Source organism: Pseudomonas lini, assembly GCF_030812475.1.
Taxonomy (GTDB): Bacteria; Pseudomonadota; Gammaproteobacteria; order Pseudomonadales; family Pseudomonadaceae; genus Aquipseudomonas; species Aquipseudomonas lini_A.
The window spans coordinates 57,672-115,342 of the sequence record NZ_JAUSSR010000004.1 but is presented as its reverse complement, the minus strand read 5'-3'; the positions used below and the strand labels follow the sequence as shown (position 1 = coordinate 115,342).

Genomic DNA, 57,671 nt, shown 5'->3' with positions numbered 1-57,671 from the left:
GCCAGTGCGGCGTCGGCGGCGAAGAAACGCAGGTCACGAATTTCCGATTCCAGCAGGCCATCGATGGCCAGGGCATGCTTCAGATCCGCTTCGGCTGCGACGGTGTGGCCCTGACGATCAAGGGCATAGCTGCGCAGAATCCACGGCGCGATTTCGCCATCGTCCTGTGCCAATGCTCCCGACGCGGCCTGTTCGGCGCCGGGATAGTCCCTGGCGGCGAGCAGGGCACTGATCAGCAGTTGCTGATTGGCGCCTATTTCCGGCGCCCAGGCCACGGCTTTCCTGGCCTGGTCCACGGCAATCGACGCCTGGCCTTGCTCCAGGGCGCGATAGGCCTGAACCGCCAGCGGTGCCGCCAATTGACGACGAATCGCTTCACGGCGCATCAACAATGTGTCGTCGTCCGGGAACATGGCCAGGGCCTGGGTGGTGGCTTGATCCGCTGCCAGCAGATCGGGTTGGCGCTGCAAGGATTCGATCAACAGCAGCCGGTAATCCATGCGCCCGGGTGCCTGTGCAACGGCTTGACGTGCGGCCTGGGCAGCGAGGCCGAAGTCATCGTGATCATAGGCCTTGAAGGCCCGGGCCGCGGCACCGAAGCCCGGCGCCTGGCGGGACTGCGGATAGCGTTTGGGATGATCACGCAGGTCCTTGTCGCGCTGTGCCAGCCCGATCAGCGTGTTCAGGCGGGTGATGTCGGCCCGCTGGCGCAAGGCTTCGCGGGCCTTGGCGATGGCCAGGTCGTAATCTTTGCGCTCATAGGCGCTGTACGCTTCGTTGGCGGCGACATAGGCCGGGCCGGTCAACGGCAGCGGCAGCGTTTCGCCATGAACGAACCCGGGCATCAGGCTCAGCCCCGTGGCCATGAGGGTCAGGAAGGGGCGGTTCATGCCGGAAGCTCCTCGGGATAGTGGCTGTGCTGACGCGCGACGGCCTTTTCGATGGTGGCGCGAGGCAACACGCCGCTGTCGACCAGGTAGTCGCCGATGCGGCCGTGATATTGCGGGCGGTACTGCAGCATGGTGCGGCTGAACACGTCGCGATCCATCAGGCCCATTTCGATCAGCAGGTCGCCCAGCAGTGGTGCTCCGGCGTCGGGAACCGACTGGCCTTCGCGCACTTTCAGATGACGCAATCGCGCGACGATTTCGCTTTCCCGGGCAATCAGCTGCACCGGCACGCTGCCCAACTCATCGCTGACCTGTCGCAGACCTTCGGCCGGCAGCGGGTTGGCCACGGCCACTTGCGCATGGCCCTGGGCATTCAAGCCCAGCGGCACCACGCGCCAGCGCAGGGCAAATTCATCGTCCAGCTTCAGCGTCGAGTCCCGTGCCTTGGCCGCTACGTCGAACACTCGCGGCAAGTCGTTCTGGAAGGCGATGGCTTCGGCCAGGGTTTCGTCGTCCAGCCAACCGTTGCTGAGTAGAATCCGCCCCAACGGCATGTGCCGGGTTTTCTGTTCGGCCAGCGCGCTTTGCAGGTCGGCGTCGTTGATCGCCCGCCAGGACAGCAGTACGCTGCCCAGCTTGCGCGGTGCGGCAGCGATCAGATCGGTGGACGGAAAGTCGTGCATGGTCTTGTCCCAGACCAGCTTGCGGTTGAGCACCTTGCCCACCAGGAACATGCGCCAGGCGCGGGACGCGGCCATGAAGTTGACGAAATTGCCCACGACCATCCGCGGGATGGACAGCAAGCCATGCTGCCAGCCGTACAGCACGGTGGTGAAATAACAGCGGTGCGCGATCCGCCAGGCCAGGGCGATACCGTTGGCCAGCAACAGGTACGCGATAAAACCATTGCTTTCGAAGGGCGTCGGGAAACTCACGTCCCACAGGCCGCTCTGGCGCAGGATGATCAGGCCCAGCAACTGCACCAGGATGAGATAGGCGATGATGCTGACGAACGCCGTCACCAGGCCTTTGCGATCACGAAACAGCAGATACCGGTCTGCCAGCGAGCCGCTCCAGCCCATTTGCTCCCAACCTTGCAGACCGATGCCCAGGGTCCAGCGCGCTTTCTGGCGGAACGCGGTGCGGAAGGTGTCCGGGAAAAATCCGCGCACGCACAACGGCATTTTCAGGGTCGATTCGTAAGGCTTGCGGAACCATGACTTGCGCAACACCCGAAACTGCACCGGGAACTGCACGAAGATCGCGTTAATGCCGACCTTGGCCAGGCGCGCACCGACGTCGTAGTCCTCGGTCAGGCTGTCGGTGTTGAACGGCTGGTTCCGGTTTTTTCCGGCCAGCACGCGCAGGGCTCGATGGGAAAAACAGGTGCCGACACCGGCCGATGGCACGGTGTCGGTCATGCTTTCACGCACCACCAGATCCTTGCCGTGCCATTCGGCGAATTCGTCCATGTAGGTGCCGGCCACCCACTCGTACCAGTTGCGTTCCAGTGACACCACCGGCAGCTGGATCATGTCCTTGCGTGGCAGCAGATAGTTGAACAGGCGCAACTCCATCGGGTGCAGCACGTCTTCGCTGTCGTGCATCACCACGCCGGCGAAGGTCATGCCATGGGTTTGCTCATGGAGGAAGATGGCCTGGATCACCCAATTCAGGCAGTCGGCCTTGCAGGTCGGGCCGGCGTGCGGCACTTCCACCCGGTGCAGCTGCTTGTAGCGCCGGCGCATGCGCTCCACTTCATCGATGGTGCGCTGGTCGTTGATGTAAGTGCCGACGAAGACCACATAGTTCTGGTAATCCAGGGTCGACACCATGTTCTCGATCATCGGTGCGATCACGTCATATTCCAGCCAGGCCGGGACCATGATCGCCAGGGGCTGTTCATCCCGGGCCAGCAACTGCTCGGCCGTCAACGGCCGGTATTTACGCTCCGCGGTGAGTTTGCGGAACAGGCGGCGCGACCAGTACCACAGGTCGATGAACAGATCGTCCAGGCCTGAGATCAGGATCAGCACCGCGACCACAATGGTCGAGATCTCCAGGAAGCTGTAGTAGTGGGCCAGCCAATAGGGCCAATAAAGCGAGGTCATCGAAGGGTTCCGTTACGGGCGATTGCGACGGGCGTTACGGCCGGCCAGCAACAGGATGAGAACCAGGAGGATGCCGCCGGGAATCAGCCACAACCACGACGGTTTACGCCAGGCGTCCAGCCCCTTGGGCTCTTCGTTGTCGATCAGTTGGCTGCCGCTCGGGTCCTGAGTGTCGAAGGTGGTCAGCGCACCCTTGTCACCGAGGATGGCCACGTCGCCCCGGGTCAGCAGAATCTGCCGGGCGAAGCTCGGTGCGTCGGCGCCCAGGGCGCGATAGACCAGACCGTGCTGGCCGCCGGCTTCCACCACTTGCAACGAGGCCAGGTGGTTGAGCGGATGCACGTCCAGCAGCACCTGCTCCTTGTGATTGATGCGCAGGCGACCCTGCTCATCGACCTGCACCGATTCCTTGCTGTCCTTGATCGGCAGTTCGAAGGCAAGGAAGGCCTTGTCCGGCGTGACCGAAACCTTTGGGTCGGCACTGACGTTCAGTTGTGCCCGCAGCGGTGAAACGCCGGCGGCATCGGCCACCGAGATCACCTGTGGCAAGCTGCTTGCCGGGTGCTCGAGGTAGGCTTGTGGCACGAGGATCTGCGTGTCCATGGCAAAGCGCGCGGCCATGCCGGAGAAGTCGTTATCCAGCGCGGTTTTTTCCAGCACGATGTGGCTGGTGGGCAACACCGAGACCGGGAAGGCCTGGGGTGTTTCCAGGCAGCGGTCGCTGACCGGCTGGCGCTGGAACGACACCCGCAACACGTTCTTCGAGCCCAGGGCGTAGCGCGGGATAGACGCTTCGATACGCTGCTTTTCCCCATTGGCCGCCAGCTGTTGCGCGCCAATCAGATAATCGTTGAGAAACAGCGAGGCCACCGGCGCGGTGTCCGAGGCGCCAGGCGCGGCAGACACATCGATCACCGCCTTGACCGGCAGGCGACCGTCATAGGCCACGCTGCCCAAGGGGAACGAAGTGCTCCAGTCGGACTTGGCCAGCACGTCGATGGCGCCAGGGTTGCCACCAAGGCGCGACAAGGCTACGCGACCGTCGACGCTCAACGGCAGCTGTGCTTCGCTGACGGTCAATTGGCGGCTGCGGGCCAAGGTGTTCCAGGCTGAACTGAACAGTGCCAGCGCCTTGCCGGTGGCCTGGGGCGCGATCATCAGTACCGGGCGTGTCCCAAGCAGTGCCAGGCGCACGTTGTCTGTGCCGGTGGCGGCCAGGCCTGCATTGATATGCCGCTCACGCCATTGCGTGAAGGCGTTGGCTGCCGTGGCGTCGAGCCCCTGGATCTGGCGCTGTAGCGCGTCCAGGGACTCATTGACGGCCTTGAGCAGTTGCGGATCGTTGACGGCCAGGTCCGCCTGGACGTTCGGCGTCTGCCCCAGCATCAACAGCGCGCCGATTTGCGCCGGGTCCGTCAGAGCGTGCGCGCCTTTGCCGTTGAGGCCGGCGAACGCCGGAATCGCCAGCAGTTCAGCGGGGATGCGCAGGCCGCTCAGGTCGACGCTGTCTTGCAGGGCAGGGAAGGGCAGGATGCGGCTGTGCTTGCCAATCCGCTCCAGGGCCACACCCAGGCGCCAGGCCGCGTCGTAGCTGTCGGCGGACAGGGTGCCCGGTGCGACCATGATCCCCGGCTTGCCCGGCAATGCGGTCCAGGCTGCGCCAACGTCCTGCAGCTGGCTGGCGTCGTAGCTGTAATTGAGGCGGGTGTCGGGTTCGATACGCAGTACGTTGCCGATGGCGCGTTCGTCTTCGCACAGCACTCGGGACACGATCGACGACCAGGCAATGCCCAGGCGCAGCGAGCCGTTGTCCCGCGCTTGCTTGTCCACACCCAAGGTCGCGCTGGTGTCGCCCTGGACTTCGCTGAGCCCTTGGGCGCGTACCGGGTAGCCGTCCAGCGACAGCAGCAACGTATTGCGGCCGCCCTCGCCATTGAGGTAACTGGCGTCGAAATTCAGCGTGGCGTCCGTCAACGGCACACCGGCGGGCACCGGCAGGTAAAGTTCACGTCGGGAATCGGTGGAGCCGAGGATGATCGGTGCGTCGATCCCCAGGTCGCTCAAGCGGATCTCGCGTTCCTGCCGGGTATCGGCGTTGAGCCGGTTGATCGCCTGGGTGAGCGGGCTTTCCGCCGCCAGGGCAAAGGCGGGCATGAGCGCAAGCAGGCTCACGCCACAGGCAAGGGCGCTGAGCGCACCCGTATTGAGGGCAACGAAAGACTTCATTCAGGCAGATCTCGAGCAGGTAGGAGAGGGCGGTCGGGTTACAGAAAGGTGAACACCGAGTGATTTTTTTACGGTACGGCACGGGCGTGTTGCCGCTGGCCGGGCGGACGATTCGCGGCAAACTCATCGACCGGTCGCCCCAACAGGGCGTCGACGATGCGGGCACTGGCCTTGCCATCGCCGTAAGGGTTGGCCGTCTGCGCCGTCCGGCGCCATAACAGATCGTCATCGAACAGCGCGTTGACCCCCTGGATGATCGAATCCGGAGCGGTCCCGACCAGCCGCACAGTACCCGCGGCCACGGCTTCCGGGCGCTCGGTGACATCGCGCATCACCAGCACCGGTTTGCCCAGGGAGGGCGCTTCTTCCTGCACGCCACCGGAGTCGGTGAGAATCACGTGGGCACGCTGCATCAGGCGCACGAACGCCAGGTAGTCCAGGGGTTCGATCAAGTGCACGTTGCGCAAATCACCCAGTTGTTCGGTTACCGGGCCCAGCACATTGGGGTTCAGATGCACCGGATAGACGATCTGGATGTCCGTACGCCGGGCCAGATGGCGCAAGGCCTTGCAGATATCCAGGAAGCCGTCGCCGAAGTTTTCCCGACGATGGCCGGTCACCAGCAATACCTTGCGGCCGGGTTGCAGGAACGAAAACTGCCGGTCCAGGCTGTCCCGCAGAGCAGGGTCGTGGTCGATGCGTCTTGCCGTCATTTGCAAAGCGTCGATCACGGTGTTGCCGGTCACCAGAGTCTTCCCTTGCAGGCATTCACCCAGCAGGTTGTCGCGGGACTCACAGGTTGGCGCAAACAGCAGATCCGCCCCCAGGTCGATGCAGCGCCGGTTCATTTCCTCCGGCCACGGGCTGTAGATATCACCGGTACGCAAGCCGGCTTCGACGTGGCCCACGGGAATGCGCCGGTGAAAGGACGCCATCGCCGCGACCATGGCCGAGGTCGTATCGCCATGCACCAGCACCCGATCCGGACGGGTCATTTCCAGCACCGGGTCGATCGCCGCGTATAGCGCCGCGGTCAGCGAGTTCAGGGTCTGCTTCGGGGTCATGACATCAAGGGTGTAATCGGCCTTCAAGTCGAACAGATCCAGTACCTGTTTGAGCATGCTTTGGTGTTGGCCAGTGATGCAGATCTGCGAATGAATGCCGGGGTGCGCAGCAAGCGCCTTGACCAGGGGCGCCATCTTGATGGCTTCCGGGCGCGTGCCGAAAATCGAGAGGATCCTGATCGGTGAATGATGGCGAACGATGATGCCTTCCTTGCGCAGTTCTAGTGCGCCGCATAGGAGTCGAACCAGGCATGATTTCGTCCTGGATCAACTTGCGATAGTTGAGAGTGTAAGGGTCGGAGTGATACGAGAGTGACTTGCCGATCACTCAAAGTTAGAGGGCAAGTTGCGTGACTGTCCGAAAGCGGCGCGATTATTAACATCAATGGCGATAAGGGCAAAGGTTATATGAAGTTTTTTTATTAATTTAATAACTGAAACTTTTCGAGATATTGTGGGTCGCGAATAATCGTTCTGGATTTCCAGATATTACTGCAGGTTATTAACATTATTCATTGATTTGTAACGATATTATATTTTACCTCTATTCATCGATTCGGATGAATTTCTCGCGTTTAATCTTGTCGTTCGAAATTTATCAGGCAGTGCCAATAGGTCATAAGAATGGCGCCTGTATATTGTCATGGTATGTGATGCAGGTCTTGGAAGTTGTTTGGGCGATGATGAAAAGTTCCATCTAAAGATGGGGTATGTTCACAATCCGCTGTTTAGCAGTTTGAGATACTCGGGACGTTCGGAAATTGAATTATGTCCGACACCTGGTATGACCCGTAGCGTTGCCACGCCATCGGCGAAGTGTCGGTAGAGGCGCTCGGTACTGGAACGCGGTATCACTTCGTCGTGCTCGGCTGCAATCAACAACGTCGGTACTGTGATATGAGCGGCGTATTTCCAGGAGTCGAAGCTGTCCTTGAGCAGCCACTTCACCGGAAACATCGGGTACAGCCTGGCCCCGAGTTCTGCGAGGCTGTTGTACGGCGTGATCAGCACCAGGCGCGCCGCCGGCCGTTGGCTGGCGAGGCGCACGGCGACCCCCGAGCCCAGGCTGCGACCGACCACGGCGATATTCGGGTGCGTGGCATAGACCTGGTCGAACAGGGCCACGGCATCGCGCTGGATCGCCTCTTCGCAGGGCGAGCCGGAACTGCCGCCGTAGCCCCGGTAGTGCATCAGGTACAGCGCATGATCGGGGAAGGCCTGGGCGAACCCGGGCAAGTTGCGGGACACGTCCTCGGCATTGCCGCCGAAATAGATCAACGCCTTGGCGCCGTCCCGGGGGCGCACAGTGACCAGTACCTGCGCGTCGTCGACCGACAAGGTGAGCAATGCTGCCGAGGCGTCGAGGGCGCGCGGTTGCGGGAAGTAGATGAGCGCGCGCTGGAATACGAACAGCGCCACACAGAGCACCAGGTACAACGCTGCGACGATGACGAGGAGAGACATCAGGATGCGCGACATTCGGCTAACGTTAGTGGGCGGCATTGACTGCTCTGGGCCTGAAGGCTGCTATCGCCTGATAGCGCTCAGAGTGTAGTCGATCGACAGTGGACGCACCGGGGAGGGCTCCCATGCCCATCGTCCTGAAGTGGCTCGACGTACGGCCAGCCGAAAGAACGGCGCTGATGCTGGGTTTTGCCTTCCATTTCTGCGTGCTCGCCAGCTACTACCTGGTGCGCCCGTTGCGCGATGCCCTGGGGCTGGAGGGTGGTGCCGACAAACTCCAGTGGCTGTTCACCGCCACGTTCGTGGTGATGCTGTTGATGGTGCCGCTGTTCGGTGCACTGGTGTCGCGGCTGCCGGCCATCCGCTTCGTGCCGTTGATCTATCGCCTGATCGCCTTGTCGATGCTGGTGTTTGGCGGCTTGATCACCAATCACGTCGCGCCGGTTGGCGTAGGGCGGGTGTTTTTCGTCTGGATCAGTATTTATAACCTGTTCATCGTCAGCATCTTCTGGAGCGTGCTGGTGGACCGCTTTTCCAATGAACAGGGGCGGCGCCTGTTCGGCTTCATCGCGGCCGGCGGCACACTGGGCACCTTCATCGGGCCCTTGTTGGCCGCGACCATGGCCACGCGCCTGGGCCCGGTGGCGTTGACCCTTGCGGCAGCGCTGCTGCTGGAAGCCGCGGTGCGCTGTTATCGGGCGTTGTTGTCCCGCACGCATTCGCAGTCCGGCAGCCGCCTGCTGGATGATCGGCGCATGGGCGGCAGCATGCTCGCCGGCATCACCCTGATTGTGCGCTCGCGCTATCTACTGGGGCTGGTGTTGTTCATGCTGTTGCACACCAGCGCCGCGACCCTGCTGTATTTCGAACAGGGCCGGATCGTCGCCGGTAGCTATGCTGATGTGGCCAGCAGGACGCAATTTTTCGCCGTGGTCGATTTGATTGTGTCGGCATTGACCCTGATCTTTCAGCTGTTGCTGACGGCGCCGTTGATCCGTCTGATCGGCGTCGGCGGGGCACTGGCCGCCTTGCCGTTGGCGACGATCGTGGCGTTCAGCGCCATGGCCCTGGCGCCTGTGCCGGCCACCGTTGCCCTGGCACAGGGGTTGCGCCGCGCGGTCGAGTTCGCCATCGTCCGGCCGGCCCGCGAAGTGCTGTGGACCGTGGTCAGCCGGGAGGAAAAATACAAGGCGAAGAATGTCATCGAAACCCTGGTGTATCGCGGCGGAGATGCCGCCAGTGGCTGGTTGTCCACCGGATTGACGGCGCTGGGCGCCGGGTTCGGCCTGGTGGCGCTGGTGATCGTGCCGTTTGCCGGGTTATGGGGCTGGTTATGCCAGTGGTTGGCCAGGCAGCAACAGCAAAAGGCTGAAAGCAAAAATGGGGAAGGATCATTCCATGAGCCACACTGATGGATATACCCGTCGACAACTACTCACGCTGGCCGCCGGTGCTTCGGTGGTCTTCACCTTCGATCCGGCCTTCGCAGCGTCCCCGCCGCCGAAGGAAACAGGAGGCAAGAACATGCTGACCCGAGCCATCCCCTCCAGCACCGAGCCATTGCCCGTCGTCGGCCTGGGCACTTATCGCGGCTTCGATGTCGCGCCTTCGGACCCTGCCTACAAGGATCTGCCCGCGGTGCTCAGTGCGCTGTTCCAGAAAGGCGGCACGGTGGTCGACAGCTCGCCGATGTATGGCCGCGCCGAACAGACCACCGGTGAATTGCTGTCTATCCACCGGCCGCGCTCGCCGGCCTTCCTGGCCACCAAGGTCTGGACCCGGGGCCGCGAAGAAGGCATCGAGCAGATGGAACAGTCTTTCAAATTGTTACAGACCGACCGCATCGACCTGATGCAGATCCACAACCTGCTGGACTGGAAAACCCACCTGCCGACCTTGCGCAAATGGAAGGAAGAAGGGCGCATTCGCTACATCGGCATCACCCACTACACGGCGTCGGCATATGACGAGGTGGAAGCGGTGCTTAAGGCCGAACAGCTGGATTTCCTGCAGATCAACTATGCCCTGGATGATCGCGGCGTGGAGAAACGCCTGCTGCCGCTGTGTCGCGAGCGCGGGGTGGCGGTGATCTGCAATCGACCCTTCGGTGGCGGCGGTCTGATCGCACGCTTGAAGGGCAAGCCGCTACCAGGATGGGCCGCGCAAGTGGAGGTCAGCAGCTGGCCGCAACTGGCACTCAAGTTCTTGCTGGCGCATCCGGCGGTGACCTGTGTCATTCCAGGGACGGGCAACCCGCGCTACATGGCGGAAAACGCCGGTGCCGGGTTTGGCCCGATGCTGACGGGGGCGCAACGCGAGCAGTTGATCGATCTGGTGGGGTAGGCGGGGCATTATCCGGCCTTGGTCCATTTGATGAGATTGTTGCGCAGGGTCACGACCGCCTTCTGCATGTCCATGAACTCCTCCGGCGTCAGCCCGGTGGCATCGGACAGGCCCAGTTCCGGGCGGCCTTCGCGCAGCTGTCGACCTTGTTTCGTCAGGCTGATCCGTACCTGGCGCTCGTCCTCGGGATCGCGCTGGCGCTGCAGATAACCCATCGCCTCGAGCTTCTTCAGGATCGGCGTCAGGGTGTTCGACTCCAGAAACAGTTTTTCGCCCAGGCTGCCCACGGTCTGGTCGTCTTGTTCCCATAGCGCGACGATGGTGATGTATTGCGTGTAGGTCAGCCCAAGCTGCTCGAGAATCGGCTTGTAGGCCTTGCCGAACGCCAGGTTGGTGGAATAGACCGCAAAACACAGGAAGTCGGAGAGTTTCGGGTTGGCGGGGGCCTTCTTGTCGGTGGTTTTCATGTGCATCCTCATTGGCCGCGACGGGTGGCTGGCAAAAACCTGAATATACCTCGTGTGCGATTCTATCGGAATGGTATCAACTTGGGGTTGCGACCGGTTCGCCGGTGAAGGCGAGCCGGTCACAGGATGGATCACGCCGTCAGGGCGTTAATGACCACATCGATGTTGCCTCGCGTTGCCTTCGAGTACGGGCAAATCTGGTCGGCGGCGTGCGCCAGTTCCGTCGCGACGTCTTGCGTCAGGCCCGGCACGCGCAGGGTCAAGCGCGCCTGGAGGAAGTAGGCTGCACCGGTCTGGCCCAGGTCGACCTCGATAATCACGGCAAGGTTGGACGGCAGCGACACCTTCATGTTTTTCGCCGCCAGCTCGACGGCGGCGGTGTAGCAGGCCGACCAGGCGCCGGCGAACAGCTGCTCGGCGGTCGGGTGCGGCACGATGGCGGTGAACTCGTGCGCCAGTTTTGCGTTACCCGGCGAGGAGAGCTGGATATCAAGGCCATGGGACGAGTTGCCAGCGTCGCTGAACGTCGTGTGGGTTTTGCCTGTCGCCAGTACTTTTTCAATCTTGTTCATGGATGAGTCCTCATAGTAGGGGTGATTTCATTGGTCGTATGCGCTTTAAGCGTATGCGATATATATGGCGTATCGAAGCTGCCGATCGATATCAACGTCGCACGGCAGGTCATGCCGTGAGGACGTTCAGGGCCACATCAATGTTACCCCGCGTCGCCTTGGAGTACGGGCAAATCTGGTCGGCGGTATGCGCCAGCCGGGTCGCGACATCGTGCGTCAGACCCGGCACGCGCAGGGTCAATCGGGCCTGGAGGAAGTAGGCCGGTCCGGTCTGGCCCAGGTCGACTTCGATGTCGACGGACAGGTCAGATGGCAGCACCACGTTCATCTCACCGGCTACCAGCCCGACGGCGGCGGTATAGCAGGCCGACCAGGCGCCGGCGAACAGCTGCTCGGCGGTCGGGTGCGGCTGGGTGGCGGCGAACACGTGGGCTGGTTTGGCGTTGCCGGGGCTCGACAGGGTAATGTCGAGGCTGCCGTTATGGCCGCGCGAGGTGAGGCCAGCTTCGCTGACGGTGGTGTGGGTTTTGCCGGTGGCCAGGACTTTTTCGATCTTGCTCATGGGGGTGAATCCTCTACAGGGTGAAAGAAGTGAGTTATTCATCGCATACGTTTGTATCGTATGCGATTGAAATAATAATCGCGCAGCCATCGATCGAAGTCAAGCGCTCACCGGGAGGCTCGCCGACGAGTGGTGGGGCATCTAGAGGGGTGCGGGTTGCCAGACTGTGCCGACTTCGTTATCGGCCCGGGCCAAAGTCCTCTGCGGCAAATCCTTATAATCAACGCTCGGGCAGGTTCCAGCCGACACGAAAGTGCTCGTACTGCGCCTCCGGCAACTGGATCAGCAGCGGCGACTGGCGCGGGTCCAGCCAGCCCATCAATTGGGAAATATCCGTTTGATCCATGGCGGTGCAGCCCAGCGTCGGCGAGGAGGGCGCTCGCCAGATATGAAAGAAGATGCACGAGCCCAAGGAGGGGGATGCCGGCGAGTTGTGCTCGATGACAATGCCTTGGCGGTACATGTCATCGTCACTCCGCATGCGTTCGGAACTGTTCCAGTCCCTGGCTGTTGTCGCCCCGTCCACCAGCGTGTTGTAGTGCCTGGATTGACTGTCATCCACGCATTCGATGGTCGGGGTCAAGGCCAGGTACGGCAGTTGGGTGCTGGCGGTGCTGTCGTAGCCGAACGCCGTTCCCAGCTTGAATATCCCGGCAGGCGCTTTTCCATCGCCTTCGTGTTTGACCGGGCCTTCCCGTTGCTCGACGGTTTCTGCAATACCCTTGCCCCAGGCCAGCCCACTCTTACCCAGAACCACCGGAAAGGCATTCGCGTATTTCTCAAACGTGGACCCTCGACGCACATAGCGCTGGGCAGTGCCCTGGGTGTCAGTCCAGTTTTTGCTGGTAACCACTATCAGTTGATGACTCGCGTCGAGAACATGGCTTGCTTGCGGCGGCGTAATGGTGAAGTCCATGACGTCCTTGCGCGGACCCGCGCCACCGAAGGTGAAGTGCCACCACTCCTTGTCGTACCCGGCAAACCCTTCCTGCTCCATTGCCCGGCTGAGTAGCTGGCGATTTTTCCGCGCATCAGCGTTGATCAACGGCGTATCGGTGTGCGCGCGCTCGTCGAAGCAGTCGTAACCGGTGCCCATGTCGAGTGCGCCGTCCCGCCAGCGCTGGCCGTAGGGCGCCGTACAGTCCACTTGCGCGGCGGCTGGCGTCCAGATTTCGGCGGGCAGTGCCTGTGGGCCGGTCAGGGTCAGGTCCACGGTCGAGCCTCGGGAGTGATTGGATACGCGGGCCACATAACCCAGGCGCCAGAAGTCCTGTTTGTCTACGCGCGGATAGAATTCGGCTTTGCGCGGGTCACCCGGCTCTGTGGCGAAGCGCCCCATGTCGGCAACCGCACGGCCGGGTCGATAGCAGTCGAACACCTTCAAACCATAGCCCTGGTCACGCAGTGCTTTTTGTACCCGGGCCAGGGCCTGGGCTGCGTCCTGCGTCAACAGGCACTGCGCCGCGGCGTAACCGTCGAGGGGGTGCCCGGTGAAGTTGTGAGCGCTGGCATAGCGGATGTCCTGCTCGATGGTCGGATCGATCGAACGCAGATACACCATGTCCTCAGGTCTTGATTGCGCGGTGGCCATGCCTGATGTGAAAACGCTCAGGCACAGGATCCAGCCTAGCAATGAGCCTGCGCGCAGATTCCCCGGAAGATGCAGAAATGGCCTCGCGAAAGACGCGGATATGACTCGGCACACAAGGCGCATTCAATGCCTCCGATGATGCGGGCTGCTGCGGCTGTAGGAGCAAGCTTGCTCGCGATGGACGTAAACGATAACGCGTTTTTCCTGAATTAACGCGTCGCCTTTGAGACCATCGCGAGCTAGCTCGCTCCTACAAAAGCCCCCTCCATGCTGCGGGGTAGTTGCAACAGGTTACCTTCACGCAGCGCCTCAGGTAGTAAAGCATCTGGAAACCCCTGGTAGCACACCGGGCGCAGGAACCGCTCGATGGACGTCATGCCCACCGACGTGAAGCGACTGTCCGATGAGGCTGGAAACGGCCCGCCGTGAACTGTGGCAAAGGTGACTTCCTGCGGATGGGCGAAGGCGTTGACGACGATGCGTCCGGTGCGTCGTTCCAGTACCGGCAGCAAGCGCCGGGCCAGTTGCAGGTCGCTGTGCTCAAGGTGCATGGCGGCACTGAGCTGACCCCGCAGGGAGCGCGCGACCGCCAGCATTTCATCCGCGTCCCTGACCTTCACCAGCAGTGCGCAGGGACCGAATACTTCCTCGGCCAACGCCGTTTCGCGCAGGAAAATGGCGCCGTCGACCTCAAGCAAGGCCGATTGGCCATCAAGCAGCGCATTCACTGCGTAGCCTTCGGCGACGCGACTGGCTCCGGCGTTTTCCATGGCGGTGAGCCCGTCGAGATAGGCCGCATGAATCCCCGGCGTCAACATGGGCCGTGCCGCTGCTTCGCTCACGCGCTTGACCATGGCGGTCCGCAGCGCGTCAAAGCCAGCGCCTTCGATCGCGATCAGGAGGGCAGGTTTGAGGCAGGCTTGCCCGACATTGACCAGCATGCGTTCGACAAATCCATCACCGATCTGACCGCCACGTTCAGCCAATGCCTCCGGGAGGATGAACGTGGGGTTGACGCTGGTCATTTCGGTAAACACCGGTATCGGCTCGGGGCGTTGCTGCGCCCGACGATACAGCGCCATGCCGCCTTGCTCGGAACCGGTGAAGGTAACGGCCTTGATCAGGGGGTGATCGACCAGGGCTTCGCCGATCGCATTGCCGCCGCCGCGTATCATCGAGAACACGCCCTCGGGCAGTCCGTTGTCTTGCACGGCCTTGCGGATGGCCCGCGCCTGGATTTTCGATGTGCCAGGATGCGCGTTGTGCGCCTTGACGATGACGGTAGCGCCCGCCGCCAGGGCCGAAGCGGTATCGCCCCCGGCGACCGAGTATGAAATGGGAAAGTTGCTGGCACCAAAAACGGCCACCGGACCGATCGCGATCTTCTGCAATCGATGGTCCATGCGCGGGCGTGGCTGGCGATCGGGTTGTGCAGGATCGATGGCCAGCTGGAGGAAGCGGCCTCGGCGCACGACCTCGGCGAACTGGCGGAACTGGGCCGCGGCTTTTGCCGCCTCGCCTTCAAGCTGGGCGGCAGGCAGGCCCGTTTCCAGCGCGGCCCGTGCGGCAAGCGCCTGGCGAACGTCGTCTAGATTGTCGGCGATGCTGTCAAGAAAGGTCGCGCGGCGAGCGAGCGAGGTGTGGCTGTAACTATCGAAGGCTTCATCGGCGAGTGTGGCCGCCTGGTCAACCTGGTCCGCGCCGCCCAAGGCGAACGCCGGCTCGATCAACTGGTGGGTGGCTGGATTGAGCGCCTTCATTGTGCCCTCGGTGGCCGGGACATCGTTGGCGCCGATAATCAGAGCTCCTGTCAATTTCATCGGATCACTCCTGCCGTGCCAGGGCGGCGATGAGTTCGTCGGTGGTCACAATGGCGTGGGCAAAAGTCGGGCCATTGAGTTCATGGGCGGCCTGCATCATTTCCGGCTTGAACGCGGCGGTGGCATCACGCACCAGCGTGACGTGGTAGCCGAGCTCGGACGCGTAACGGGCGGTTGCCTCGATGCAGGTATTGGCCAGCAGACCCACGATGATCACGTGGGTGATGCCTTTCTGCTTGAGGCGAAAATCCAGGTCGGTGTTGGCAAAACCACTGGAACCCCAATGCTCCTGGACCACGATGTCGCCGTCCCTGGGCGCGAAATCGGGGTGCCATTCGCCACCCCATTCGCCGCGTGCGAAGTGGTGCATGTGCATGACCTTGCACTGGGTCGGGTTTGGATGATCCCAGTTCTCGTAGTCGCCTTGTTCCCAGCGGCGGTGGGGTACGATGACCACCGAAATGTCCAGGGTACGGACTACACGATCGAGGGCGCGCAGGTTGTCGAGCAGGCCGATTTGCGTGGCGATCGGCTCGATCAAGGGATAGACCTTGCCGCCTTCCGACAGGAAATCGTTATAGGGATCGACCAGCAAGTAGGCAGTTCTGTCGAGTGGATAGTTGGCTGTGGACATGGCGGTATTCTCCAGGGGTTTCGGTAGCCGGTGCCGTGGAGTTGCCATGGCACGCTGTAGATATGATAATCATAGTGACATTGAAAGAGGCAAGTCCTTATGTCGGCAAACCCAGACCGTTCACCAACCTTGTGCCCGATTTCAAGGGCTGAGGAGATCGTGGGCGACCGCTGGACCGTGCTGGTCCTGCGCGAGTTGTTCATGGGCAGTCATCGCTTCGACGAGATCCAGGCGCAGACGGGGGGAACCCCGCAGATGGTTGCCGCGCGCCTGAAAAACATGGAGGCTGACGGCCTGATCACACGCCGTCCCTACAACGAGCGACCGCTGCGCTACGAGTACCACCTCAGCGCCAAAGGCGAGGCCTTCTACTCGGTAGTGCTTGCGCTGCGCGCATGGGGGGAAACCTGGTGCAAGTCGCCAGAGGAGGGGCTGGCGGTGAGCTACACCCATCAAACGTGCGGCCAGCCAGCTGGCCTCGGGCCGCTGTGCGAGCATTGCGGCGAGCCATTACGCCGTGGCGAGCTGATTAGCGAGCACAGTGAAGCCTATGCCGCAGAACGAAAAACACGGCGTGAAGCCTTCAAGGGTACTCGCGGCTCTGACTCGGTTTGAATGACCCAGCGCTAGAGCGAGCAACCGGGTCTTGGTATCTCCTGTAGAGATTGCTCTAATCAGTTTTATTCGTTTCTTAAGATAGCTGCTTCGCGAGTACTGTCTGCCCATCTGAAGAAGAGAAGGGCAGGTATGAACAGTGTAAAGCCAACGTTCGCCAGCGAACCCACGCTGCGGCCAGCCTCCGCAGGGTGGGGCACCCTGGCTGGTTTTTGCGCCAGTCTGGTGGGTATCGGCCTGGCACGATTTGCCTATACGCCGTTGCTCCCGGCCATTATCGGCGCGCAATGGTTCGACCCTTCCAAGGCGGCTTACCTGGGGGCCGCCAACCTCGCGGGCTACCTTTGCGGGGCGATGTTCGGTCGCTCCATGGCGGCCAGGACCTCAACGGCGTTTACCCTAAGGGCAATGATGGTGCTGGCAAGCCTGGCGTTTTTTGCCTGTGCCTGGCGTGTGTCCTTCGCGTGGTTCTTCGCTTGGCGCTTTCTGTCGGGCACAGCCGGTGGTGCGTTGATGGTGCTGGCCGCGCCAACCGTATTGGCGCATGTGCCTGCGTCCCGGCGTGGACTGGCAGGCGGGGTGATTTTCATGGGGGTCGGGGTCGGCATCGCGGCTTCTGGCACCCTGGTCCCGCTGTTGCTTGAACAGGGCCTGCGGCAAACCTGGATCGGTCTTGGACTGATATGCCTGGTATTGACCGCGATTGCCTGGCGCGGATGGCCGAGCGAGCCCGCGCCTGCGGCCAACCCCACGCATCACCATCATCCAGCGGCCAACGGCAGGCTCAAGGCGCTGTATGTCGAGTACGCACTCAACGCGGCCGGTTGGGTACCGCACATGATCTTTCTGGTGGATTTCGTAGCCCGGGGCATGGGTCAGGGCCTGCAGGTGGGCGCCCAGTACTGGGTGCTGTTTGGCATAGGCGCCACGGTCGGTCCTCTGCTGGCGGGCGTACTGGCCGACCGGATCGGCTTCGGCCGCGCCTTGCGCCTGTCTTTCATCATTGAGGCCATCAGCGTCGCCGTACCGGCCCTCGGACTCGGCAACGCCTGGCTGATGATATCCAGCGTTGTCGTCGGCGCCTTTGTCACAGGTACCGTGCCGCTGGTGCTCGGTCGGGTTCACGAGATACTCGCCAGACATCCCGCCCAACAGAGTTCGGCCTGGCAAACAGCCACGGTCGGATTTGCCTTGTTCCAGGCGGTGGCGGCCTATGGCTTGTCGTTTCTGTTCTCGTACAGCGGGGGCAATTACGGCGTGCTGTTCATCATCGGCACGTCGGCGATGGTGCTGGCTTTTGTCATCGATGTCGCAGCGCTCAGGTATGCCAATGACCAATAACGGAGCTTCTCTTCACATGAGTTATGCCGAGCGCAATCTCGCCTATTGGCGCCGCAACCTGGCGGTATGTGTGTTCGGCTCGTTCACCACCCTGGTCAGCCTGAGCCTGTTGTTGCCTTTCCTGCCGCTTTACGTCCAACAACTCGGCGTCGCCAACCAGGCTGATGTGGTGCAATGGTCGGCGGTGGCATTCGGCGCAACGTTTTTTGGCACGGCAATCACCGCACCGATCTGGGGTCGCCTGGCCGATCGTTACGGCCGCAAGCCAATGCTGATCCGGGCGGCGATCGGCATGGCCATCGTCATGTCGATGATCGGGCTGGCGCGCGACGTCACGGAGCTGGTGGTGCTGCGCCTGGTCGCCGGGCTCATCGGCGGCTACGCCTCGGCTTCGATCGTGATGATCGGGTCGCAGGTGCCGCGGGAAAAGGCCGGTTGGGCGCTGGGTGTGCTATCCACGGGTGCCTTGTCCGGCAATCTGATCGGGCCGCTGGTGGGCGGATTTCTGCCGGAGCTGGTGGGGATTCGTGGCACGTTTTTCGTCGGCGCCGGAATGATCGCACTGGCAGCACTGACGACCATCCTGTTCATTCGTGAGGATTTCGATCGCGCCTCGGATGGCAGGCGGCGGATCGACAACACCCGAGCCGAAGGTGCCACTTCCAACTGGCCCGTCATTGGCGCGCTGCTGATGACCGCGATGATGGTGCTGCTGGCCAACATGTCGATCGAGCCTATCATCACTGTCTATATCGGCCACCTTGGCGTTGCCGTTGAAGACCAGGCGCGGATGGCGGGCGTGGTGATGGCCTGGTCAGCGCTTGGCAGTATCTTGACTGCCGCCAAACTGGGGGCGCTGGCCGACCGCATCGGCGGCTGGAACGTCATCATCGGTTGCCTGGTGTTGACGGGCATCGTCATGGTGCCCCAGGCCTTCGTCACGCAATGGTGGCAACTGGCGGTGTTACGCGGCGTCATGGGCATGACCATTGCCGGGCTGCTGCCATCGATTGCCAAGCTGATACGGCTTTCGGTCGCAGAGCACAACACAGGCAAAGTACTGGGTTACCTGCAATCGGCGCAGTTCTCGGGGCAGGTGATCGGGCCATTGATCGGTGGCCAGATCGGCGCCTACGTGGGTTTGAACGCGGTGTTCCTGGTCACCGGCGCGCTGTTGGTGCTGTGTGCCGGAGTTAACGCCTGGGTGAGACGTCGCGTCATCGCGCAAAACCGATGCGCTGCCGGCAGCACCTGATCGCGCTATGACGCCAGGGGCATTGGTCCCGGGCCGACGGCACCGTCCCGGCGAACGCTCTGCAGAAACGTGCTTAACGCGCTGGAAAAATAGCCATCGATGCGTCTGACAAACACCGTCTCCACGGCGGCGAGTTCCGGCGCAATCTCATGCGTGGCAACCAACCCTTCGCGCACGGCGTTCGCCACTACGCCTCGGGGCAACAGCGTGACCCCGACTCCGGCGGATACGCAGGCGATGATGGCGTCGATCGAGCCAAACTCCAGCGGCTCGGGGGCCTGGATTCCCAGGCCGGCCAGCAGGGAATCCAGGCGCTGTCGATAAGAGCAGCCAATGCGAAAAACCACGGTCTTGAGCGTGTCGATGCCAGCGACAGCCTCCAGGCTGTGAATCGCCGGGGAGGTGACCAGCACCAATTCTTCGCGGAACGCCAGTTCGCTGTGCAATTGCGGATGGTTGACCGGGCCTGCGACGAACGCTCCTTCCAGCCGGGAATCGATAACCGCCTGAATCAGGCTGCAAGTGGTGCCTGTGCGCACCACCGGCCGGACCTCGGGGTAGGCCTTGGCAAATTTTGCAATCAGCTGCGGCAAACGCAACGCCAAGGTGGTCTCCAGCGTACCGATCTCGAGCACACCGTTTGGCTGCCCATCGTCGCGCGCGGCGCAGGAAGCATCCTGCAACAGCTTCGAAAGCCGGGCGGCGAAGGGCAGCAGGCGGCGTCCCGCGGGCGTGACCTGAACCCCCCTGGCACTGCGCTGGAACAGCGCCACACCGAGTTCGTCCTCCAGTGAGCGAATCCTCGCGGACACGTTGGACTGCACGGTATTCAGCTCATTGGCCGCCTTGTTCATGCTGCCGTGCCGTGCCACCGCATCTACCACCTTGAGATCCGTAATATCCATCGAACTCACCTATCTCAAAAACTGATTACAGAATGTGAAGAAGCCAAGTTTCAGAGATTAGATTTCCTGGTGAGCAATGGCAAGCGTAGCGGTGCTTCAGGTTCATCAAAACAGATCGTATGAATCATAAATCATCGTTTTACATGATCCTTTGCCAGGCATAGGTTGATCAGGCAAACAAACCGCAGCCAGTGGCGGGTCGAGCTTTCGAATCCGAGGCTGTGGAACAACAATAATTTCCCACTGCACCACGGAGTCAACGTGAATCACGCATCTGAATCAGCCAGAATTCGCAACCACCCCCGGTACAAGGATCTGGTCTCACGGCAGCGAAGATTCGTCGCTTGCCTGACCGCTGCAACCCTTGTGCCTTACTTCACGTTTATCCTCGTCGCCGCGTTTGCCCCCCAGCTGCTGGCGACGAAGCTTTCCACCACGAGCATCATCAGTATCGGTTGGCCCCTGGGTGTCGCATTCATCATTGGCGCCTGGTTGTTTACCGGCGTGTACATCCTGCGTGCCAATGGCGAGTTCGACGAACTGACCGCAGAAATCCGCGCGGGGGCAGTCGTATGAAACCATTAGTTCAATACCTCATTGTTCCTGCACTCCTGGGCACGATCGCCACCGGTGCCGTGGCCGCCGATGTGTTGCAGCACGTCGAAAAACAGCCCCTGAACATCACCGCGATCTCGATGTTTCTGATCTTCGTGGTGACGACTCTGGGCATCACCTGGTGGGCCGCGTCAAAGACCAGGTCCATGGAGGATTTCTACACTGCAGGGGGCGGGATTACAGGCTTCCAGAACGGCCTGGCACTGGCCGGGGACTACATGTCGGCCGCGGCGCTGCTGGGTGTCACCAGCATGATTTTCTTCAACGGCTTCGATGGCGTGCTGTACTCGATCAGCTTCTTTGTCGCCTGGCCCTTGCTGTTGTTCCTGTTTGCCGAGCGCATCCGCAACCTGGGGCGCATCACCATCTCGGACATCGCCTCCTTTCGCCTCGATCAAAACCGGATTCGAACCCTGACCGCCTTCGGCTCGTTGACCGTGGTCTGTTTCTACCTGGTAGTGCAGATGGTGGGGGCGGGGCAGTTGATTCAATTGTTGTTCGGCCTGCCTTACAACTATGCGGTGATTGCAGTCGGTCTGTTGATGGCGGTCTACGTCACCTTTGGCGGCATGGTTGCCACTACCTGGGTGCAGATCATCAAGGCCGGGCTGTTGCTGGTGGGCGGCACCTTGCTGGCATTCCTGGCGTTGAGCAAGTTCGGTTTTTCCTTCGAACTGTTGTTCGAGAAAGCGGTGGCCGCACACCATGACGGCGAGCGGATCTTGCTGCCCAGCAAGCTGGTGGCCGACCCGCTATCGCTGATCTCGCTGGCACTGGGTCTGGTGTTCGGCACTGCGGGGTTGCCGCACATCCTGATGCGCTTCTTTACCGTGGCGGACGCCAAACAGGCGCGTAAATCGGTGTTCGTCGCCACCGGTTTCATCGGCTTTTTCTACCTGATCGTTGGCGTGCTGGGGCTGGCCGCAATCGTGATCGTCGGGCAGGATCCGGCCTTCTACGAGTCCGGCATTCTGGGTGGCAAGCTCATCGGCGGCGGCAATATGCCGGTGATGCACCTGGCCAAGGCCGTGGGGGGCGACTTGCTGCTCGGTTTCATCTCCGCCGTCGCGTTTGCCACGATCCTGGCCGTGGTGTCCGGACTGACCATGGCCGGTACCTCGGCGATTTCCCATGACCTCTATGTCATGGTCTTCAGGAAAAACCAGGCCAATGCCAAGGACGAGCGGCGGGTGTCGCGGATCGCGTCGGTGGGCATCGGCATCGTCGCGGTGGTGTTGGGTATTTTGTTCAAGGAGCAGAACATCGCCTTCCTGGTGGCGCTGACGTTCGGTGTGGCGGCCTCGGTCAATTTCCCGATTCTGGTGCTTTCGATGTACTGGAAAGGGCTGACCACCCGAGGGGCGCTGATCGGTGGCATTGCCGGCCTGATCAGCGCCGTCAGCCTGGTCATTCTCTCGCCCGCGGTGTGGGTCAAGGTGCTGGGCAACGCCGACGCGATCTTCCCTTATGACTACCCGGCAATCATCTCGATGAACGTGGCCTTCCTCTTCACCTGGCTGGGCTCGGTCACCGATCGCAGCAGCGCGGCCGCGCTTGAACGAGCGCGTTTCGATGATCAGCTGATCCGTGCCCAGACCGGGCTTGGTGCATCCCAGGCTGTCAGCCATTAAAGCGCATTGGGTACCCCAGTCCTTTCCATGTCCTGAAAAAGGAGTCAGCCATGCAATTACGAGACAATGGCCTGAGATTCTCACCCATCACGGTTGCGCTGCACTGGATCGTGGTGTTTTCACTGCTCTCGATCCTCTGCCTGCAGGGTTTTATCACCCATGCCTCCGATCAGGCGGCGCGGATGGAGTTCGCCCGGTTGCAAAACCTGATTGGCCTGGTTTTGTTCCTGGTATCGATCTATCGGTTCTGGGCCCGGATCACGGCTTACCATCCGCTGCCCGTGGGCACGCCTAATCCGATTGAGGTGATCATCAGCCGTTCCGTGGCGGTGGCGCTCGCCCTGGCAATGGTGCTGCTGCCGATCGCGGTCTGGGCTTCGAGGTCCGCCGCCGGAGAAGCCACGGATCTGCCCTGGGGCTTTTCGATTCCAGCGCTGTTGCCTGCCAGCCAGGCGCTGAAACAGGTCGTCGATGTGTTGTTTGATATCGGTGCCTCGTTGTTCCTCGCCGGCCTGGCCCTGCATATCTTCGGCGCGGTCAAGAATCACTTTCTCCTGAAGAACAACACGCTCAAGCGGATGCTTGGAAAACATGTGGAGTTGTGAGCAATGAACGAAGGCAAATTCGATTTTGCAGGTAATGACATTACCCGCCTGTGTGGCGTCAAATACCCGATCTTTCTCGGCGGCATGGCGGCCATTTCCGGCCCGGCACTGGTGGCGGCGGTCGCCAACGCCGGGGGGATGGGGGTCATGGGTGGCCTGCGTCTGCCGCCGTTGGCCCTGCGTCGATGGCTGCAGGAAACCCGCACCCTGACCGACCAGCCCTTTGGCGTGAACCTGGTGCCGCAGTTCGGCGGGCCGGATGTATTCGAAGCGCAATTTCAGGTGGTGCTCAAGGAAAAACCCCGACTGTTGTCGCTGTTTTACGCCGAAGCGTATTCCGCCGACATGATTCCCCGGGCGAAAGACGCCGGGCTGGTGGTGATGGTGCAAGTGGGCTCGGTGGCGCTCGCCAAACAGGCCATCGCTCAGGGGGCTGACATTATCGTGGCGCAAGGCAGTGAGAGTGGCGGTCACTTGAACCGCGGCACAATCGGCATTATGCCGTTGTTGTCTTCGGTCATCGCCGTCGCCCAGGGGCGTCCGGTACTGGCGGCGGGCGGCATCACCACCCGCGACGATGTCCGTGCGTTGATGTCGCTGGGTGCGTCAGGGGTGGTGGTGGGCACCGCTTTCATTGCCACCGACGAGTCGAATGCGCACCCGCTGTACAAGCAGAAAATCGTTGAAGCGACCACGGACGACACCGAGTACCGCACGGGTTATTCGTTCGGCTGGACCTACGGCACGCCGCACCGGGTAATTCCCAATCGCGACAAATGGAACCTGCTGCGCTTCATCGGCGGAGGCGCCCGGGCGATCGACAAACCGCGCATGGCCAGGAAGCTGTCGCTATACGCGGGTCAGGGCGTGGGGAAAATCCACAGTATCGTGCCGGCTGCGCAACGCATGGCTGAACTGGCGTTGGGGTTGCCAATGACCACAATGCGGCTGCAAACCGCAGAGGGCGGTGCCATCAACTATGCCGCCCAAGGCAGGATCGTTCTTTAGGCGAAATCCGTAGGTGCTCGCAATGGAAGCCAACGATAACGCGCGTTTCCTGACTAAACACATTGTTCTGTGGGAGCAAGCTTGCTCGCGATGGTCGTCAACGATAACGCGCGTTTCCTGACTAAACACATTGTTCTGCAGGAGCAAGCTTGCTCGCGATGGACGTCAACGATAACGCGCGTTTCCTGACACCACACGTTGTTCTATGGGAGCAAGCTTGCTCGCGATGAACGTTAACGATAACGCGTGATGCCTGAATAAACGCGTCGCTCTTGAGTTCTTCGCGAGCAAGCTCGCTCCTACAGGGACCGCGCGCGTTCATCGAGCCGCTTTGGGGGCGGCTCTACAGGCTCGCCGGCCGGGCAATCTGTTCCTGTGCCAATCCAATGAACGCACTCATCGCCGAGGTCAGCATCGAATCGTTCCTGCGAATGAACACCGTTGAAACCTTGGCAAACTCGGCTGGCAATGTATGGCAGCGAATACCGTGGCGCACACTGCAGTTCTCGGCGATGGCCTTGGGCAGCAAGGTCACGCCCATGCCCGCGGCGACGCAGGACAGGATACCGTCGAGCGTACCCAGTTCCATGATCTGGTTAGGCACCAGCCCGACCTGGTAGAACCAGTTTTCCAGGGTCGAGCGATAGAAGCAGCCGGTGCGGAACACGAGTACGGTTTGTTGGGGCATTTTATCAATGAGCGCCGCCAGCGATTCGAAATGGCTGCTGCTGACCAGCACCAGTTCTTCCTGGAAAACCTCTTCCTGCGCCAGCGCCGAATTCTGGTGGAACCCGCCAACGAAGGCGCCGTCGAGTCGATGCGCTTCAATCGCCTTGATCAGCTCCACCGTTGTGCCGGTGAGGAGCGACAGCTGCACGTCGGGGAATTTTTCGCGGTACTTGGTCAGCACCTGGGGTAAGCGAATGGCGGCCGTGGTTTCCATCGATCCCAACCGCAGCAAACCCGTCGGGCTGCCGGTGTCCATCAAGGCACTGCGACTCTCTTCAGTGAGCTGCAGGATGCGCCTCGCGTAACCGAGGAAAGTTTCGCCCGCCGAAGTCAGCACGACCCCGGACTTCTTGCGGATGAACAGCTCGCGGTTGAGCTCGGCTTCCAGCTCCTTCACACGCATGGTGACATTGGACTGCACGGTGTTCACGTTGAGCGCGGCGGCGGTAAAACTGCCCAGCTCGGCCACCGCGCAGAAAATCTTCAGCTGGCGCATTTCCATGAACATTGTCACCTATCATAAAAAGTGATGGATTGAATCACGAGCCATCATTTTACTGGCTTTGTCAACGGTTAGTAAAGTGAACAAAACAGGACTGACAAGCGTGGTTGTGAACGATGACACTGACTTCAAACATTGACCATGTCTTTGCCGGCGGCCTTGGGGTGTTGAAACCCGAGGGACAACGTACGGGCATCTTCAAACGAAGAATTACAGGCTCTGCTCGAGTCGAACTGAACGGTATCGTCGGTGACCAGCACGGTGATCCCAGGGTACATGGAGGGCCGGAAAAGGCGGTGCATCAGTATGCGGCGCAGCACTATGAGCGATTGGCGCAGGCGTTTGCACACAGCGCCCTGGAGCTGCTTCCCGGCAGCCTGGGAGAGAATATTTCAGCACGCTCGCTCTCTGAACAAAACGTACACATCGGCGACGTGTTCCAGATGGGCAGTACGGTGTTGCAAGTCTCTCAGCCACGCAGTCCATGTTGGAAAATCAATCATCGCTTCGATGCCGAGCGGATGTCGATGTTCGTCGCCAAAGAGCGAATCACCGGTTGGTATTACCGGGTCATCCAGCCGGGATTCATCAAGATGGGTGACAGGATAGAACTCCTGGAACGGCACACCGACCGCTTCTCCATCGACGAGTTCTGGAAGGTGCAGTTGTCGCATCGACCGGTGATCGATGACCTGCTGGCGTTGGCGGCAACCCATGGCTTGGCTGAAGACTGGCAGCGACGCCTGTCGGAGCGGGCGAAGTGGCTGCAAAAGGCGCTCAGGACTGAGCACAATGCACAGCCCCAAGCGAGATAAACCAGGGCCTTTCCGGGAAACCGGCACGAAGCCGACCGCCAACTCAACCCAATAAAAAACTGTAATTAGAAACGAGATGAGCTGTGCTCTTTCCAGAGGCATTCCGTCCATTCAATCTCCGAGAAGTGCGCGGCAAAAGAGGAGTCGCCTGGACTACTGGCAAAGAACCCGAAACGAACACTGTCTTGGGCATGAAACATATGGAACATACGCATCATGCTGAAATATAAACCATTAGCGGAATTCTCGAGTAGAAAGTCGCTCCCCCTACGGCTCAGTCGGTAATACATTGTCTGTGTTACTCGATCAAAGTTGGTCATGGACCAATCAGAAAAGCCGTTATTTGTCACGACAGAGAAAAGCTGTTGATAGCCATTGCTCTGATACTCGATGCCACTTTTCATCCAGTTGTTTTCATCCTGATAAATGAACAGGCCACACTGATCAAAGTATATTTTTGAATTAAAAGCTACCTTGGCTTTGATTGTCCAAAATCGTTCTTCACTGGCGAGAACAATGCCAGGGGCATTGTTGTACTCTAGGCCATAATAGGTTCCCCGCCAGAAATCAGTATCCGGTGAGGTGTGAATCACAATCTCGTGATCGGTGATTGACGAATGCTCAGGAATGTTAATCCAGTTTAATTCTGATGTATTAAATTTTTTCATGTTTATTTATTTTTCAGTAGCCACTGCCTGATTTCATCATGGTTGTGAACGCAAAGATCCGCCGCACTCAGGTCCTGCTGTCCAGAATTGGGGTTAAGCAGGCCGATACAAAACATATGGGCGGCTTTTGCAGCAGCAATGCCATGGATTGAATCCTCAATCACTAAACACGAGCTGGGGGCAATGTCGAGTCGCTTAGCTGTCAAGAGAAAGATCTCAGGATCAGGTTTGCTGTGTTTAACATCATCACCACAGATGACGTCATTAAAAAATGGACGCAACCCGGTTTCACGCAAAATGACCTCAACGAGCTTGCTGGGAGAAGATGATGCGACTGCACAGGGTATTCCTGCCTCATTTAAAGTGGTGAGGAGTGTTTGCGTGCCAGGCATTGGTGAAAGAGGTTCGGAACACATCGCATGAATCAATCGTCGTTGATGCTGTATTATAAGACAGTCTAGAGACTCGGTGAGTCCGTATTCATTTTTTATGGCACTCCACATATAACGCTGCGTGGTGCCCACAAAGCGTGACAGCTCTGTTTTATCAAGAGACACACCATAACGCGCGCAAGAATGTCTTTCCATTTCCATGTAGAGAGGTTCGCTGTCGATTAGAACGCCATCCATATCGAAAATAACAGCATTAATTGCTGGCATCAATGCGTACTCTGATGGTCAAATTCGCGTTTGAAGTGCAGTAGGTTGTAATTGGAGCGTGCCTCAAACGCATGTAACTTGAATGATTTGGTCATTTCAATATCTCGATATCCCTCCCCGTCAGTGAGAGAGGTCGTCTCTGAACCACCAATGATAATGGGTAATTGCATTAGAATAATTTCATCAACCAGATCGAGATTGAATACCTGCCAGTTCAATTGGCCGCCGCCTTCAACCATAATATGTTTTATTCCGCGTGCTTCCAGTATTGGGAAAAGCAGCTTGAAGTCAACGCATGCTGCTCCGGCAAAAAGTACCTCCTTTCCACGAGAACGGATCAGTTCAACCATTTTGTGGTCGCGGGATTGTTCTATCGTTGCGATTATGGTCTCCTCTGGCGAACTCAAAATTTTGGCAGAGGCGGGGAAATCCAGTGACGTAGTTGGAATGATGCGCACAGGATTACGCCCGGTCTCATAACGATTCGTCAATTGTGGGTCATCAGTGACAATCGTATTGCGACCAACCATGATGGCATCTACTTCACCGCGAAATTTATGGATAAAGCGCATATCTTCATCGTTGAATCGTTGAAATAGAGGCTTGCTGGATGCTCCATTGCCTAGTGTTAATTTCCCATCAATAGAAATCTGACTAAATACAGTAACTTTCATTATGATTCCATTCATTGTTTGTAGGTGTTTAGGGTTTTATAGGTACTTTGGGTTTGGCATGAAAACGCTTTTGATGGTGGGGGCGGACGGATCATTCAACAGACTGTCGAATGCCGCAGGATATGCTTCTAATGGGTAGTATTGCGTAACCAGTTTTCCAAGTTCCGGGAGCATGCCCGCCATGCGTAGCGCGCGAGGAAAGTGCTGGTTGTATTCCCCTGCAGCAATGATGCTAATGGCATTGACGAGAAAATATTTTACAGGCAGTTGGTAATGATAATCTCCATTAAATCCGAAAAGGAGAATTCTACCGCCTCGTCGGACAAATTGAATGGCAGTGTCTATCTGATTACCAACGGTGTCTATGACAGCATCAGCCTTGCTTTGATCTTGCATTCGTAGTTCCAGCTCATCGGCATGCATGACATCCAAGCCTAGCGAGCGGCCAAATTTGATGCGGTAGGGGTTCAGATCCGTGGCAAGTGTAGTGACTCCCATTGCGCGCAGAAGCAACTGTGCGACCAGGCTCATCGGGCCTGAACCTAGAAGCAATACTCGCTCTCCTGCCTGAATAGACGCCTGATCAATATTGTTCAAAATGCAAGCAACGGGTTCAATAAGGACGCCCGTTTCCCAGCTCATATCGTCTGGCAAGCAGTGAACAAAACGTTCACGAGTAATAAAACGTTCAGCAAAAGCACCGTGTTTGTTTATGCCTGCGATATCGAGACCAGAATTTGAACCACCGTTACATAGATGCGTTTTAGCTGAGCGGCAGGGCTCACAGGATCCGCAATATTCGTTAGGATCCACCACCACCCGCATTCCTGTCCGCAGGTGTGTCACGTCCTTTCCTACTTTGACGATCATGCCGACTGCTTCGTGACCGCGAATGACATCTGTTTGCCCCTCTTCACGCCCCGCCAGCACGGCCAGGTCCGTTCCGCAGATGCCTGATAGCACAATGTCGATCTCAACACCATCATCAGGAAATACCTCAAGGTAATGGTGGTCGATGAGGTCCAACCTCTGTTTATCTATCAAGCTAATCGCATTCATATGATATCAATGGCTCCACTTTGTTTTTAGTACGATATTGTCAATATGGACCGTTATCTTCTGCTGCGTCTGAAGCGATCAGCGGTAGTCTAATCGCGCCATCACTGCGGAGGGCTGAGGTGATAGCCATAGTACAATTACCTCTGCGCCAATTTCAGCTAGAAAATATAGCCATCTGAATTAATCCTGATACGCTTTGTGTCGACAAATCTGGAAACGATAGATCTGAAACTCATGTTGCCTGTCAAATAGGCGCGGCCTATATTAAGCTTTTGCCTAACTATCAATTAAAGGATGACATTGGTTTTTTTATAAGGGTTCCTGTAACAACTGATTCGCATCATTAACGGATTAAGTTAGCGCGATCTACATCATCTACTGTGCGATGTTTTCCGGGAGGCCACGCAAGCGCTCGCCGTATAAAGCACACACTGATCCCTCTCAACGTTACCGTTAGCCTCTGCCCAAAGACTGATCGCCAACCCAGTGATTGGCCAACCCTTAATTCGAAGCTCTGCAGCGTAGCTTCATTATTTGTGATTCATAAAATCATAAATCATCATTTTACATGATCCGATGGCTGACCTTACTTTGGCCCCTGAAGGCACAGCGACACCGCCTGGCACTTTCCTGACAACAACAAGAGATGGCTCTTATCCACCACCAGGGGACACCCGCCTTGAGTAACCAGCCAGCAGAGATCGCACGCTACATTCACGGCCGCGCAACACCAGGTACCTCAAGCCGCAAGCAGAACGTCACCAATCCCGCCACCGGTTCGATCATTGGCCAGGTGGCGCTCGCCAACGCCGCTGACGTCGACGCGCGGCGGGAGAGCATGGCCGAAGGCGCCGAATTTGCCATGCCGACTTCCAGGTAGGCATCGTGCTTTTTTCAGGTTTGGGATGAAGAGCGGGTTGGATGGCGGCAGGCACGGGCTGCACGCCATCCTTTTTCCCAGGGGGCGAATTTCTCGCTCCCGGTTTTTTCGCAAAGGTGAACCGCTATGCCGCTGCTCAAGTTCGACCTCATTCAGGGCCGCAATGACGCACAGCTCAAGGCGCTGCTGGATGTGGCCCATCAGGCGATGGTCCAGGCATTCGAGGTGCCTGCCAGTGATCGCTACCAATGCGTCACGCAACATCGTCCGGGGGAGCTGGTGCTGCAAGACACGGGACTGGGTTACACGCGCTCGGCCAAGGTCGTCTTGCTGACGGTGATTTCACGGCCGCGTTCAGAACAACAGAAAGCCAGGTTCTACCGGTTGCTCGCCGAAAAGCTGCAAGCCGACTGTGACCTGTCGCCCGACGACCTGATCGTTTCGCTGGTGGAGAATACCGATGCGGACTGGTCCTTCGGCCGTGGCAGGGCGCAATTCCTCACCGGGGAGCTCTAGGGTCCTGCAGCCTGCTTGCAATCAACCGCGCCCATTTTTTTAAAGGTGATGCCATGTCCAATCCTCTGCTGTCCCTGTTGAACATCGACCTTCCGATCATTCAATCGCCCATGGTCGCAGTTTCCACCCCAAGACTTGCGGCTGCGGTGTCCAATGCCGGTGCGCTGGGCTCCATCGGCATCGGTGCGAGCAACGTCGAACAGGCGCGGGCGATGCTGCGAGAGACGGCGGCGCTGACGGACAAGCCCTTCAACGTCAATCTGTTTTGCCACCAGCCTGCGGTGCATGACCCAGCTCGGGCCTCGCAATGGCTGAATGACCTGTCCCCGTTTTTTGCCGAATTCGGCGCGCAGCCGCCTGCTTCTCTGCGTGAGATCTATACCTCATTCGTCGAAGACCCGGACATGCTGCAGATGCTGCTGGAAGTAAAGCCAGCAGTGGTGAGCTTCCATTTTGGCTTGCCCCCGCAACCGGCCATCGATGCGCTCAAGGCTGCTGGCATCAATTTGTTGTGTTCGGTGACCAACCTGGCCGAAGCGCGGTTGGCTGAGCACGCCGGCGTGCATGCACTGGTGGCTCAAGGTTACGAAGCCGGTGGACATCGCGGGGTGTTCGACCTACAGCAGGACACTGAAATGGGCACCTTTGCGCTGGTGCGTGTGTTGAACGCCGAGTGCAGCCTGCCAGTGATCGCGGCGGGCGGCATCATGGACGGCGCAGGGATCAAGGCGGTGATGCAATTGGGAGCCAGTGCCGCGCAGTTGGGTACGGCGTTTATCCTCTGTCCGGAATCTTCCGCCAACGGCGCTTATCGAGAGGCTCTCAAAGGTCCGCGGGCACACCAGACCCAGGTCACCAGCGTCATTTCCGGCCGCCCGGCCAGGGGCATGGTCAATCGCAATTTCACCTCCTTGGAGGTGACGGGAGCGCTGCCGGATTATCCGCTCACCTATGACGCCAATAAGGCGCTCAATGCAGCAGCCAGCGCCCACGGCAACAGCGATTTTGCCGTGCAGTGGGCCGGGCAGGGCGCACCCCTGGCCCGTGAAATGCCGGCCGCGGCGTTAGTCAAGTTACTGGCGGCGCAGATGACATTCTGTCTCGATACATGAATTTCCAGGTCTGACAGAAGATACCGGCGGTCAGGTGGGATGAATTTTCCCTGACCCCCGCACTCGACCGTTCGATAAGCAAATTGCTTTTCAATGGCGGTGATTTCCGCCCGGGGCACTCGCAATGATATCGGTCGAAGACTTCAGGACCCAATCCCACGCTCTACTGATCGAACTGGACGCCGCCACGATGGGCATGATGGTGCTGGTTTCATCCAGATGCGTTTCAGGGCCGGCGTGGGACGATGCGACCAAGAGACATCACGATGCCTATGAGATCTGGAATGCCTTTCTCAATGTGCCTGATCCAGCGCTTGACCCGGCTACTCACTGACATCCGTCACCCTCAGACCGATAGGGTTTTTCGCGCTTCAACGCATCGATCGGAACGCCGTGCGCAGTTCCTCGGTAAACAACTGCGGCTGTTCCCAGGCCGCGAAGTGGCCACCCTGTTTCGCCTGGTTGAAGTAGATCAACTTGCCATAGGCGCGCCTGGCCCAGCTTTCCGGCGGGTAATAGACATCATCCGGAAACACCGTGACGGCCACCGGCAGCGTGATCTCGGTGGTTTTCTGCGCGGCCGAAGAAAGCGGGCTGCGGCCCATGTTCTCCCAGTAGAGCCGTGCTGCCGAAGCGCCGCTGTTGGTCAGCCAGTACAACGTAATGTCATCCAGCACCTGATCCCTGGTCGGCGACTGCCGCGCATCGGCGCCGTACGTCCATTTGGCAAAACCTGGATGCACCAGCATCAGCGCCGCGAGGAACACCGGCGAGTCTGTCGCGCCATAGCCGATCATTTGCGGCCGCGCGGCCATCATCGTGCTGTAGGCCAGGTTGCCCTGTTTGACCAGGGTGGCGACGGCGTCAAAGGCGGCGCGTTCTTCTTCGGAGAACCCCGCCGGCGCCGGCCCGCCGACCGCCAGTGCCGCGCCGGCCTCCGGCGGAATCGTCGCCGGTAGATTCAGATGAATGCCGCGTAACCCGGGCGGTGCTTGCCTTGCCATCGCGCTGGTGATGGGGCCACCCCAGTCACCACCCTGTGCCACGTAGTGGGTGTATCCCAGGCGCTGCATCAACTGCGCCCAGACCCGCGCGATGCGGTCCGGATCCCAGCCGGCGCCACCTGGCTTGCCGGAGAAGCCGTAGCCCGGAATGGACGGAATCACCAGATCGAACGCATCGGCGGCGTTGCCCCCGTGCGCGGCCGGGTCAGCGAGTGGACCGACGACCTCGATGAACTCGAACACCGAGCCCGGCCATCCGTGGGTCATGATCATTGGCAGAGCTTTTGGACTGGGCGAGCGCACCCAGATGAAGTGGATATCGACCCCGTCGATGGTGGTCATGTACTGCGGCAACGCATTGAGCTGCGCCTCGGCCTTGCGCCAGTCGTAGTCCGTGCTCCAGTAGCGCACCAACTCCTGCAACTGCGCCAGCTGCGCGCCCTGGGCGCGATCGGCAACCGTTTCCTTGTCCGGCCAGCGGGTCGCCAGGAGGCGGGTGCGCAGGTCGGTCAGGTCCTTATCCGAAACGGCTACCAGGAAGGGGCGGATCGCGTCTGGGTTGGCGGTGGGCGCTGTGCTGGCGTGGGGCGAAATGAAAAGCGAGAAGGCTGCCAGGACGACCGCGAATAGGTGCTTCATCTTCACTTCCTCGGTTGAGGGCGTATGAGTGATGCCGTGCTCAATTCTAATGTAGATCACGCGCGCCAACACTCGGAAGCATCCTACGCCCTTATCGGAAACGACCTATTTCAACTACGGACGCCATCATGAAAGCTTGCGGGCGCTTGAACGAGGGTGGACATAACGCCTCCCTGTCCGTCCCACACAGACCAGGAAGGCCTGACCATGCCCAGCCAACTGCGCACCTTCTTCGACCACAGCCGGCACAAACTGCGCGTCCATAACTTCAACGCGCCCCTCGACGTCCTGGCCTTCCACGGCGAAGAACAACTCAGCCAGCCGTTCCACTACGTCATCGAATTCACCTGCACCGAACAGGACATCGCCGCCGACCAGCTGCTCAACCGCGAGGCCCGCTTCAGCCTGCACGCCCCACCGCGCCAGCTCACGTTCCTGACCCGGGACCTGCCGATCAAACCGCTGCGCACCCTGCACGGCGTGGTCACCGGCTTCAAACGCCTGTCCGGCTCTGTCGACGAAGCCCGCTACGAAATCACCCTGCAACCGCGCCTGGCACTGCTCGCCCGCGGCCAGCAGTTCCGTATCTACCAGCACCAATCAGTACCGGAAATCGTCGAACAGATCCTGCGCAGCCGCCATGATTTCCGCGGCGAGGATTTTTTCTTCAAGCTCACCCGCACCTACCCCAAGCGCCTGCAAGTCATGCAGTACGGTGAAAGCGACCTGGCCTTCATCGCCCGCCTGCTGGCGGAAGTCGGCATCTGGTACCGCTTCACCAGCGACGAACGCCTGCACCTCGACGTCGTCGAATTCCACGACGATCAGCTGCATTACCAGTCCGGCATCGAGCTGCCTTGCCACCCGCCCGCCGGCCTGAGCAGCAGCGAGCAAGACGGCGTCTGGGCCTTGCAAACCCGACACCAGGTAGTCGAACGCCAGGTCAACATCCGCACCTACCAGCACCGCGACGCCCGCGCCCACCTGGACGGCGAGATCGACCACACCCGCGGCGCTTCGCCCCCGGCACGGTCATCACCCACCTCAGCACCCGCGCCGCCCGCGATGCCAGCTTCGAAGCCAACTTCCAGGCCATTCCCTATTCGGAAAGCGTGTGTTTTCGCCCGCCATTGCAGCCCAAGCCGCAGATCGCCGGCACCGTCCCGGCCCGGGTCAGCAACCCGCAAAAACACGACCCCTACGCCGAAATCGACCTCGAAGGGCGCTACCGCGTGCACTTCCTGTTCGACCGCGACACCTGGCAACCCGGCCAGGAAAGCATGTGGCTGCGCCTGGCCCGGCCCTACGCCGGCGACACCCACGGCCTGCATTTGCCGCTGATCGCCGGCACCGAAGTGGCGGTGGCCTTTGAACAGGGCGACCCGGACCGGCCGTACATCGCCCATGCCCTGCACGACAGCCAGCACCCGGACCACGTGACCCTGCGCGCACGCAATTACAAGCGCAACGTGCTGCGCACGCCGGCCAACAACAAATTGCGCATGGAGGACACGCGAGGGAAAGAGCACGTCAAGCTGAGTACCGAGCACAGTGGCAAGAGCCAGCTCAATCTTGGGCATCTGGTCGATGCCGAGCAGAAAAAACGTGGTGAAGGGTTTGAATTGCGCACCGATGGTTGGGGGGCGATTCGGGCGGGGAAGGGGTTGTTTATCAGTGCCGATGAACAGGCCAAGGCCCAGGGTCAGCAACTCGACATAACCGCGGCCATTGAACAACTGGAAGACGCATTGTCCCTGGCCCGCTCCCTGGCCAATGCCGCCCACAGTGGGCAGGCGACACCCGGCGATATCGACAGCCAGACCCGCCTGAACCACGCCCTCAAGGGGTTGGTGCAACCGGGTCTATTGCTGCAGGCCCCGGCGGGCATCGGCCTGGTCAGTCCCGAAGCCCTGTGCCTGTCCTCCGGAAGCGCCAGCGTGGGCATCATGGCGGCGCGCAACGCCGACATCAGCGCCGGGCACGACATCACCGCAACGGCGGAGGGCGGCATCAGCCTGTTCGCAAAACGCGCCGACCTGAAACTCAAGGCTGCCAAGGGCAAGGTCGAGCTGCACGCCCAGGGCAACGATCTGCATGCCCTGGCCAAGACCGATATCAAGATCGAAAGCGTGGAAGGGCGCGTGGAAATCAGCGCGCCGGACGAACTGCTGTTCCGTTGCGGCGGAGCGTACATCCGCCTGAAAGGTGGCGAGATCGAGCTCGGCGCGCCCGGCAACATCTACCTCAAGGCCGCCCATGTGCAAAAGCTCGGCGGCGCCAACCTGGACGCTCCGGCAACACCGCTACCGGCAGGTTATGCCGCCAGCTACACCGTGAAAGACGACGCTCAGACGCCGGTGTCGTTCAACCGCTACCGGATCACCACCCAGCAAGGCGAGGTGTTTAACGGGGTGGCCGACAAGGATGGCCAGACCATGAGTGTGCATACGCTGGTGCCGGGGGATCTGAAAATCGAGTTTCCGGATTCAGAGCAATGGATCAGCTTTTCAGCTCCACTTGACCTGAATTATCAAGGCATCAAGTGCACCGCCACGATGGATGATGGCTCGGTCCTGCAAGGTGAGTTCGACGGTGAAAACAAAGCGAATTTTTATTCTTTTGCAGGGAAGTCGTGCGTGAAATTCGAGGTGGAAAACCTGGATAACCTGAATAGCCAGGAAAGTGTACTCAGTGGTGCACAGAGATTGTTAAAGGAGCTTGCGGAGTAAATATCATGGATTCTTTTTATCGGTACTACCTGGCTCAAGAAGTTCATCCTGTAGATGATGAGGTTTTGAAGACGGCCCTTGAAAGCTTTGAGGGCGCAGCGCTTAAATTTTCTGCGGATTTTATAAGCGATGCGAAACAGCGAGAAAACTATAATCGTAATGTGAAGAGGGTCAAGGCAGAGGTCTTGTCGCAAGTGAAGGCTGGCAATGTGTCGGTGAAAGAGGCCGCAGAGTTCTGTTACGAAGCGCGAAACAAGATTATGGCGGAAATCAGAGGCAAGACATCTGTGCACGGCTTGGCTATTGCGCAAAAGAAGAAAATTATTTCGCCGGCTCTAGAGCAGTTGCTGGATGAGAAGGCAGTAAAGAAATTTGGTAAGGGATTTGCGGAGCTCGGTACTAACCAAAGAGATTTTATGTATTACGAAATCGTAGAATCATCTGCTAGGCCAGACGCTAAATTTAATACACTCAATAAGGTTTTGAATGTTTCGGGTAAGGTTTTAATAGTCGTTACAATCGCGTATGCAACGTATGAGATTGCTAACGCCGAAAACATACCAAAAGAGGCGATAAAACAGGGTGTCGTGATTGGCGGAGGTGTTCTAGGAACTGTCGTTTCGGGGGCTGCCGTAGGAGCGGTCTGTGGTCTTGGCGCACCGGTATGTACGATAGCATTGCTCCTCGCCGGTGGTGCTTCAGCTGGCTGGTTCGCTTCAAAAGGAGTCGAATATTTTGATGATGAGTTAGAAGAATTTACTAAATGGCAGATAAGATAACCTGGGCAGAAAATAATGTTTAGAGAAAACCACAAGTTAATTGATGAAGTGTGCGGGTAGAGGCAAAGGGGGGAGTGGTGGATAACTCAATATTGGTGGTTATGAAGTTGTCGTTGCTTTTTGGGCCGCTTTTAATTGGTTTTATAGGCGTTGGTGTCAACTGCTATATCGCATATCGAGATTTAAATGCGATTTTGGGTGTGTTCAAAAAAAGCAATATCGTAACTTCTTATGGAGATGTATGGGGTAATGGTTCGTTTTCTGCACGCTGTGTACTTGCATCCATAGTTTCGGGGAATGTACTTTTCCCAAGAAAACATATTCGCAATGGATCGCTTGATCCTAATGAGCTCGCTTGTTTGCCTGCCTCAATAAAAACACGCATGAGATGGTCAGTGGGGCTGATGTTTTTTGGGGTTATATCGCTTGTTGGGGTTGTTGTCGTTGCTGAGTTCTTAAAGTGGTTAGCTGGAGCTTAGATTTAGTATTCGCCAGGCCTCTTTAATTTCAATTATGCCCTAACCGAAAGGCGATTGATTCCTGCTCGGATCCAGCTCAAAAATAGCCAGGTGGCAAGCTCATTAAAACATTAAGTGCATTGTTGGAGGGTGTGATGGATTTGAATCCTGCGGCTTGGCCGTTGTTGCTAAAAATGTGTTTCCTGTTTGGACCGTTTTTCGTTATGTTTGTCGGGATGGGTATGATTGCATATATGGCATGTCGCGACTTGGATAAAGTTCTTGGCGGATTTCCACAAAGCCAAATAATCACATCTTACGCAGACGCTTGGAGGGGCGGTTCGTTGGTCGCTCGCTACACGGTTATGTCCATTGTGATTAGTGCTGTTATTTGGCCTGGAAAACACCTTAGAAAGGGGCATCTAAATGCAGAGGAACTCAATAGAGTTCCGGTTTCTATCAAGCGACGTATGCAGGTTTCAGCAGGGCTGCTTATCTTCGGATTTGTATGGTTTGCGGGTTTTTTTGTACTGGTAGAACTGTACGAATGATTTCTGGTGGCGAGTTGTTCGAAGGTTTGCAACGGGGGGTACAATGGGGGGGATGAGTTTTTTGTCGGTTAAGCTGTTTTTTCTGCTTGCGCCGCTGTTGGTCGGTATAATTGGTCTAGGGATAAATTGTTATGTTGCTTGTCGCGATCTCGATGCGGTGTTGAATATTTTTAAAAACAGTTTCGCCGTGAATTATGGAAGGATGCCGTCCGGAAGATGGTCGTTCACCACGCGTCTTTCCTTTGCTTTCAATTTGTCGGGGACCATTGTTTGGTCGACCAGCTATGTTCGGCGTGGAATGCTTGATCCTGAGGAGCTCGCCTCGGTTGCCCGTATCAATAAAGAGGCGAATGTACCCGCTGGAGCAGCTTGAAAATGCCTGAGGCCAGCCCCCTGGGAGAATGGGGGCCAGTCCAACACATCACTCACTCACGCACATTCTGATAAAGCATCAACCTCGAAGTCTCATGCATACCCCGAGTCAACTCAACCAGACGCTTGAACTCATCAGGATTCTTCTCTGCCACGTTGTCCAGCGGCGTCTTTGAAGCCAGGTCGTGGAGCGTCGGCGAGCTGCCGTCGTGTTCCATCTGCACCATATAGTGCTGGGTGACGCCCGCGATCAGCGGGAAGGTGCCTTCGCGCAATACCAGTGGCACGACACGTTCGCCCTCGGGTGCAGGTTGCTGGATGTCACGGCCCATGCCGCTGTTGCGGAATTCGAGGCCGGCCATGCCTGCCACCGTCGGCAGCAGGTCCACCAGGCCCACGGCTTCCTTGACGGTACGGGTGCCGAGCAAGCCCGGGGCGTGGATGATCATCGGTACCGCGTTGCTTTCCAGGCCCAGTTGCTCATAGGCCGGGGCCAGGAACGGGATCTGGGCGATTCGCGTGTTGTGGTCGCCGAACAGCACGAAAATGGTGTTGTCGTACCAGCCGCCGGCCTTGGCGATTTCCATCAAACGACCGATGTTGAAGTCCAGCAGACGCACCGCGTTGTACTGCTCGACACTGCGCGACCCTGCGGCCTGTACTTCGGCCAGGGTAGGGTGCTTGACCTCGAATCCGTCGTTGGTTTTCGGAATCGTGAAGGGGCGATGATTGCCGGCCGTCTGCACGTAGGCGAAGAACGGTTTGTCCTTGGGCAGCGCTTGCAGGATCTGATCGGTTTCCTTGAACAGGTCCAGGTCGGAAATGCCCCAGACATCGACCACGGGAGACTTCCAGTCACGCTCTTCGTACAAGCGGACGCCGTCGATGCTCTGCCGGATCAAGGCATTCATATTGGCCCAGCCGGAGTTGCCGCCGATGGTGTAGAGCTTCTCGTAACCGGTGAAGGCGTTGATCAGGGTGTGCTGTTTGGTGATCAGCGGATTACGGGTCGCGGTTTCCTGGCGAGTGACGTCAGGCACCCCGCTAATGCTGGCCCAGACGGTTTTCGCGGTCCCGGTCACCGGCACATAGAAGTGCTCGAAGAACCAGCTCTGCGTAGCCAGGCGATCGATGTTCGGCGTCGGATTGATCGGGTTGCCGTAGGCGCCGACGGCGCTGGTGCCCAGGGATTCGAGCATGACGAACATCACGTTCGGTGGCCGGTTACCCGGTACCTTGTAAGGCTGCGGTCCCTGATGACGGACGAAATCCAGGCGTTGCGGGTCAGGTTGCGCGACCCCCAGGTACTTGGCCATGACGGGATAGTGGTCCCGCACCTGCGCTTCGTCGTAGCGCGACTGGCCGACCTTGACCGTGTCGTACAGGAAAATTACCGGATTCAGGCCCAGTGCGGCGACCTGGTTGTTACCCGAGAAAAACGCATCGCTCCAGCGCAGCGGGACTGGATTTTCCAGGTTCATGTTCTCGACACGGCCCAGGATACCCAGCAACACCAGCACCACCATCAACGCGCTGCCCCAGGTGACGGCGAGCGGGTGGATGACTTTGCGCGGGCGGTCCAGGGTCACGCGTTCCAGGCGCACCAGGGCCAGGGTCACCAGGGCGACCGTCGCCAGCCAACCCAGTGAAATCCAGATCACCGGGTAGGTCTGCCAGACCATGTCCCGGGAGATTTGCGCATCTTCGATAAAGCGCAACACGGTGGCGTTGATTCGCACGCCAAGGTACGCGTAATGGCCGAAATCGATGATGTAGATCAGCAGCATGACGCTGAGGAGCGCGGCCAGGTACACCCGTGCGATCAGGCGCAGCAGACGGCTGGTCGTGAGGTTCCAGCGCGGGATCCAGGCCAGCAACGCCACGGGCAGCATCACGAGGATGGCCAGGCGCAGGTCGAAACGAAAGCCGATGCCCAGGGTTTCCGCCACGGCCGGTTCGGCGCTCAACGCGTTGGCGTCGAAGCCGGAAAAGCCGAAGAAGAACACCACCCGCAGCAGTGCAAACAGCACAAACGCAATGGCTGTTGCGCCCAGCCAGTAATGTAAACGTCTCGATTGCAGCCAACCCATCCATGTTCCCCTGTCAAAAAAAATCGTTGAATCTCGAATGGATCCCGGTCAGACCGAACGGCGCAAGGTGCCGAGCCGACTCACGATCCAGCCCATGGCCAACACCAGCAGCGCCAGGCAGCAATACAGGCCCAGCAGCGGATCAACCAGGTAATCCCAATAATTGTGTGATGGCTTGATACCGACGATGAACGCCAGGGTCGCGCTGGCCAGCATCACGACGGCCAGGTAGTTGCGCAGGTAAAACAGGCCGAGGGTCAGCAGCGCGACGAACACCAGCATCGGGCGCGGGCTGAAGCCGAAGCGATAAGGGTCCAGGTCGCTCAAGCCCAGAGTGGCCGGATACAACGCCAGGGCCATCACCGCAAAGAGGATCAATACGCCGGTTTGACCTTGGACGGGCCGCAGGACGTTCATCCGACGCAAACAACCCCAGGCCATGAACACCAGGGTCGTGACGGCAAGGTCATCGATGTGGCTGCGCAAGTACGCAGCCAGGGTCAATCCGTCCAGCGGAATGAAGCTGACGGCCAACAGGGCGAACAGCAGCGCGACACGCCAGGCCTTGCTCAAGCCAAAAGACGGCAGCAGCAGGAAGAGAATCATTGCGAAGCTGATATGGGCTTGCCAAAGGTTGATCAATGGACACGCTCCGAGAGCCAGGCATCGTTGAAGGTCACATGTTTGATGAAGGTGTTGTTCCAGGAATACACCAAGTGATACAGGCCATCGGGACTGCGAATGAAGTAAGGGTATTCATATTCGAATTCGCACCCCTGACTTTTACACACGCGGGTATCGAGGTTACTCAGGAACTGTGCTTCCAGCGGTTGGCGGAGCGTGCCACTGGAGCCGCGAAATTCCTGGCCGATGATTTCCTTGTAGGCCTCGGGTGAAAACGGCGCACCCGATGGATCGGGCGATTTGTCCAGGTCCCGTAAGGAGCGCCAATCGTCCATCTCTGCGTCGGTACCGTACAGGCTCAACTTGAAGCGCCCCTCCTGCAGGTCATTCAGCGCGACCAGCAACCCGTGTTCGGGCGTCGCGACCGCCGCCAGCGAGGAATTTGGGTTCGATGGGTCAAGCGGGTAAGGTTCGCTCCAGGTTTGCCCGGCATCTTCAGTGCGGGTCGCCAGCACGCGGTGGTGGACGTTGCCGGCGTAGCGCAGCAAAGCCACACCGCGCTGCCCGTCCAGCGGAACCACGGTGGGTTGCAGGGAGTTGTTGCCGTGGCTGATGCGGTATTTATCTATCACATTGCCGTCCGCGCTCAGGTACAGGTACTCGGCGAACTTGCCCAGGAACTCGTGGTAGACCGGCAGACCGATCGAGCCATCGGCATGAAATACCGGTGCCGAGCGGACCAGGGTGCTGATGTTCAGGAAGGGGGAAGTGATCAATTGGCGCGGCTCGGACCATTGCCGACCGAAGTCGTCCGAGACCATCACATTCACCGCACTGCCGGCCCAGCCGCCCATCGACACGGAGACGTAGAACAGCCAGAGGCGATTGTCCGGCGCGAGTGCGACTACCGGATTACCCAGCTTGCGAATGTATTTGCGGGTGCCCTGTTGCGTTGAATCCCGCGTCGCCAGTACCTGTTCCGCACCCCACTCGCCGGATTTCGCGTCGAAGCGGGCAGAGCGTACCTGCACGTCGGCGGCGCCTTCGCGGGTGCCAGCGAACCAGACCGCCATCAGGCTGCCGTCAGGCAAGGCGGTGACCGCCGAGGAATGCACGAAGTCCACCAACCCGGAGGAGGCGAACCGGCTGGTATAGATGGGCTTGGCCACTTGATCGGCCACCGCCATGACCGGTTTCATCAGGGCAAAGGAAGAGTGCACGGGGGCCGGATGGGTGAACCATGCGCCCGCAAACAGGCAGGCAAGGGCAAGGTAGGCGCCGAAGGCGGGAAGACTGGGAATTTTGATGCGCATAATTAAGGCAGAAGAGCATCTCATGGCCCGGGCAAGCGCCGTAACCTATCACTAGTAGTCGACAGCTCGGTGTTTAACGAGCTGCTTAATTGTAAGTAAATGTTTGTAGGATCTTTTTCGTCCGAAAACGGTAGAAGCAGCGCCCTCTAGCGCCATTGTTTACGGCGTTTAACCAATGTTTGACCGTTAGTCTGAAACATCTTTGGCGATCGCAAACAGACTTCGGATTCATCTGTTTTTTGCCTCTGATGCATCATTTAGCCGGTCCAGGATCTCGCTCAGTGTGCTTCGCCAGCGCCTGGCGTTTTTCCCTGCTCAGGAACAGGCTCAACAGCACCGAGGCCAGGATGATGCCGGCGACCAGTGCCAGCGACCATTGGATCGGCATATGAAACCACGGCATGACCAGCATTTTGCCGCCGATGAATACCAGCACGATGGCCAGCCCGTATTTGAGCAGATGGAAGCGCTCGGCCATGTCGGCGAGCAGGAAGTACAGGGCACGCAAGCCCATGATCGCAAAGATGTTGGAGGTGAACACGATGAAGGGGTCGGTGGTGACGGCGAAGATTGCCGGGATGCTGTCGACCGCGAATATCAGGTCGCTGACTTCGATCAGGACCATCACCAGAAACATCGGCGTCGCCCAGCGCACGCCGTTGAGCACCACGAAGAACCGCTCGCCGTGAAAGCCATCAGTCACGCGCAAATGACTTCGCAGCCAGCGAAGCAACGGGTTCCTGGCCAGATCGGGTTGCTGGTCGGCGAAGATCAGCATTTTGATCCCGGTGATCATCAGGAACGCGCCGAAGACATAGAGCAGCCAGGCAAATTGCGACACCAGCCAGACCCCGGCAAAAATCATCAGGGTGCGCATCACGATGGCGCCCAGCACGCCATACAGAAGGACCCGGCGCTGCAACTCCGGTGGGACCGCGAAGTAGCCGAAGATCATGATGAAGACGAACATGTTGTCGATCGAAAGCGATTGCTCGATCAGGTAGCCCGTGAGGAATTCGAGGGTTTTGCGCTGGGCGACCTGCGCGCCGAAGGTGTCGTTCAGATACCACCAGAGCAGGGCGGCGAAAGCCAGCGCCAGGCCACACCAGGCGATGACCCAGGACAGCGCTTCCCGGGGGGATACTCGATGGGCCTTGCGTCCACCGAACACGAAAAGGTCCAGCGCCAGCATACAGACGATGAAGGCGATGAAACTGGCCCACATCCAGGGTTCGCCGATGGTCATGGGGGACATATGATTTTTCCCGAACTGATCGAGGCAGGTGCAGGACATGCTATCGATCAGGATGCATCAGGAAAAATCGTTTATATTTTGCTGATTCTTCGTTTTTTTCGAAGTGTTGTAGTCCCCCCCTGCAAGCCGGTTCTCGGCGCGCATGCTCCTCCATAGTTCATGGTCGGGCAGATCGATGTCCTTAAATCCGCGCCAGCGCCTGGCTCAAGTCCGCCCGCAGGTCCTCTACATCCTCGACCCCCACCGACAGACGCACCAGGGCATCGCCAATGCCCAGCTGCGCACGGGTCTGGGCAGGAATGGTCGCATGGGTCATGATCGCCGGGTGCTCGATCAGGCTTTCGACGCCGCCCAGGCTTTCAGCCAGGGCAAAGATCTGCACACTTTCGAGGAAGCGCCTGGCACCGGCCAGGTCACTGTTAAGGTCGAGGGAAATCATCCCGCCGAATCCGCGCATCTGCTGCCGCGCCAGTTCGTGCTGCGGGTGCGATGGCAGCCCCGGATAATAGACGTGTGCCACCTGCGGCTGACGTTCCAGCCATTGCGCCAGCTCCAGTGCATTGCTGCAGTGGCGCTCCATGCGCAATGCCAGGGTTTTCACCCCGCGCAGGGTGAGAAAGGCGTCGAATGGCCCGGCGATGGCGCCCACCGCGTTCTGCAGGAAACCCAGGCGTTCGGCCAGTTCGGCATTTTGGCCGACCACGGCGATGCCGCCGATCACGTCGGAGTGGCCGTTCAGGTACTTGGTGGTCGAGTGCAGCACGATGTCGAAGCCCAGCTCCAGCGGACGCTGTATCCACGGGCTGGCGAAGGTGTTGTCGGCGACACAAATGATCTCCCGGTCACGGCAGATGCGCGCGATGGCCGCCAGGTCAGTGAGGCTCAGCAGGGGATTGCTCGGGGTCTCGACCATGACCATGCGCGTGTCGTCCTGCAGCGCCGCTTCGAAGGCCGTCAGGTCCGAGAGGTCGACGAAGCTGAAGCGATGCCCGGCGCTGCGCCGACGCACCTTGTCGAACAGGCGGAACGTGCCGCCGTACAGGTCATTGCCGGAAACGATGTGTGCGCCGGTGTCGAGCAATTCCAGCACTGTGGAAATCGTCGCCAGCCCGGAGGCGAAGGCGAAGGCCTGGGTGCCGCCTTCCAGATCCGCCACGCAACGCTCCAGGGCAAAGCGCGTCGGGTTGTGCGAACGCCCGTAGTCGAAACCCTTGTGCACGCCAGGGCTCTGTTGCAGATAGGTGGAGTTGGCGTAGATCGGTGGCATCAGCGCGCCGGTGGTCGGGTCCGGAACTTGACCGGCGTGGATCACGCGGGTGGCAAAGGCACGGGTTGCTGCGTTTTCATCGTGTTGACTCATGTCAGGGATCTCCGTAGGTGGTTGAGCAGGTCGAACCGGGTAATCAGGCCGTGGAAGCCCGACGCATCGGCGATGATCGCCACCAGCCCGCGGTCGAGCTCTGCCTGCAGTTCCGCCAGGCTGGCGCCGGGCGGCAGGGTTTGCACCTTGTCGGTCATCGCGCTGGCCACGCTCATGCGAAAGTGCGAGGGATCTTCCTGCATGCCGAGCAGAATATCGGACTCGTCGATCACCCCGACCAGCCGCTGGCCGTCGACCAGCACCGGCAGTTGCGACACATCCGCCAGGCGCATGCGCTGGAAGGCGGTGAGCAGGGTATCGTCCGGGCCGACGCTGATCACCCGGCCATCCTCGAAACGCCGGGCGATGAGGTCGCGCAGATCGTCATAATGCTTGTACTGCAGCAGGCCCTGATCGTTCATCCACTGGTCGTTGTAGACCTTCGACAGGTAGCGGGTGCCGGTGTCGCAGACGAAACTGACCACACGCTTGGGCTCGGTTTGCTCGCGACAGTAACGCAGTGCCGCGGCCAGCAGGGTACCGGTTGAAGAGCCGCCGAGAATGCCTTCGGCGCGCAGCAATTGACGGGCATGGTCGAAGCTTTCTTCATCGCTGATCGAATAGGCGTGGCGCACGCTCGACAGATCCGCAATCGACGGAATGAAGTCCTCGCCTATGCCTTCCACGGCCCAGGAGCCGGGCGTACCGATAGTGCCGCTGCGGCTGTACTCGGCCATCACCGAACCGACCGGGTCGGCGAGCACCATGACCAGATCCGGTTGCACCCGGCTGAAAAAGCGGGTCAGTCCGGTCAGTGTGCCGGCCGACCCGACGCCGACGACGATGGCGTCCACATCATGTTGAGTCTGCGCCCAGATCTCCGGAGCGGTGCTGCACTCATGGGCCAGGGGGTTGGCCGGGTTGTTGAACTGATCGGCGAAGAAGGCGTCGGGTATCTCGCGCGCCAGTTTCGCGGCGACATCCTGATAGTACTCGGGATGGCCCTTGCCGACGTCGGAGCGGGTGATGTGGACCTCGGCCCCCATGGCCTTGAGGTGCAGGACCTTTTCGGTAGACATCTTGTCCGGCACCACCAGCACCACCCGGTAGCCCTTGGCGCGGCCGACCAGGGCCAGACCCAGGCCGGTGTTGCCGGCCGTGGCCTCGACTATGGTGCCGCCCGGTCGCAGGCGTCCGTCGCGCTCGGCGGCGTCGATCATCGCCAGGCCGATGCGGTCCTTGATCGAACCACCGGGGTTTTGCGATTCAAGTTTGAGAAACAGGGTGCACGGGCCGGTATCGAAGCGACTGATACGCACCAGTGGCGTATTGCCAATCAGTTCAAGCACGGCGGGGCGGGAGTCGTTCGGCATGTTGTCACCTCGCTGCAACAATCTGCACTGGATGGGACAGCAACCCGCGGCGGGTTCTCGCACGCCGGTCGCAAGCAAATGCGTCGTTTGGAACATAGGCCGGGATTGCCCCACTCGCAACCGCGCACGGGCAATTGGTAGCGTCGTAGTCGAATTCACGGCGCCTGCCGTTAGTCAGCGATAGCCTAGTGACCGCCAAGCGCCGACTACCCTGAGGCAAAGGGGATCTGACGTAATGTAAATTACGCCAATGCGCGTTCGCGCGTCTGATCCTGAATGCGCTGATTCCGGAATACACCACGATCAAAACGTCGAGAAACTTTCAATTCACCGTGCGGTTGCGGTGAGTTATTCGGAACCTCCTCAGTGAAATTTTAATTCGAGTGAGGATTATTTATCAGCTCAGTTTTTTTATTCCGGATGTCTTATACGAAACCATCCAGACAACGCAACCTATTACGCCAGACACTGCGGGCAATGCCCAGGCCAATCCAGCGTAATGGTCCAACATAATTCCAGAAGTGCCTGAAAGAACAGCAATGCCGATACCATGAGCTACTGCGAAATACAAAGACGTAGCTGTCGCTGAATAGCGTTCAGAGAATAAGCGGCGGATCGAAATAACAAAGGCAGCATGTGGAATAGAGAAGGTTATGCCTTGCAGTACGAACGAAACCACAATTTGTGTCAATGTTGGGGAGTTCCAAATTAAAAAAGCTCTAAAAATAAAACATATTGCCACCATTGGGATGACAATACAGTAGTGTCTAGTAATTAGAGCGTTGGAATAGCGAAAAGCAAGGGCCTCTGCGATGAAGCCGATGGTCCAGGCAACAAAAATCTGTGCGCCGGTCAACCCCATCTTTTCTAGCCAAGGCGTGCCAATTGAATAATAGGCTCCCTGAGCACCAATGATTAAAGCCGCCGCTGTAAAGATCAAAAATGCGCTACGTTTGGGTCTGCTGGAATTGAATGATGAAGTACTAAACTCTTTTTGGGGGCTCTTCTTTTCGGATGTCCATAAAAAAACTGCACTAAAACACAGCGTGGAAATCGCTAGTACCCAGATAAATACCGAGTCTGACGCTCGATCGAGAGCACTTAACCCAGCCATTGTAGCTGTCCCAACGGCGACCGATAGTGAGCCTGCGAATCGGACTCGGCCATAGCCACCTTGTACCCCTTGATGCTGGATCTTAGCCGCGGTACTTTCTAATATGTTCTGAAAATAATTACGTGATGCCATCAGAAAACCAATTCCAGTAGTAAGTAAAGCCACGGGTTGACTTACGGACACAACGATAACGGACACCGCTGCAAGTATCGAAAATAAGATGCTGAACAGGTGCTTTGAGTGAGTATGATCTGCAAGAAAAGTAATTGTAGGGCTTATAAAAATTTTGATTGCAAAGGTGCTGCCGACGATCAAGCCGGCCACACCATACGAGAAACCAGAATTGACTAGAAATTGAGAAAGGTAACTTTTTAATAGTCCGGATGGAAAATAAAAAAGAATATAGCACAGCGCTAATAGATATGCGGTTCGGTTCATAATCGGTTACTGAACTCGCGGACACACCATGCTTCAATTTTGGCTTTTATGTCATCGTTCAAGTGACCTGTCCAGATATGGCGAGAGGGTCCTTTCAAACGGTATAATACTTGAAAGCACAAGTGGCGTCTGAAGCGCTTGTGCTTGTCAATGCTGATCGCTTTAGTTTCATAGCAGCTCCAGAGAAAGTCGATCAGTGTCTCGATCTCTTCGTTGACATCGAAACTAGCAATAATTAATTCAGAGATCAGATAGGCGGCATCGTGTGAGCCGCACCCCACTTGACCTTGTTCAAAATCTATTACCGCAATGCGTCCATCCTCGCAAATAATAATATTCCGTGTGTTCAGGTCTCCGTGCAAGAGGGTTTCTTGCAATGTTAGATGTTCGTTTACAAAAGCGTCAGCGGCCTTAAGGTTTTTCTTGAATAGAAACTCGAACGTTTTTTGGTACTGAAGCGTTGCTTTATAATGTTTGAAAGCGTCACTGTTGGCACTTATAGAGAGAATGTTTGAATTCTCAAGCGCGTGTAAGGATGACAGCCATGTCAAAACCTGTGAGACCTGTTCGACGGCATAGTGAAATGTCTCTTTGTTCACTACGTACTCATATAAATTAACCCCTTTGGCACCCTCCATTGCAATTGCTCTATTGTCGGGGTCTGCAGCCAACAATCGAGGAACATATACTTTGCCTCTAACTATTTGTTGAGCATGCTCATGTAAGTCCACAGCTACTTTGTACCGTTGTAGAGCTGTGGTTGGCAGCGGAGGAAATCCTTCAGTTTTAGCCTCGTCTGCAAACGATTTTATATAAAAATGCTCTTCTGATTTTATTACGCGATGCACGTCGTTAAATAAGCCTCCCTCAACAACGGAAGCAATATCATTGCCAGTCAGTTTGAGGGCGGTGTATAGTTTTTGGTGGTGAGGAATCATTTCTATTACCTTCTGACTACGTTTTATCCGGCAATGATACGTTTTTTGCCTGGGATTACATGCATTGCATGCTGCTCCAAGCTGTTTACATTAACAGTCTTCATTAGCCAGCGATTTTTTAGCTCTGACGGGTTATTAATCAACCTTACCTCTTTGTTGTGAATGCATTCATTGTTGGCCGATCCTATAAAAACGCCAGGAAGGACATGAATCGCAGTCTTCACGCGATGCAGGATGTTGTTCAGAACTTCAATCGCCTCTCGTGCCCTGTCAGTGGTGCCGACTGTACGGCGTTCAAAGTAGCGAATATCATACTCGGTAGCACCACCTAGAATAGGATGGTCTGGAGCGCTACCCATTTCCAGGTTTCCCGAGTTAATGGTCAGGTCATCAAAGGGAGTATTGTATTCAGTTTCCCTAAGCACGGCTTTTACCCTGTCAGGTAGTTCTTCCAGAAGTTGTTTATTGGAAGCAAAGCAGGTATACACCTCGTTTTCCTCCGTTCCTCGTAAGCCTAGAATATTTACCCAATCTGGCCTGACATAATGATTCGCTAGATCTTTATGAAAGAATATATTTTTTAAAGCCTTTTGTGACTGGCTTTCAGAAAGACTTTCCATAGGATGAATGTCTTGAAATACATCGCCATCATTGACATTGATATAGCCAATGGGTTCTTGTGACATTAATTTTGCGTAGATCAATAAAAAACCTTCGGCCACATAGGAAAGTTTTTTATTTCGTTTGTCGATAATCGGAGACTTGAAGTCAAGATACGGCAACTGGGGATCTATCGGGCAATTGTGAATCAGTATGTAGGGGTTTGCAAACATGTCGACAAATTTTCTGGCTTCACAGAGTCTGACCAGTTCATCAGGTATATCACCACTCTTGATGATTTCGTCAACTTCTTTTTCAAAAGTTTCGTAATGGATGTAGGGGTTGTTCTTTAGTTTTAGCAAAATTTTTTGTAGATGAATGCGATCCCTTTCTTTGAATGCAAGATCCACGTTGATCATATTTGTTCTCCTGAACAGTGTTGTTCCAATAAACTGGTCGATCTCACCGCCTTGGATAATATGAAGCACGATAGCGCCAAATTGTTTTTCGGCTTAACGAGGCGTTTGTTGTATGGCGGTGGTGCTGCAAAACTATTGCGATTTGAAACGACGCGTCAAGAGTTAATAAAATTTTCAGAAGTTACTTACATTTATTGAAGTGCGAATCTTAAATCAAAGTAGTACTCGTCCTGAAAAGTTGTAGGAGAATTCCTATAGCTATCCCTTGCCCACCATTAGCTTTCAACATCGCATTGGGTCAACTTTCACTTTTCATCACGCTTTCGCCAATGGGCGACTTTACCCTCAATGTATCGCGCAACATCGCATGCGTTGACGAGGTTTCAACTGCCCGCAGAGAGGTGCTAACGATGGGTTGTCAGGTTCAGGGACTCAGCGGGCCGGTGGCGTACGCGACCCTGTCGCCTACGGCGACCTCGGTCACGCCCGGCCCGATCGCCGTCACCTGTGCGGCGCCTTCAAGGCCAAGTCCGCAGGGCAGGGGAACACGGACAGCGCCGTCGCGCTGGCTCAAGTCCAAAGGATTGAGCGCGATAGCTTTTTGCTCCAGCCAGACTTCGCCGACACCCGGTGCTTGCGCCGTGGTGTGCTCGAACCGCAAAACCTCAGGCCCGCCGGTTTCATGAATGACAACAGTGCTTACCATCTTCAACTCCGTACATATTGGATGTACCAGGGTCGTGGATTGTTCGAGGGTGGCGCACTAGTTGGGGGGATTGCAGTTAATAGCTGCAGCAGGTGCAGCAATCACAAGAGCCGAACCCTGTAGGAGCCGGCTTGCCGGCCAAGGCGATCTTGAGTACGCCTTCGCCGGCAAGCCGGCTCCTACATAAAAACGGTTTCGAGGTATCAGAACGCAGGGGTGTATTTCACGCTGAACATCACGTTTCGCGGGTCACCGAAGTAGTTGTTGCCATTGAGCTGGTTGTACCCCGCCGTGTAGTAGTTCTTGTCGAACAGGTTGTTGGCATTCAATGCCAGGTCGATTTCCGGGGTGAGTTGATAGCCCAGGCGAGCATTCCATACGGTGTAGCCCGGTATCTCGTACGTGCGTTCGTAACCCAGGGTGTGGCTTTGGGTGGTGAAGCCCAGGCCGGTGCTGACGCGGCTCCAGTCGCCGCTGAACTGATAGTCGCTCCAGACCCGCAGCATGTGTTTGGGCGTCCACTGGCTGAAGACCCTGCCTTCGTCGACCGGGTCTTCGAGGTATTTGGTGGTGTTGTAGGTGTAGCCGGCAAACAGTTGCAGGCCGCTGAGCACTTCGCCACTGATTTCCGCCTCGATCCCCTGGCTGCGAACTTTCCCTGAGGCGGTCGAGCAGTACCAGCCGTCGCAGGCGAAACCCGACGCGACGTCGTTGACCGCACGATTCTCCTGGTCGTAGCGGAACACCGCCAGGGACGTATTGACCCGGCCGTCCATCAGCTCGCCCTTGAGACCAACTTCGTAGTTGCTGCCGATCACCGGCTTGAGTACCGAGCCGCTCGTGGTGCGCGCGGTCTGTGGTTCGAACACGTCGGTGTAGCTGGCATACACCGCCCATTCGCGGTTCAGGTCGTAGACGATGCCGGCGTAGGGTGTGAATTCGCCAGTTTCGTTGGTGGTACTGGGGGCCTCGTCGATCGCGACGTTGCTGAACGCGGCCTGGGACGCGGAGGTGTAGCTGTAGTCGTACCAGCTGACCCGGGAGCCGAGCACCAGGGTCAGTGGCTCGATCGGCTTGACCCGCCAGCTGCCGTACAGGCCTTTTTGCCGGATGTCGTATTTGCTCGGGGTCGCACGGCCTCCGGGGGTATTGAGCAAACCGTCGTAGCTGATTTCCGGGCGGTCATGATCGATGCCGAAGATCGTGTCGCCGCTGTTGTTGAAGGTCCGGGCAAAACGGTCGTCCGAGGTGTACTTGGAGTAGTTGCCGCCCAGCATGATCTCCTGCTGCATCGACAAGGCTTCGAAGCGCCCGACGAGGTTCATGTCCAGACCGATCTTGGTGGCGTCGAAGTCCGAGACGAAATCGGCGTATTGCACGCCGCTGCCATCGGCGTTGAGGCCGTTGCCGGAGGTTTGCAGCCGTTGGTTTTTCGCCTGGTTGTCTTCGCTCATGCGCACCGCGCCGACCTTGAAGGCCCAGTCGTCAGTGAAACGGTGCTCCAAGTCGGCATAGACCGTGGTGACGTCGATATCCGAATGGTTCCAGCGCGCACCGCTGTAGGTCGAACGCGACACATCGACCGGGCTGCCGTCGGCGTAGCGGGGCAGGCCGCGAATCATCGGTCGCGACTCGCCGTCGGAGTGGCTGACGGCCAGGCCCAGGGTGGTGTCTTCGCGCAGATCGAAGTCCAGCGCGCCGTACAGTGAGTGGGTCTTGCTCCATTCGTAGTCGGTAAAGGATTGACTCTGGTCTTCGTCGGCGACGAAGCGGCCACGCACAGTGCCGGTCTGGTTCAGCGGTCCGCCGGCGTCCAGTTGCAGGCCGTAATGATCCCAGGAACCGGCCTTGCCGGTGAGGGTCACGGTCGGTGCGTACTGGCCGCGTTTGCGCACCAGGTTGATCGCACCGCCGGGACTGCCGGTGCCCTGCAGCAAGCCGGAGGCACCGCGCAGCACTTCCATGCGATCGAAGAAGATCAGGTCCTGGGTGGCCCAGTTGCCCAGCGCGTAGGTGTTGCGCGGGATCGGCACGCCGTCGTACTGCCAGTCATCGATCTGGAAGCCGCGCGAGGTGAGGATCATGCCTTTGCCCACACCCTGGACGCCGACCAGGCCGGTGGTCTGGTTGGCGGCATCCTTAAGATCGGTGAGGCCCTGGTCGTCCATCTGCTTGCGGGTCATCACGGTGACCGACTGCGGAATTTCCTTAAGGGTATGGGTGCCCTTGCCGATGGTCACCGCCCGTGCCGCGTAGGAGTCCGAGCCTTCGGTGGTGGCATCGATACTGCGTTCGACGATGTTGGTGGCACCCAGTTGCAGCGTGGCGTTGGCGCCCGTGACCGGTTCGACGCTGAAATTGCCCTGCTCGGTGACGCGCAACTGCAGGCCGCTGCCGGTCAGTGCCCTTTGCATCGCCTCGGCGGCGGGCATCCGACCGATCACCGCCGGTGACTGTTTGCCCTGCACCAGCGAGGGTTCCAGGGAAACGATATGTCCGCTCTGGCTGGCGATGGCGTTCAGCGTGCTGGCGAGGGGACCGGCCGGCAGGTTGAAGGACAGGTCCTGGGCCTGTGCCAGGGCAGGGCTCGCCAGGGTTGCGAGGGCAACGGCAGCGGAAAGGGTGTGGGGCCACGGGTTGAACACAGCATTCTCCTGAGGGTGTGGAAGTGTCAGGAGATAGGTGGGACGAGAAATGAAAACCGGACACGAATGAGAGTGATTTTCAAAAAAACTTTACCTGCGCGATTATTTCGCCCGAATCAGCGTCAACCAGGGGCTGTAGCGATCCACCCGTACAGGCAGGGTTTCGGCCAGCGCGGCGTAGGTCCGGTCGGGGTCGTCGAGCGGGAATACACCCTGGACACGCAGGTGGCGAACCTCGGGCGAGACCCGCACAAAACCACGGCTGTACGGGCGCAGCGCCTCGACCACCTGCTCCAGGGGTTCGTCCAGCACATTCAGCCGTCCACTGAGCCAATCGGCGCGATGGCGCTGGTCGCCGTCAGCGACGCTGATCTGCCGGGCAGACAACAGGGCCGCCTGACCTTCTTGCAGGTCCCGCGTGGCGCCGCCGAACAACCGGGCCTGGACCGAATGCTGCAGCACGACCACGCGGCTGGCGTCTTGTTCCTGAGCCACGAGGAAACGCGTGCCGAGCGCACGTATTTCACCCTGGGCGGTGCGTACCCGAAGTGGACGCCGGGGATCGGCCTCCACCTGAATCACCAGTTCGCCGTGACGCAGAATTACCAGCCGTTGCTGCTCGTCGAATTGCAAGTCCACCGCGCTGTCGGCGTTCAGGCTCAGGCGGCTGCCGTCGGCCAGATCGAAGTCCTGGCGCTGGCCGCGCCCGGTGTGCAGGTCAGCCAGAAGCGAATCACCCAGCGGACTGCGGGCGCCCAGCCACAGTCCGCCACCGAGCAGGCCCAGGCCGGCGATGACACGCAACGCGTCGCGGCGCGAACCATCGGGCTGCAGCAGCAATTGGCGCGCTTCGCCGGCCTGGCCGGGTACGCGTCGATCCAGGGCGCGCACCGTGTTGAAGGAACCACCGAGTCGCTCCTGCAATTTTTCCCAGGCCTGGGCATGGGCAGGATCCATCGCCAGCCAGGCGTTGAACCGCGCCTGCAATGCGGCGTCAGGCTTGCCGGCGCGCAGGCGCACCATCCAGTCAATCGCCTGCTCGCTGACGGGGTCCAGGCGCGTCTTGTTCATGGCGCCATCTCGCTGAGGTAGCACTGACGCAGTGCCTGTTTCATGTAGCGGCTGACCGTGCGTTCCGACAACCCGAGCTTTTGCGCAATCGCCACATAACTCAGCCCGTCCAGTTGGCTGTAGAGGAAGGTCGCCTTGACCAGCAGTGGCAAGCCGTCGATCGCCCGGTCGATGGCGACCAGCGCTTCAATCAACTGCAACTGTTCTTCGGGGGAGGGCGCCAGCGCTTCGGGCACGGTCGACAGGCGCTCCAGATAAGCCAGCTCCAGCTTGCGCCGCCGATGCCGATCGAAAATCAACCGGCGGGCGATGGTCGACAGATAGGCGCGAGGCTGTTCGATGCTGTCGGGGTCGACGCGGGCGGTCAGCATCTGGCAAAACGTATCGGCGGCAGTGTCCTCGGCGTCCGCATGGTTACGCAGGCGTCGCTGAATGTGCTGCAGTAGCCAGCGATGATGGTCGCTGAAAAAGAAGCCCAGCTTGCTGGTCGGAGGAGAATGCACCGGTTGCTTTCCAGATGTGAGTGTGAATCGTTCTCAATCTTACCTGTGAGAGGATCGCCACTGCAATCTCCGGTTTAGCCAACTCGTGACGGGTGGTTCGTCTGAAAAGAATAAAAAGCTGCGGCCGCGATCGCGACGAGTGAGACAGACTCGATAATTGAGCTAATGTCTAGTTGTTCCCCTCGCCAGTCGCGGCCCAATCAGCTCGTCCCTGACGTAGCTGGCGAGGTGGACGCCTCAGTCGCTAGTTTCCATCCGCCACCTTGCGTTCTATCTCGGCAATTTTTTTCCTGAGTTCTTCTGCATCCTGCTCCTTGGTCCGGGTGGAAGAGGGCGTAATGCTTTCATCCACTCCCCTGGTGTCTCTGTCCCTGTCCTCAAGATCCCTTTCGACCACATTGACCGGCTTGCCGGACGTATCGGTGGGCGGGGCGTTCGACGTTGCTGGGGATTCGCTGTCGTTGTCGCGGTCATCGTTGTTCATCGCACTTGCTCCGGTTGTCCTGCACATTGGATGCAGCACCGAAGGCCGAGTTCGAGAAATTTCGCCGTCGCCTTTGCACCTCTTGTCGGCCCTCATGAACCTATGTCGAACCCGATAGCTCCATTCCCAAAATAACTATCACAAAACAACTCTGGAATCCCACGGCCATGTACTCATTCAAAAACCTGCTGACGCAGGCCGAGGAGCGACGGCTTTGTGCATTGGATGGCTGGCATCGGGCGCTGGAGAACATCGCGCTGCGCATGGAATCGCCCGATGCCTACCATGAAGAACTGCTACGCCAGTCGGACGAGATGGATCGCCAGGGGATCATCACTTGGGAAGAGTGGCGCGACCTGCGGATCGAGGCGGACCAGGCGTATCTGCGCGCGGTCGCGGGCGAGGACTATCACTCAGGGGCGCAGGGATGGAAAGACACCTGAAGTTTGGCATTGAAGAGGAATACTTCATTACCGACCTGGACTCCCGGTGCATGTCCGGCAAGCCCCCTGCTGCGGCGATCGATGCGTGCAAGACGGTGCTGGGCGATTGTTTTGCCCTCGAGATGTTCCAGGGACAGATCGAAGTCGCATCCCCGATTTTCACCAGCCTTGCGCAAGCCGCGCAGTACCTGGGTTCGGCGCGACAGGATTTGCGGCTAACGCTCCAACCCTACGGCCTGGGATTGCTCACGGCCGGCAGTCATCCCCTGGCCGATTGGCGTACGCAACAGGCCACGGAGCAAAGCCACTTTCTCAAACTGTTCGATGACTACCAGCATGTCGCCTGGCGTAGCCTGCTATCCGGTCTGCACGTGCATGTTGAGGTGCCGGGCCATCTGGATCGCATTCGCGTGATGAACGAGGTCTTGCCGTGGACGCCGTTGTTGCTGGCACTGAGCAGCTCCTCGCCTTTCTGGAACGGTGCCGACAGCGGCTTCATGAGCTATCGCCAGACGGCCTGCGATGAGTGGCCGAGGATGGGCGTTCCCGAGTACTTCGAAGATCTAGCTGCCTATGACGCTTACGTCGCCTTGCTGATCCGGACCGGCGCCATCCACCAGGCCAGCGAATGCTGGTGGGGCGTTCGACCCGCGACCCGGTTTCCGACCCTGGAATTGCGGATGACGGATGCATGCCCGCGCCTGGAGGATGCGCTGTGCATCGCCTCTTTGTTTCGATTACTGGTCGCCTGGGCCATCGATCAACCCCGCCCGGGATCGACCTGGTCCCGGGAGTCGCGATGGATCCTCCAGGACAATCGCTGGCGGGCCAAGCGATTTGGCATCCATGCGTCCTTCATCGTCGAGGGTTACGACCGGCCTTTCTCTGCCGAGCAGTGGTTGTTCATGGCAGAACAGATCTTTGGCGACGCCGCGCAGGCCTTGGGCGTGGAGGAGGTTTTTCCCCAGGCGCGCCGGATTCTGCGGGACGGGACCAGTGCAGAGCGACAGCGCAATCTCTACCAGCAAGTCCTGCGCGACACCGGGGATGTGCAGGCCGCGCTGGCGGGTGTGGTGGATCAATTGCTGATGGAAACAGCGGAACAACCGTGCATCAGCAACGACCCGAAACGCGCAATGTGTGAGTCATGACACCACCCGGCGTTAAACCAGATACCGTCGAAACCACTCCAGCGTCCGGTCCCAGGCCAACCGCGCCGCCGCGTCATCGTACCGGGGCGTGGAGTCGTTATGGAAACCGTGGTTGGCGCCCGGATAAATGTAGGCTTCATAGGTCTTGCCCGCGGCTTTCAACGCCTTCTCGTACGCCGGCCAGCCCTCGTTGATCCGGGTATCCAGTTCGCCATAGTGCAGCATCAACGGCGCCTTGATCCGGGGGACGTCCGTGGCCTCTGCCTGACGCCCATAAAAGGACACGCCAGCCGCCAATTCCGGATAGGCCACGGCCGCGGCATTGACTACGCCACCGCCGTAACAGAATCCTGTTATGCCCACTTTGCCAGTGGTTGCGTCGTGCTTCATCAGCCACTCGATGGCGGCGAAAAAATCGTTCATGAGCTTCTCAGGGTCGACGGTCGCCTGCAGCTCCCGGCCTTTGTCATCGTTGCCCGGATAGCCGCCGACCGAGGTCAGGCCATCGGGGGCGAGGGCGATGAAGCCGGCCTTGGCCAGGCGTCTCGCAACATCCTCGATATACGGGTTAAGCCCACGGTTTTCATGCACGACCACCACCCCGGGCCCCTTGCCGCTGGTCTTCGCCGGGCGCACCAGATAACCACGGACCTGCCCGTTGCCCTTGGGCGAGGGGTAGGTGACGTACTCGGCGATGATGTCCGGGTCGGTGAACTCGACCTGCCCGGCGAGCGCATAGTTCGGGCTCAGCGCGGCAAGGAGGGCGCCGGCCGTCAAGCCGCCCAGGGTGAACAATGCGGCGCGATCGAGAAACTCGCGCCGGTTGATGTTGCCGTGGGCGTAGTAGTCGTACAGTTCGAGCAGTTCCGGGGCGAAGTCTTTCGCAGTGAGACGGGTCATCTGTGCGCTTCCTTTGGGGCGGGTCGGGTGTCTGGCGGGTCGACGGTGTGAGCGATAACTATCGAGCGTAGTCGCTCAAGCAACGAGCGCTGAAGTGGAGATTGAGCGATCGCGGATATCGAACGGCGCTTGTGGTACGGGTAACGTGGCCAAAAGTACCCATAAACGATACATGAAGGGGGTGTGTGAGTCGTATACGGGTATTTATATAGCTTTAAGGTATCTTCGCTACGGGCTTTTTCAACGTACACCTGCGTAGTTGTAGGGGGCGGCGCGTCTTAATCAACAGACGAGGCGTGGGCCGGATGTAGGAGCGAGCTTGCTCGCGATGGATGTTAACGATAATGCGTTATTTCTGAATCAACGCGTTGCCCTTTAG

At 58.6% G+C, this 57,671-nt stretch carries 51 protein-coding genes and 2 pseudogenes (1 of these 53 only partly in view); 20 read left to right on the top strand and 33 right to left on the bottom strand.

The annotated features are described in order from the left end of the window. The 5 genes from J2W17_RS09310 to J2W17_RS09290 form a co-directional block, all read right to left on the bottom strand. Positions 1–890, bottom strand: the start of a protein-coding gene (locus J2W17_RS09310) for an NfrA family protein (protein WP_307332735.1). 1,654 nt of this gene lie to the left of the window's left edge; the window shows 890 of its 2,544 coding nt (coding positions 1–890); its start codon is at positions 888–890; its stop codon lies off the left edge, out of view. Continuing rightward, positions 887–3,001, bottom strand: coding sequence for a glycosyl transferase family protein (locus J2W17_RS09305; RefSeq protein WP_307332733.1), 2,115 nt, complete (start codon positions 2,999–3,001; stop codon positions 887–889). The genes J2W17_RS09310 and J2W17_RS09305 overlap by 4 nt, the downstream gene beginning before the upstream one ends. 12 nt (positions 3,002–3,013) lie before the next feature. Next, a complete protein-coding gene (locus tag J2W17_RS09300; RefSeq protein WP_307332730.1) occupies positions 3,014–5,227 on the bottom strand; it encodes a hypothetical protein in 2,214 nt (737 codons plus the stop codon). A 68-nt stretch (positions 5,228–5,295) separates the two neighbouring features. After that, on the bottom strand, positions 5,296–6,471 hold the full coding sequence (gene wecB / locus J2W17_RS09295) for a non-hydrolyzing UDP-N-acetylglucosamine 2-epimerase (RefSeq protein ID WP_307333331.1): 1,176 nt from the start codon (positions 6,469–6,471) through the stop codon (positions 5,296–5,298). Positions 6,472–7,005: 534 nt separating this feature from the next. After that, positions 7,006–7,794 (bottom strand): alpha/beta hydrolase, encoded by a 789-nt coding sequence (locus J2W17_RS09290; protein WP_307332725.1) that lies wholly within the window; start codon positions 7,792–7,794, stop codon positions 7,006–7,008. Between the two features lie 86 nt (positions 7,795–7,880). On the opposite strand from J2W17_RS09290, the gene J2W17_RS09285 reads away from it, so the two are divergent. Further along, a complete protein-coding gene (locus J2W17_RS09285) occupies positions 7,881–9,167 on the top strand; it encodes an NTP/NDP exchange transporter (protein WP_307332722.1) in 1,287 nt (428 codons plus the stop codon). After that, positions 9,154–10,098 carry an aldo/keto reductase gene (locus tag J2W17_RS09280; RefSeq protein ID WP_307332719.1) on the top strand — a complete coding sequence of 315 codons (945 nt, stop codon included), beginning with the start codon at positions 9,154–9,156 and terminating at the stop codon, positions 10,096–10,098. Before J2W17_RS09285 ends, J2W17_RS09280 begins: the two co-directional genes overlap by 14 nt. Positions 10,099–10,106: 8 nt before the next feature. Here J2W17_RS09280 and J2W17_RS09275 read toward each other — a convergent pair whose 3' ends face one another. The 6 genes from J2W17_RS09275 to J2W17_RS09250 form a co-directional block, all read right to left on the bottom strand. Continuing rightward, positions 10,107–10,565, bottom strand: coding sequence for a MarR family winged helix-turn-helix transcriptional regulator (locus tag J2W17_RS09275; RefSeq protein WP_307332716.1), 459 nt, complete (start codon positions 10,563–10,565; stop codon positions 10,107–10,109). Between the two features lie 131 nt (positions 10,566–10,696). After that, on the bottom strand, positions 10,697–11,137 hold the full coding sequence (locus J2W17_RS09270; RefSeq protein WP_307332712.1) for an Ohr family peroxiredoxin: 441 nt from the start codon (positions 11,135–11,137) through the stop codon (positions 10,697–10,699). 109 nt (positions 11,138–11,246) lie between these two features. Further along, entirely contained in the window at positions 11,247–11,699 is a 453-nt protein-coding gene (locus tag J2W17_RS09265; protein WP_307332709.1) for an Ohr family peroxiredoxin, read from the bottom strand. Between the two features lie 220 nt (positions 11,700–11,919). Beyond that, on the bottom strand, positions 11,920–13,260 hold the full coding sequence (locus J2W17_RS09260) for a M15 family metallopeptidase (RefSeq protein WP_307332706.1): 1,341 nt from the start codon (positions 13,258–13,260) through the stop codon (positions 11,920–11,922). Between the two features lie 269 nt (positions 13,261–13,529). After that, on the bottom strand, positions 13,530–15,110 hold the full coding sequence (locus J2W17_RS09255; protein ID WP_307332702.1) for an aldehyde dehydrogenase (NADP(+)): 1,581 nt from the start codon (positions 15,108–15,110) through the stop codon (positions 13,530–13,532). A gap of 4 nt (positions 15,111–15,114) precedes the next feature. After that, entirely contained in the window at positions 15,115–15,744 is a 630-nt protein-coding gene (locus J2W17_RS09250) for an isochorismatase family cysteine hydrolase (protein WP_307332699.1), read from the bottom strand. Between the two features lie 99 nt (positions 15,745–15,843). Here J2W17_RS09250 and J2W17_RS09245 point away from each other — a divergent pair, with 99 nt between their 5' ends. The 3 genes from J2W17_RS09245 (at position 15,844) to J2W17_RS09235 (ending at position 18,955) form a co-directional block, all read left to right on the top strand. After that, positions 15,844–16,359, top strand: a complete 516-nt coding sequence (locus J2W17_RS09245) for a winged helix-turn-helix transcriptional regulator (RefSeq protein ID WP_307332696.1) — start codon at positions 15,844–15,846, stop codon at positions 16,357–16,359. A gap of 132 nt (positions 16,360–16,491) precedes the next feature. Further along, positions 16,492–17,700, top strand: coding sequence for a YbfB/YjiJ family MFS transporter (locus J2W17_RS09240; RefSeq protein WP_307332693.1), 1,209 nt, complete (start codon positions 16,492–16,494; stop codon positions 17,698–17,700). Between the two features lie 16 nt (positions 17,701–17,716). Next, entirely contained in the window at positions 17,717–18,955 is a 1,239-nt protein-coding gene (locus tag J2W17_RS09235; RefSeq protein WP_307333329.1) for an MFS transporter, read from the top strand. 5 nt (positions 18,956–18,960) lie between these two features. Here J2W17_RS09235 and J2W17_RS09230 read toward each other — a convergent pair whose 3' ends face one another. After that, positions 18,961–19,860 (bottom strand): LysR family transcriptional regulator, encoded by a 900-nt coding sequence (locus tag J2W17_RS09230; protein WP_307332690.1) that lies wholly within the window; start codon positions 19,858–19,860, stop codon positions 18,961–18,963. Positions 19,861–20,121: 261 nt separating this feature from the next. Here J2W17_RS09230 and J2W17_RS09225 point away from each other — a divergent pair, with 261 nt between their 5' ends. The 4 genes from J2W17_RS09225 to J2W17_RS09210 are packed head-to-tail and all read left to right on the top strand — an operon-like array spanning position 20,122 to position 23,719. After that, entirely contained in the window at positions 20,122–20,436 is a 315-nt protein-coding gene (locus J2W17_RS09225; protein ID WP_307332688.1) for a DUF485 domain-containing protein, read from the top strand. Then, entirely contained in the window at positions 20,433–22,106 is a 1,674-nt protein-coding gene (gene actP, locus J2W17_RS09220; RefSeq protein WP_307332685.1) for a cation/acetate symporter ActP, read from the top strand. Before J2W17_RS09225 ends, actP begins: the two co-directional genes overlap by 4 nt. 50 nt (positions 22,107–22,156) lie before the next feature. Continuing rightward, positions 22,157–22,711: a cytochrome b gene (locus tag J2W17_RS09215; protein ID WP_307332681.1), complete on the top strand. Its 555-nt coding sequence runs from the start codon at positions 22,157–22,159 to the stop codon at positions 22,709–22,711. Between the two features lie 3 nt (positions 22,712–22,714). After that, positions 22,715–23,719 (top strand): NAD(P)H-dependent flavin oxidoreductase, encoded by a 1,005-nt coding sequence (locus tag J2W17_RS09210; RefSeq protein ID WP_307332678.1) that lies wholly within the window; start codon positions 22,715–22,717, stop codon positions 23,717–23,719. A gap of 343 nt (positions 23,720–24,062) precedes the next feature. Here the strand turns inward: J2W17_RS09210 and J2W17_RS09205 are convergent, their stop codons facing one another. Continuing rightward, a complete protein-coding gene (locus J2W17_RS09205; RefSeq protein WP_307332674.1) occupies positions 24,063–24,950 on the bottom strand; it encodes a LysR family transcriptional regulator in 888 nt (295 codons plus the stop codon). 116 nt (positions 24,951–25,066) lie between these two features. On the opposite strand from J2W17_RS09205, the gene J2W17_RS09200 reads away from it, so the two are divergent. Next, on the top strand, positions 25,067–25,765 hold the full coding sequence (locus J2W17_RS09200; RefSeq protein ID WP_307332671.1) for an MOSC domain-containing protein: 699 nt from the start codon (positions 25,067–25,069) through the stop codon (positions 25,763–25,765). A 65-nt stretch (positions 25,766–25,830) separates the two neighbouring features. Here J2W17_RS09200 and J2W17_RS09195 read toward each other — a convergent pair whose 3' ends face one another. The 4 genes from J2W17_RS09195 to J2W17_RS09180 are packed head-to-tail and all read right to left on the bottom strand — an operon-like array spanning position 25,831 to position 28,825. Further along, entirely contained in the window at positions 25,831–26,433 is a 603-nt protein-coding gene (locus tag J2W17_RS09195; RefSeq protein ID WP_307332668.1) for a DUF1349 domain-containing protein, read from the bottom strand. 2 nt (positions 26,434–26,435) lie between these two features. Next, a complete protein-coding gene (locus J2W17_RS09190) occupies positions 26,436–27,092 on the bottom strand; it encodes an HAD family hydrolase (protein WP_307332665.1) in 657 nt (218 codons plus the stop codon). Continuing rightward, positions 27,092–27,766: a dihydrofolate reductase family protein gene (locus J2W17_RS09185; protein ID WP_307332662.1), complete on the bottom strand. Its 675-nt coding sequence runs from the start codon at positions 27,764–27,766 to the stop codon at positions 27,092–27,094. The genes J2W17_RS09190 and J2W17_RS09185 overlap by 1 nt, the downstream gene beginning before the upstream one ends. A gap of 36 nt (positions 27,767–27,802) precedes the next feature. Then, complete coding sequence (locus J2W17_RS09180) at positions 27,803–28,825, bottom strand: zinc-dependent alcohol dehydrogenase (protein ID WP_307332659.1); 1,023 nt, start codon at positions 28,823–28,825, stop codon at positions 27,803–27,805. 679 nt (positions 28,826–29,504) lie between these two features. On the opposite strand from J2W17_RS09180, the gene J2W17_RS09175 reads away from it, so the two are divergent. The 3 genes from J2W17_RS09175 to J2W17_RS09165 all read left to right on the top strand — a co-directional run bounded on the left by J2W17_RS09175 (position 29,505) and on the right by J2W17_RS09165 (position 31,333). Continuing rightward, a complete protein-coding gene (locus J2W17_RS09175; RefSeq protein ID WP_307332654.1) occupies positions 29,505–29,705 on the top strand; it encodes a hypothetical protein in 201 nt (66 codons plus the stop codon). Between the two features lie 126 nt (positions 29,706–29,831). After that, the gene (locus tag J2W17_RS09170) at positions 29,832–30,221 is read left to right on the top strand and encodes a tautomerase family protein (RefSeq protein ID WP_307332651.1); all 390 of its coding nucleotides are present in this window, start codon (positions 29,832–29,834) and stop codon (positions 30,219–30,221) included. Positions 30,222–30,274: 53 nt separating this feature from the next. Then, positions 30,275–31,333 carry an NAD(P)H-dependent flavin oxidoreductase gene (locus J2W17_RS09165; protein WP_307332648.1) on the top strand — a complete coding sequence of 353 codons (1,059 nt, stop codon included), beginning with the start codon at positions 30,275–30,277 and terminating at the stop codon, positions 31,331–31,333. 371 nt (positions 31,334–31,704) lie between these two features. Here J2W17_RS09165 and J2W17_RS09160 read toward each other — a convergent pair whose 3' ends face one another. Next, entirely contained in the window at positions 31,705–32,976 is a 1,272-nt protein-coding gene (locus J2W17_RS09160; RefSeq protein ID WP_307332644.1) for an epoxide hydrolase family protein, read from the bottom strand. A gap of 207 nt (positions 32,977–33,183) precedes the next feature. Here J2W17_RS09160 and J2W17_RS09155 point away from each other — a divergent pair. From J2W17_RS09155 to J2W17_RS09135, 5 genes and pseudogenes are all read left to right on the top strand, one after another. Next, positions 33,184–35,705: pseudogene (locus J2W17_RS09155) on the top strand (type VI secretion system Vgr family protein). Between the two features lie 5 nt (positions 35,706–35,710). Continuing rightward, entirely contained in the window at positions 35,711–36,484 is a 774-nt protein-coding gene (locus J2W17_RS09150; RefSeq protein ID WP_307332642.1) for a hypothetical protein, read from the top strand. Positions 36,485–36,561: 77 nt separating this feature from the next. Further along, positions 36,562–36,963: a hypothetical protein gene (locus tag J2W17_RS09145; RefSeq protein ID WP_307332637.1), complete on the top strand. Its 402-nt coding sequence runs from the start codon at positions 36,562–36,564 to the stop codon at positions 36,961–36,963. Positions 36,964–37,097: 134 nt separating this feature from the next. Continuing rightward, entirely contained in the window at positions 37,098–37,493 is a 396-nt protein-coding gene (locus J2W17_RS09140; protein ID WP_307332635.1) for a hypothetical protein, read from the top strand. A gap of 61 nt (positions 37,494–37,554) precedes the next feature. Further along, positions 37,555–37,866, top strand: coding sequence for a hypothetical protein (locus J2W17_RS09135; protein ID WP_307332632.1), 312 nt, complete (start codon positions 37,555–37,557; stop codon positions 37,864–37,866). A 52-nt stretch (positions 37,867–37,918) separates the two neighbouring features. Here J2W17_RS09135 and J2W17_RS09130 read toward each other — a convergent pair whose 3' ends face one another. The 14 genes and pseudogenes from J2W17_RS09130 to J2W17_RS09065 all read right to left on the bottom strand — a co-directional run bounded on the left by J2W17_RS09130 (position 37,919) and on the right by J2W17_RS09065 (position 54,798). Continuing rightward, complete coding sequence (locus J2W17_RS09130; RefSeq protein ID WP_307332628.1) at positions 37,919–39,955, bottom strand: LTA synthase family protein; 2,037 nt, start codon at positions 39,953–39,955, stop codon at positions 37,919–37,921. A gap of 48 nt (positions 39,956–40,003) precedes the next feature. Next, positions 40,004–40,597 carry a hypothetical protein gene (locus tag J2W17_RS09125; RefSeq protein ID WP_307332625.1) on the bottom strand — a complete coding sequence of 198 codons (594 nt, stop codon included), beginning with the start codon at positions 40,595–40,597 and terminating at the stop codon, positions 40,004–40,006. Then, entirely contained in the window at positions 40,594–41,892 is a 1,299-nt protein-coding gene (locus J2W17_RS09120) for a sialidase family protein (RefSeq protein ID WP_307332622.1), read from the bottom strand. Before J2W17_RS09120 ends, J2W17_RS09125 begins: the two co-directional genes overlap by 4 nt. 253 nt (positions 41,893–42,145) lie before the next feature. Next, positions 42,146–43,147 carry a TerC family protein gene (locus J2W17_RS09115; protein ID WP_307332619.1) on the bottom strand — a complete coding sequence of 334 codons (1,002 nt, stop codon included), beginning with the start codon at positions 43,145–43,147 and terminating at the stop codon, positions 42,146–42,148. A gap of 181 nt (positions 43,148–43,328) precedes the next feature. Beyond that, the gene (locus J2W17_RS09110) at positions 43,329–44,507 is read right to left on the bottom strand and encodes a cystathionine gamma-synthase (protein ID WP_307332615.1); all 1,179 of its coding nucleotides are present in this window, start codon (positions 44,505–44,507) and stop codon (positions 43,329–43,331) included. Next, positions 44,504–45,880, bottom strand: coding sequence for a pyridoxal-phosphate dependent enzyme (locus tag J2W17_RS09105; RefSeq protein ID WP_307332613.1), 1,377 nt, complete (start codon positions 45,878–45,880; stop codon positions 44,504–44,506). The genes J2W17_RS09110 and J2W17_RS09105 overlap by 4 nt, the downstream gene beginning before the upstream one ends. Positions 45,881–46,277: 397 nt before the next feature. Continuing rightward, entirely contained in the window at positions 46,278–47,432 is a 1,155-nt protein-coding gene (locus J2W17_RS09100) for an MFS transporter (RefSeq protein ID WP_307332610.1), read from the bottom strand. Further along, positions 47,429–48,370: a phosphotransferase gene (locus J2W17_RS09095; RefSeq protein ID WP_307332607.1), complete on the bottom strand. Its 942-nt coding sequence runs from the start codon at positions 48,368–48,370 to the stop codon at positions 47,429–47,431. Before J2W17_RS09095 ends, J2W17_RS09100 begins: the two co-directional genes overlap by 4 nt. A gap of 23 nt (positions 48,371–48,393) precedes the next feature. Beyond that, positions 48,394–49,389, bottom strand: coding sequence for a hypothetical protein (locus J2W17_RS09090; RefSeq protein WP_307332604.1), 996 nt, complete (start codon positions 49,387–49,389; stop codon positions 48,394–48,396). Positions 49,390–49,822: 433 nt separating this feature from the next. Next, positions 49,823–50,095: pseudogene (locus J2W17_RS09085) on the bottom strand (alcohol dehydrogenase catalytic domain-containing protein); the annotation flags it as partial. A gap of 203 nt (positions 50,096–50,298) precedes the next feature. Next, positions 50,299–52,740, bottom strand: a complete 2,442-nt coding sequence (locus tag J2W17_RS09080; RefSeq protein WP_307332602.1) for a TonB-dependent siderophore receptor — start codon at positions 52,738–52,740, stop codon at positions 50,299–50,301. A gap of 102 nt (positions 52,741–52,842) precedes the next feature. Next, positions 52,843–53,811: a FecR domain-containing protein gene (locus J2W17_RS09075; RefSeq protein ID WP_307332599.1), complete on the bottom strand. Its 969-nt coding sequence runs from the start codon at positions 53,809–53,811 to the stop codon at positions 52,843–52,845. Then, complete coding sequence (locus J2W17_RS09070) at positions 53,808–54,314, bottom strand: sigma-70 family RNA polymerase sigma factor (protein WP_307332596.1); 507 nt, start codon at positions 54,312–54,314, stop codon at positions 53,808–53,810. The genes J2W17_RS09075 and J2W17_RS09070 overlap by 4 nt, the downstream gene beginning before the upstream one ends. Positions 54,315–54,558: 244 nt before the next feature. After that, positions 54,559–54,798: a hypothetical protein gene (locus J2W17_RS09065; protein WP_307332593.1), complete on the bottom strand. Its 240-nt coding sequence runs from the start codon at positions 54,796–54,798 to the stop codon at positions 54,559–54,561. 167 nt (positions 54,799–54,965) lie between these two features. On the opposite strand from J2W17_RS09065, the gene J2W17_RS09060 reads away from it, so the two are divergent. Continuing rightward, positions 54,966–55,241 (top strand): hypothetical protein, encoded by a 276-nt coding sequence (locus J2W17_RS09060; RefSeq protein WP_307332589.1) that lies wholly within the window; start codon positions 54,966–54,968, stop codon positions 55,239–55,241. Next, entirely contained in the window at positions 55,226–56,392 is a 1,167-nt protein-coding gene (locus J2W17_RS09055; RefSeq protein ID WP_307332586.1) for a carboxylate-amine ligase, read from the top strand. Before J2W17_RS09060 ends, J2W17_RS09055 begins: the two co-directional genes overlap by 16 nt. A gap of 12 nt (positions 56,393–56,404) precedes the next feature. Here J2W17_RS09055 and yghX read toward each other — a convergent pair whose 3' ends face one another. Then, positions 56,405–57,292: a YghX family hydrolase gene (yghX, locus tag J2W17_RS09050; RefSeq protein WP_307332582.1), complete on the bottom strand. Its 888-nt coding sequence runs from the start codon at positions 57,290–57,292 to the stop codon at positions 56,405–56,407. Between the last annotated feature and the right edge of the window lie 379 nt (positions 57,293–57,671).

Bases quoted from the DNA above. Each gene is read 5' to 3' on its own strand.
- J2W17_RS09305 (WP_307332733.1), bottom strand. From the start codon at position 3,001: ATGACCTCGCTTTATTGGCCCTATTGGCTGGCCCACTACTACAGCTTC.
- J2W17_RS09300 (WP_307332730.1), bottom strand. From the start codon at position 5,227: ATGAAGTCTTTCGTTGCCCTCAATACGGGTGCGCTCAGCGCCCTTGCC.
- J2W17_RS09290 (WP_307332725.1), bottom strand. From the start codon at position 7,794: ATGCCGCCCACTAACGTTAGCCGAATGTCGCGCATCCTGATGTCTCTC.
- J2W17_RS09285 (WP_307332722.1), top strand. From the start codon at position 7,881: ATGCCCATCGTCCTGAAGTGGCTCGACGTACGGCCAGCCGAAAGAACG.
- J2W17_RS09280 (WP_307332719.1), top strand. From the start codon at position 9,154: ATGAGCCACACTGATGGATATACCCGTCGACAACTACTCACGCTGGCC.
- J2W17_RS09275 (WP_307332716.1), bottom strand. From the start codon at position 10,565: ATGAAAACCACCGACAAGAAGGCCCCCGCCAACCCGAAACTCTCCGAC.
- J2W17_RS09270 (WP_307332712.1), bottom strand. From the start codon at position 11,137: ATGAACAAGATTGAAAAAGTACTGGCGACAGGCAAAACCCACACGACG.
- J2W17_RS09265 (WP_307332709.1), bottom strand. From the start codon at position 11,699: ATGAGCAAGATCGAAAAAGTCCTGGCCACCGGCAAAACCCACACCACC.
- J2W17_RS09260 (WP_307332706.1), bottom strand. From the start codon at position 13,260: ATGGTGTATCTGCGTTCGATCGATCCGACCATCGAGCAGGACATCCGC.
- J2W17_RS09255 (WP_307332702.1), bottom strand. From the start codon at position 15,110: ATGAAATTGACAGGAGCTCTGATTATCGGCGCCAACGATGTCCCGGCC.
- J2W17_RS09250 (WP_307332699.1), bottom strand. From the start codon at position 15,744: ATGTCCACAGCCAACTATCCACTCGACAGAACTGCCTACTTGCTGGTC.
- J2W17_RS09245 (WP_307332696.1), top strand. From the start codon at position 15,844: ATGTCGGCAAACCCAGACCGTTCACCAACCTTGTGCCCGATTTCAAGG.
- J2W17_RS09240 (WP_307332693.1), top strand. From the start codon at position 16,492: ATGAACAGTGTAAAGCCAACGTTCGCCAGCGAACCCACGCTGCGGCCA.
- J2W17_RS09235 (WP_307333329.1), top strand. From the start codon at position 17,717: ATGAGTTATGCCGAGCGCAATCTCGCCTATTGGCGCCGCAACCTGGCG.
- J2W17_RS09230 (WP_307332690.1), bottom strand. From the start codon at position 19,860: ATGGATATTACGGATCTCAAGGTGGTAGATGCGGTGGCACGGCACGGC.
- actP (WP_307332685.1), top strand. From the start codon at position 20,433: ATGAAACCATTAGTTCAATACCTCATTGTTCCTGCACTCCTGGGCACG.
- J2W17_RS09215 (WP_307332681.1), top strand. From the start codon at position 22,157: ATGCAATTACGAGACAATGGCCTGAGATTCTCACCCATCACGGTTGCG.
- J2W17_RS09210 (WP_307332678.1), top strand. From the start codon at position 22,715: ATGAACGAAGGCAAATTCGATTTTGCAGGTAATGACATTACCCGCCTG.
- J2W17_RS09205 (WP_307332674.1), bottom strand. From the start codon at position 24,950: ATGGAAATGCGCCAGCTGAAGATTTTCTGCGCGGTGGCCGAGCTGGGC.
- J2W17_RS09200 (WP_307332671.1), top strand. From the start codon at position 25,067: ATGACACTGACTTCAAACATTGACCATGTCTTTGCCGGCGGCCTTGGG.
- J2W17_RS09195 (WP_307332668.1), bottom strand. From the start codon at position 26,433: ATGAAAAAATTTAATACATCAGAATTAAACTGGATTAACATTCCTGAG.
- J2W17_RS09190 (WP_307332665.1), bottom strand. From the start codon at position 27,092: ATGCCAGCAATTAATGCTGTTATTTTCGATATGGATGGCGTTCTAATC.
- J2W17_RS09185 (WP_307332662.1), bottom strand. From the start codon at position 27,766: ATGAAAGTTACTGTATTTAGTCAGATTTCTATTGATGGGAAATTAACA.
- J2W17_RS09180 (WP_307332659.1), bottom strand. From the start codon at position 28,825: ATGAATGCGATTAGCTTGATAGATAAACAGAGGTTGGACCTCATCGAC.
- J2W17_RS09170 (WP_307332651.1), top strand. From the start codon at position 29,832: ATGCCGCTGCTCAAGTTCGACCTCATTCAGGGCCGCAATGACGCACAG.
- J2W17_RS09165 (WP_307332648.1), top strand. From the start codon at position 30,275: ATGTCCAATCCTCTGCTGTCCCTGTTGAACATCGACCTTCCGATCATT.
- J2W17_RS09160 (WP_307332644.1), bottom strand. From the start codon at position 32,976: ATGAAGCACCTATTCGCGGTCGTCCTGGCAGCCTTCTCGCTTTTCATT.
- J2W17_RS09150 (WP_307332642.1), top strand. From the start codon at position 35,711: ATGGATTCTTTTTATCGGTACTACCTGGCTCAAGAAGTTCATCCTGTA.
- J2W17_RS09140 (WP_307332635.1), top strand. From the start codon at position 37,098: ATGGATTTGAATCCTGCGGCTTGGCCGTTGTTGCTAAAAATGTGTTTC.
- J2W17_RS09130 (WP_307332628.1), bottom strand. From the start codon at position 39,955: ATGGGTTGGCTGCAATCGAGACGTTTACATTACTGGCTGGGCGCAACA.
- J2W17_RS09120 (WP_307332622.1), bottom strand. From the start codon at position 41,892: ATGCGCATCAAAATTCCCAGTCTTCCCGCCTTCGGCGCCTACCTTGCC.
- J2W17_RS09115 (WP_307332619.1), bottom strand. From the start codon at position 43,147: ATGTCCCCCATGACCATCGGCGAACCCTGGATGTGGGCCAGTTTCATC.
- J2W17_RS09110 (WP_307332615.1), bottom strand. From the start codon at position 44,507: ATGAGTCAACACGATGAAAACGCAGCAACCCGTGCCTTTGCCACCCGC.
- J2W17_RS09105 (WP_307332613.1), bottom strand. From the start codon at position 45,880: ATGCCGAACGACTCCCGCCCCGCCGTGCTTGAACTGATTGGCAATACG.
- J2W17_RS09100 (WP_307332610.1), bottom strand. From the start codon at position 47,432: ATGAACCGAACCGCATATCTATTAGCGCTGTGCTATATTCTTTTTTAT.
- J2W17_RS09095 (WP_307332607.1), bottom strand. From the start codon at position 48,370: ATGATTCCTCACCACCAAAAACTATACACCGCCCTCAAACTGACTGGC.
- J2W17_RS09090 (WP_307332604.1), bottom strand. From the start codon at position 49,389: ATGATCAACGTGGATCTTGCATTCAAAGAAAGGGATCGCATTCATCTA.
- J2W17_RS09075 (WP_307332599.1), bottom strand. From the start codon at position 53,811: ATGAACAAGACGCGCCTGGACCCCGTCAGCGAGCAGGCGATTGACTGG.
- J2W17_RS09065 (WP_307332593.1), bottom strand. From the start codon at position 54,798: ATGAACAACGATGACCGCGACAACGACAGCGAATCCCCAGCAACGTCG.
- J2W17_RS09060 (WP_307332589.1), top strand. From the start codon at position 54,966: ATGTACTCATTCAAAAACCTGCTGACGCAGGCCGAGGAGCGACGGCTT.
- J2W17_RS09055 (WP_307332586.1), top strand. From the start codon at position 55,226: ATGGAAAGACACCTGAAGTTTGGCATTGAAGAGGAATACTTCATTACC.
- yghX (WP_307332582.1), bottom strand. From the start codon at position 57,292: ATGACCCGTCTCACTGCGAAAGACTTCGCCCCGGAACTGCTCGAACTG.